This window comes from Acrocarpospora pleiomorpha (genome assembly GCF_009687885.1).
GTDB lineage: Bacteria > Actinomycetota > Actinomycetes > Streptosporangiales > Streptosporangiaceae > Acrocarpospora > Acrocarpospora pleiomorpha.
In genome coordinates this window covers 1-56305 of record NZ_BLAF01000020.1, presented here as the reverse complement: position 1 = coordinate 56305, position 56305 = coordinate 1, and the positions used below count along the sequence as shown (strand labels likewise).

53 protein-coding genes (1 of these 53 cut by a window edge) are annotated in these 56305 nt (G+C 70.3%); 22 read left to right on the top strand and 31 right to left on the bottom strand.

What is annotated here, in order from left to right; all coding sequences use genetic code 11:
• From Aple_RS19245 to Aple_RS19210, 8 genes are all read right to left on the bottom strand, one after another.
• Nucleotides 1–275 carry the beginning of a LacI family DNA-binding transcriptional regulator gene (locus tag Aple_RS19245; protein WP_218038412.1) on the bottom strand. It extends 733 nt beyond the left edge of the window, so the window shows 275 of its 1008 coding nt (coding positions 1–275); it begins with the start codon at nucleotides 273–275; its stop codon lies beyond the left edge, outside the window.
• 46 nt (nucleotides 276–321) lie between these two features.
• Nucleotides 322–1086: an SDR family NAD(P)-dependent oxidoreductase gene (locus Aple_RS19240; protein ID WP_155346012.1), complete on the bottom strand. Its 765-nt coding sequence runs from the start codon at nucleotides 1084–1086 to the stop codon at nucleotides 322–324.
• A complete protein-coding gene (gene dgoD / locus Aple_RS19235) occupies nucleotides 1083–2258 on the bottom strand; it encodes a galactonate dehydratase (RefSeq protein ID WP_155346011.1) in 1176 nt (391 codons plus the stop codon). The genes Aple_RS19240 and dgoD overlap by 4 nt, the downstream gene beginning before the upstream one ends.
• Complete coding sequence (locus Aple_RS19230) at nucleotides 2255–3757, bottom strand: GH39 family glycosyl hydrolase (RefSeq protein WP_155346010.1); 1503 nt, start codon at nucleotides 3755–3757, stop codon at nucleotides 2255–2257. Before Aple_RS19230 ends, dgoD begins: the two co-directional genes overlap by 4 nt.
• Before the next feature lie 11 nt (nucleotides 3758–3768).
• Nucleotides 3769–4596: a carbohydrate ABC transporter permease gene (locus tag Aple_RS19225; protein WP_155346009.1), complete on the bottom strand. Its 828-nt coding sequence runs from the start codon at nucleotides 4594–4596 to the stop codon at nucleotides 3769–3771.
• Nucleotides 4593–5531, bottom strand: a complete 939-nt coding sequence (locus tag Aple_RS19220; protein WP_155346008.1) for a carbohydrate ABC transporter permease — start codon at nucleotides 5529–5531, stop codon at nucleotides 4593–4595. The genes Aple_RS19225 and Aple_RS19220 overlap by 4 nt, the downstream gene beginning before the upstream one ends.
• A 5-nt stretch (nucleotides 5532–5536) precedes the next feature.
• Complete coding sequence (locus Aple_RS19215) at nucleotides 5537–6850, bottom strand: extracellular solute-binding protein (protein WP_155346007.1); 1314 nt, start codon at nucleotides 6848–6850, stop codon at nucleotides 5537–5539.
• A gap of 124 nt (nucleotides 6851–6974) precedes the next feature.
• Complete coding sequence (locus Aple_RS19210; RefSeq protein WP_155346006.1) at nucleotides 6975–9863, bottom strand: helix-turn-helix transcriptional regulator; 2889 nt, start codon at nucleotides 9861–9863, stop codon at nucleotides 6975–6977.
• Nucleotides 9864–9965: 102 nt separating this feature from the next.
• Between Aple_RS19210 and Aple_RS19205 the strand changes: the two genes are divergently transcribed.
• Together Aple_RS19205 and Aple_RS19200 are read left to right on the top strand one after the other, a co-directional pair.
• Nucleotides 9966–10244 carry a nickel-binding protein gene (locus Aple_RS19205; protein WP_246264614.1) on the top strand — a complete coding sequence of 93 codons (279 nt, stop codon included), beginning with the start codon at nucleotides 9966–9968 and terminating at the stop codon, nucleotides 10242–10244.
• Between the two features lie 26 nt (nucleotides 10245–10270).
• Complete coding sequence (locus tag Aple_RS19200; protein WP_155346004.1) at nucleotides 10271–11125, top strand: AfsR/SARP family transcriptional regulator; 855 nt, start codon at nucleotides 10271–10273, stop codon at nucleotides 11123–11125.
• On the opposite strand, the gene Aple_RS19195 is transcribed toward Aple_RS19200, so the two are convergent.
• A complete protein-coding gene (locus Aple_RS19195) occupies nucleotides 11093–12274 on the bottom strand; it encodes an FAD-dependent oxidoreductase (protein WP_155346003.1) in 1182 nt (393 codons plus the stop codon). The two genes, Aple_RS19200 and Aple_RS19195, sit on opposite strands and share 33 nt — an antisense overlap.
• 116 nt (nucleotides 12275–12390) lie before the next feature.
• Entirely contained in the window at nucleotides 12391–13158 is a 768-nt protein-coding gene (locus Aple_RS19190) for a FadR/GntR family transcriptional regulator (protein WP_218038411.1), read from the bottom strand.
• Nucleotides 13159–13256: 98 nt separating this feature from the next.
• Between Aple_RS19190 and phtC the strand changes: the two genes are divergently transcribed.
• Nucleotides 13257–14018, top strand: coding sequence for a 3,4-dihydroxyphthalate decarboxylase (phtC, locus tag Aple_RS19185; RefSeq protein ID WP_246264612.1), 762 nt, complete (start codon nucleotides 13257–13259; stop codon nucleotides 14016–14018).
• On the opposite strand, the gene Aple_RS19180 is transcribed toward phtC, so the two are convergent.
• Nucleotides 14015–15265, bottom strand: coding sequence for an MFS transporter (locus tag Aple_RS19180; RefSeq protein ID WP_170321557.1), 1251 nt, complete (start codon nucleotides 15263–15265; stop codon nucleotides 14015–14017). The genes phtC and Aple_RS19180 overlap by 4 nt on opposite strands.
• On the opposite strand from Aple_RS19180, the gene Aple_RS19175 reads away from it, so the two are divergent.
• The 7 genes from Aple_RS19175 (at nucleotide 15192) to Aple_RS19145 (ending at nucleotide 23297) form a co-directional block, all read left to right on the top strand.
• Nucleotides 15192–16160, top strand: coding sequence for an NAD(P)-dependent oxidoreductase (locus Aple_RS19175; protein ID WP_155346000.1), 969 nt, complete (start codon nucleotides 15192–15194; stop codon nucleotides 16158–16160). The genes Aple_RS19180 and Aple_RS19175 overlap by 74 nt on opposite strands.
• A gap of 96 nt (nucleotides 16161–16256) precedes the next feature.
• On the top strand, nucleotides 16257–16871 hold the full coding sequence (locus Aple_RS19170; protein ID WP_155345999.1) for a cupin domain-containing protein: 615 nt from the start codon (nucleotides 16257–16259) through the stop codon (nucleotides 16869–16871).
• A gap of 86 nt (nucleotides 16872–16957) precedes the next feature.
• Entirely contained in the window at nucleotides 16958–18082 is a 1125-nt protein-coding gene (locus Aple_RS19165) for an ABC transporter substrate-binding protein (RefSeq protein WP_155345998.1), read from the top strand.
• Nucleotides 18079–19191, top strand: a complete 1113-nt coding sequence (locus Aple_RS19160) for an ABC transporter substrate-binding protein (protein ID WP_155345997.1) — start codon at nucleotides 18079–18081, stop codon at nucleotides 19189–19191. The genes Aple_RS19165 and Aple_RS19160 overlap by 4 nt, the downstream gene beginning before the upstream one ends.
• Complete coding sequence (locus Aple_RS19155; protein WP_155345996.1) at nucleotides 19188–20918, top strand: ABC transporter permease; 1731 nt, start codon at nucleotides 19188–19190, stop codon at nucleotides 20916–20918. Before Aple_RS19160 ends, Aple_RS19155 begins: the two co-directional genes overlap by 4 nt.
• 29 nt (nucleotides 20919–20947) lie before the next feature.
• On the top strand, nucleotides 20948–22093 hold the full coding sequence (locus tag Aple_RS19150; RefSeq protein ID WP_155345995.1) for an ABC transporter ATP-binding protein: 1146 nt from the start codon (nucleotides 20948–20950) through the stop codon (nucleotides 22091–22093).
• The gene (locus Aple_RS19145; RefSeq protein WP_218038410.1) at nucleotides 22086–23297 is read left to right on the top strand and encodes an MFS transporter; all 1212 of its coding nucleotides are present in this window, start codon (nucleotides 22086–22088) and stop codon (nucleotides 23295–23297) included. The genes Aple_RS19150 and Aple_RS19145 overlap by 8 nt, the downstream gene beginning before the upstream one ends.
• Nucleotides 23298–23304: 7 nt before the next feature.
• On the opposite strand, the gene Aple_RS19140 is transcribed toward Aple_RS19145, so the two are convergent.
• Genes Aple_RS19140 through Aple_RS19115 form a run of 6 tightly spaced genes read right to left on the bottom strand, consistent with a single transcriptional unit; the run spans nucleotide 23305 to nucleotide 31306 of the window.
• A complete protein-coding gene (locus tag Aple_RS19140; RefSeq protein WP_155345993.1) occupies nucleotides 23305–25056 on the bottom strand; it encodes a thiamine pyrophosphate-binding protein in 1752 nt (583 codons plus the stop codon).
• A complete protein-coding gene (locus tag Aple_RS19135) occupies nucleotides 25053–26498 on the bottom strand; it encodes an aldehyde dehydrogenase family protein (protein ID WP_155345992.1) in 1446 nt (481 codons plus the stop codon). Before Aple_RS19135 ends, Aple_RS19140 begins: the two co-directional genes overlap by 4 nt.
• 53 nt (nucleotides 26499–26551) lie before the next feature.
• The gene (locus tag Aple_RS19130) at nucleotides 26552–28327 is read right to left on the bottom strand and encodes a thiamine pyrophosphate-binding protein (protein WP_155345991.1); all 1776 of its coding nucleotides are present in this window, start codon (nucleotides 28325–28327) and stop codon (nucleotides 26552–26554) included.
• Nucleotides 28324–29247: an AAA family ATPase gene (locus Aple_RS19125; protein WP_218038409.1), complete on the bottom strand. Its 924-nt coding sequence runs from the start codon at nucleotides 29245–29247 to the stop codon at nucleotides 28324–28326. The genes Aple_RS19130 and Aple_RS19125 overlap by 4 nt, the downstream gene beginning before the upstream one ends.
• Nucleotides 29244–30311, bottom strand: a complete 1068-nt coding sequence (locus Aple_RS19120; RefSeq protein ID WP_155345990.1) for a cupin domain-containing protein — start codon at nucleotides 30309–30311, stop codon at nucleotides 29244–29246. The genes Aple_RS19125 and Aple_RS19120 overlap by 4 nt, the downstream gene beginning before the upstream one ends.
• Nucleotides 30308–31306, bottom strand: coding sequence for a cupin domain-containing protein (locus Aple_RS19115; protein WP_218038408.1), 999 nt, complete (start codon nucleotides 31304–31306; stop codon nucleotides 30308–30310). Before Aple_RS19115 ends, Aple_RS19120 begins: the two co-directional genes overlap by 4 nt.
• A 151-nt stretch (nucleotides 31307–31457) precedes the next feature.
• On the opposite strand from Aple_RS19115, the gene Aple_RS19110 reads away from it, so the two are divergent.
• Both Aple_RS19110 and Aple_RS19105 read left to right on the top strand, forming a co-directional pair.
• Nucleotides 31458–31781: a 2Fe-2S iron-sulfur cluster-binding protein gene (locus tag Aple_RS19110; protein ID WP_155345989.1), complete on the top strand. Its 324-nt coding sequence runs from the start codon at nucleotides 31458–31460 to the stop codon at nucleotides 31779–31781.
• A complete protein-coding gene (locus tag Aple_RS19105) occupies nucleotides 31778–33010 on the top strand; it encodes an NAD(P)/FAD-dependent oxidoreductase (protein ID WP_155345988.1) in 1233 nt (410 codons plus the stop codon). Before Aple_RS19110 ends, Aple_RS19105 begins: the two co-directional genes overlap by 4 nt.
• On the opposite strand, the gene Aple_RS19100 is transcribed toward Aple_RS19105, so the two are convergent.
• Genes Aple_RS19100 through Aple_RS19090 form a run of 3 tightly spaced genes read right to left on the bottom strand, consistent with a single transcriptional unit; the run spans nucleotide 33007 to nucleotide 35827 of the window.
• Complete coding sequence (locus Aple_RS19100) at nucleotides 33007–34029, bottom strand: amidohydrolase family protein (RefSeq protein ID WP_155345987.1); 1023 nt, start codon at nucleotides 34027–34029, stop codon at nucleotides 33007–33009. The two genes, Aple_RS19105 and Aple_RS19100, sit on opposite strands and share 4 nt — an antisense overlap.
• On the bottom strand, nucleotides 34026–34715 hold the full coding sequence (locus Aple_RS19095) for a 4-carboxy-4-hydroxy-2-oxoadipate aldolase/oxaloacetate decarboxylase (RefSeq protein ID WP_155345986.1): 690 nt from the start codon (nucleotides 34713–34715) through the stop codon (nucleotides 34026–34028). The genes Aple_RS19100 and Aple_RS19095 overlap by 4 nt, the downstream gene beginning before the upstream one ends.
• A complete protein-coding gene (locus Aple_RS19090) occupies nucleotides 34712–35827 on the bottom strand; it encodes a zinc-dependent alcohol dehydrogenase (protein WP_155345985.1) in 1116 nt (371 codons plus the stop codon). The genes Aple_RS19095 and Aple_RS19090 overlap by 4 nt, the downstream gene beginning before the upstream one ends.
• Before the next feature lie 82 nt (nucleotides 35828–35909).
• On the opposite strand from Aple_RS19090, the gene Aple_RS19085 reads away from it, so the two are divergent.
• Together Aple_RS19085 and Aple_RS19080 are read left to right on the top strand one after the other, a co-directional pair.
• A complete protein-coding gene (locus tag Aple_RS19085; RefSeq protein WP_155345984.1) occupies nucleotides 35910–36845 on the top strand; it encodes a substrate-binding domain-containing protein in 936 nt (311 codons plus the stop codon).
• Between the two features lie 11 nt (nucleotides 36846–36856).
• Nucleotides 36857–37309, top strand: coding sequence for an RpiB/LacA/LacB family sugar-phosphate isomerase (locus Aple_RS19080; RefSeq protein ID WP_155345983.1), 453 nt, complete (start codon nucleotides 36857–36859; stop codon nucleotides 37307–37309).
• Here Aple_RS19080 and Aple_RS19075 read toward each other — a convergent pair.
• The 4 genes from Aple_RS19075 to Aple_RS19060 form a co-directional block, all read right to left on the bottom strand.
• Nucleotides 37306–38160, bottom strand: coding sequence for an alpha/beta fold hydrolase (locus tag Aple_RS19075; protein ID WP_218038407.1), 855 nt, complete (start codon nucleotides 38158–38160; stop codon nucleotides 37306–37308). The genes Aple_RS19080 and Aple_RS19075 overlap by 4 nt on opposite strands.
• 127 nt (nucleotides 38161–38287) lie before the next feature.
• Nucleotides 38288–39109: a 3-methyl-2-oxobutanoate hydroxymethyltransferase gene (locus tag Aple_RS19070; protein WP_155345982.1), complete on the bottom strand. Its 822-nt coding sequence runs from the start codon at nucleotides 39107–39109 to the stop codon at nucleotides 38288–38290.
• Between the two features lie 13 nt (nucleotides 39110–39122).
• Nucleotides 39123–39632, bottom strand: coding sequence for a 3-methyl-2-oxobutanoate hydroxymethyltransferase (locus tag Aple_RS19065; RefSeq protein WP_155345981.1), 510 nt, complete (start codon nucleotides 39630–39632; stop codon nucleotides 39123–39125).
• 2 nt (nucleotides 39633–39634) lie between these two features.
• Nucleotides 39635–40921 carry an aromatic ring-hydroxylating dioxygenase subunit alpha gene (locus Aple_RS19060; protein ID WP_155345980.1) on the bottom strand — a complete coding sequence of 429 codons (1287 nt, stop codon included), beginning with the start codon at nucleotides 40919–40921 and terminating at the stop codon, nucleotides 39635–39637.
• Between the two features lie 302 nt (nucleotides 40922–41223).
• Here Aple_RS19060 and Aple_RS19055 point away from each other — a divergent pair, with 302 nt between their 5' ends.
• Complete coding sequence (locus Aple_RS19055; protein WP_155345979.1) at nucleotides 41224–42372, top strand: helix-turn-helix domain-containing protein; 1149 nt, start codon at nucleotides 41224–41226, stop codon at nucleotides 42370–42372.
• Nucleotides 42373–42515: 143 nt separating this feature from the next.
• The gene (locus tag Aple_RS19050) at nucleotides 42516–42968 is read left to right on the top strand and encodes a PIN domain-containing protein (RefSeq protein WP_155345978.1); all 453 of its coding nucleotides are present in this window, start codon (nucleotides 42516–42518) and stop codon (nucleotides 42966–42968) included.
• 318 nt (nucleotides 42969–43286) lie between these two features.
• Here the strand turns inward: Aple_RS19050 and Aple_RS19045 are convergent, their stop codons facing one another.
• The 3 genes from Aple_RS19045 to Aple_RS19035 all read right to left on the bottom strand — a co-directional run bounded on the left by Aple_RS19045 (nucleotide 43287) and on the right by Aple_RS19035 (nucleotide 47000).
• On the bottom strand, nucleotides 43287–44765 hold the full coding sequence (locus Aple_RS19045; protein ID WP_155345977.1) for a HEAT repeat domain-containing protein: 1479 nt from the start codon (nucleotides 44763–44765) through the stop codon (nucleotides 43287–43289).
• 33 nt (nucleotides 44766–44798) lie between these two features.
• The gene (locus Aple_RS19040) at nucleotides 44799–45296 is read right to left on the bottom strand and encodes a GNAT family N-acetyltransferase (RefSeq protein WP_246264610.1); all 498 of its coding nucleotides are present in this window, start codon (nucleotides 45294–45296) and stop codon (nucleotides 44799–44801) included.
• Between the two features lie 135 nt (nucleotides 45297–45431).
• The gene (locus Aple_RS19035; RefSeq protein ID WP_155345976.1) at nucleotides 45432–47000 is read right to left on the bottom strand and encodes a DUF1593 domain-containing protein; all 1569 of its coding nucleotides are present in this window, start codon (nucleotides 46998–47000) and stop codon (nucleotides 45432–45434) included.
• 464 nt (nucleotides 47001–47464) lie between these two features.
• Between Aple_RS19035 and Aple_RS19030 the strand changes: the two genes are divergently transcribed.
• From Aple_RS19030 to Aple_RS19020, 3 genes are all read left to right on the top strand, one after another.
• Nucleotides 47465–48016 carry an RNA polymerase sigma factor gene (locus Aple_RS19030; RefSeq protein WP_155345975.1) on the top strand — a complete coding sequence of 184 codons (552 nt, stop codon included), beginning with the start codon at nucleotides 47465–47467 and terminating at the stop codon, nucleotides 48014–48016.
• On the top strand, nucleotides 48013–48843 hold the full coding sequence (locus tag Aple_RS19025) for a hypothetical protein (protein ID WP_155345974.1): 831 nt from the start codon (nucleotides 48013–48015) through the stop codon (nucleotides 48841–48843). The genes Aple_RS19030 and Aple_RS19025 overlap by 4 nt, the downstream gene beginning before the upstream one ends.
• Before the next feature lie 80 nt (nucleotides 48844–48923).
• Nucleotides 48924–50144, top strand: coding sequence for a hypothetical protein (locus tag Aple_RS19020; protein ID WP_155345973.1), 1221 nt, complete (start codon nucleotides 48924–48926; stop codon nucleotides 50142–50144).
• 131 nt (nucleotides 50145–50275) lie between these two features.
• Here Aple_RS19020 and Aple_RS19015 read toward each other — a convergent pair whose 3' ends face one another.
• Nucleotides 50276–50458, bottom strand: coding sequence for a hypothetical protein (locus Aple_RS19015; protein WP_155345972.1), 183 nt, complete (start codon nucleotides 50456–50458; stop codon nucleotides 50276–50278).
• Nucleotides 50459–50965: 507 nt separating this feature from the next.
• Between Aple_RS19015 and Aple_RS19010 the strand changes: the two genes are divergently transcribed.
• On the top strand, nucleotides 50966–52147 hold the full coding sequence (locus Aple_RS19010; protein ID WP_155345971.1) for a protein-L-isoaspartate O-methyltransferase family protein: 1182 nt from the start codon (nucleotides 50966–50968) through the stop codon (nucleotides 52145–52147).
• 138 nt (nucleotides 52148–52285) lie between these two features.
• Here the strand turns inward: Aple_RS19010 and Aple_RS19005 are convergent, their stop codons facing one another.
• The 3 genes from Aple_RS19005 to Aple_RS18995 all read right to left on the bottom strand — a co-directional run bounded on the left by Aple_RS19005 (nucleotide 52286) and on the right by Aple_RS18995 (nucleotide 55288).
• Nucleotides 52286–53599: a DJ-1/PfpI family protein gene (locus tag Aple_RS19005; protein WP_155345970.1), complete on the bottom strand. Its 1314-nt coding sequence runs from the start codon at nucleotides 53597–53599 to the stop codon at nucleotides 52286–52288.
• Between the two features lie 29 nt (nucleotides 53600–53628).
• Nucleotides 53629–54576: a GlxA family transcriptional regulator gene (locus Aple_RS19000; protein WP_155345969.1), complete on the bottom strand. Its 948-nt coding sequence runs from the start codon at nucleotides 54574–54576 to the stop codon at nucleotides 53629–53631.
• Nucleotides 54577–54676: 100 nt separating this feature from the next.
• Nucleotides 54677–55288, bottom strand: coding sequence for a TetR/AcrR family transcriptional regulator (locus Aple_RS18995; RefSeq protein ID WP_155345968.1), 612 nt, complete (start codon nucleotides 55286–55288; stop codon nucleotides 54677–54679).
• A gap of 183 nt (nucleotides 55289–55471) precedes the next feature.
• On the opposite strand from Aple_RS18995, the gene Aple_RS18990 reads away from it, so the two are divergent.
• Both Aple_RS18990 and Aple_RS18985 read left to right on the top strand, forming a co-directional pair.
• Entirely contained in the window at nucleotides 55472–55846 is a 375-nt protein-coding gene (locus Aple_RS18990; RefSeq protein WP_155345967.1) for a nitroreductase family deazaflavin-dependent oxidoreductase, read from the top strand.
• A 111-nt stretch (nucleotides 55847–55957) separates the two neighbouring features.
• Complete coding sequence (locus tag Aple_RS18985; protein WP_155345966.1) at nucleotides 55958–56248, top strand: hypothetical protein; 291 nt, start codon at nucleotides 55958–55960, stop codon at nucleotides 56246–56248.
• The last annotated feature ends 57 nt before the right edge of the window (nucleotides 56249–56305 follow it).

Sequence of the window (56305 nt, the reverse complement as noted above, 5' to 3'; positions counted from 1 at the left end):
CGGTAGGCGCCACGCGCGATCGTGATGTACGGCGGGTTGTCGATGGAGGGCGCGACCAGGGCCAGCGCCATGGTCCGCGACTTCGCCAGCGCCCTGGCCCCGGCGTGCGGCTGGTAGCCGAGGTCGTGCGCCACCTGAAGGATGCGCTGGCGCGTCTCGGGACGCACGGCCACGGTCGGGTCCGCGTTCAGCACCCGCGAGACGATGCTCTTGGTCACCTCCGCGACGGTAGCGACGTCGATGAGACGCACCCGGTCGGGCTGAGCCCCTTTCACCGCCACATCCTCCGCGCAGACCCGCACTGGTCACCTGAAGGCTAGCTTAGAGCGGAGTCTGCTGGGCGTCGATGCCGCCGTCGATGACGATTCGCGCGCCGGTGAGCGTGGGCGCGTGATCGGCGGCGAGGAAGCCGACCAGCAGCGCGATCTCCTCCTGCGCCGTCGGCTCACGCGCCGGGATGCGCGCCCGGCGGTTGGCCGCCTCCTCGTCGCTGAGCAGGTCCCAGCGGTTGCTCCAGACGTAGCCGGGAGCGATGGCGTTCACGCGGATGCCCAGCGGCGCCAGGTCGATCGCCATGCTGCGGGTGAGGCCGTCCACGGCCGCCTTGCTGGCGTTGTACGCGATCCGGCCGTGAATGGCCCGTTCCCCGGCGAGCGAGGAGATGTTCACGATCACACCCCGTCCGGCGGGCGCCATCTGCCGGGCGGCGAGCACGGAGCACAGGTGCGTGGCGAAGACGTTGACCTCGAACACCTCGCGGAGGAAGCGCGGCTTCTCCGACAGCACGTCGTCATCGCCGAGACCCAGATGGGCGGCGTTGTTCACCAGGATTCCCGGTGCGAGACCGCGCGCGACGAGCGCGGCGAAGCCCGCCTCGATCGCCTCGGGATCGGCCAGGTCGAAGCCGATCGAATGGAGCTCGGCGCCCGGAACCTCGGCGCCGATCCGGGCCGCGACCGAGGCCGCGACCGCCTCGTCGATCCCGTGCACGACGACGACCGCCCCGTCGCGGGCGAGCTGCCTGGCGATGGCCAGGCCCAGGTTGTGACTCGCCCCGGTGACGAGGGCGATCCTGGGCTTGCTCATCTGCTCTCCTTCACATGTAGCGTCATCTCGGCGTCGGGCCGGATCTCAGTGAGGGCGCCCGTGTAGTGCCGCAGGTCGTGCCGGACATAGGGGTATCTGGCGACTGCGTCCGGGTCGACCCGTACGCCCAGGCCCGGCTCGTCAGGAATCTGGGCCAGACCGCCGGTCACGACCGCGCCCTCGGACGCGATCTCGGCACGCCACGGCACGTCGGTCGCCATGGTCTCCAGGTAGGTGAAGTTGGGCGTGCACGCGGCGAGTTGCAGGGTCGCCGCGTTCGCGACCGGACCCGACGGGTTGTGCGGGGCGAAGGAGACCTGCCACAGCTCGGCCAGCGAGGCGATCGTGCGCGCCTCCCAGATGCCGCCGGCGTGGGAGACGTCCGGCTGCACGACGTCGGCGCAGCCGCGGTCGAAGACCTCCCGGAAGTCCCAGCGCGTGTAGAGCCGCTCGCCCAGCGAGATCGGCGTGGCGGTGCGCGCCTTCAACGCGCTGTAGTTCGCCAGGTTTCCCGGGATGAGCGGCTCCTCCAGCCACAGCACGCCGTACTGCTCGAGGGCTCGGGCGACCTGGACCGCCGCCGGCAGTTCGAAGCGGCCGTGCGCTTCGACGATGATGTCGGCTGCGCCGTCGACGGCCTCGGCCACGGCGGCCACGGCCGCCAGCGCCGCGCGGGACTCCGAGCGCGACAAGGTACGGAAAGCCGATCCGAACGGATCCCACTTGAGCGCCCGGTAGCCCCATTCGACCGCCTCACGCGCCTTCTCGGCGAACTCCTCCGGACGCCTGGCCCCGGCGAACCAGCCGTTCGCGTAGCACTCGACGGACGATCGCAGCCTGCCGCCGAGCAGCTCGTAGACGGGCACCCCGAGCGCTTTGCCCTTGATGTCCCACAGCGCCATCTCGATGGCCGAGAGCGCGCTCGTCAGCACGGGGCCACCGCGCCAGTACGCGTCGCGGTAGGCGTCCTGCCACCAGCCCTGGATGTCGCCGAGCTCCCGCCCGGCCAGCCCGTTCTCCAGCGCCAGCAGCGCCGCCTCGACCGTGTGCTCGCGATACTCCAGGGTCGCCTCGCCCCAGCCGTCGATCCCCTCATCGGTCTCGAGCTTCACGAAGACCCAGTTGGTGCGGTACGCGTCGCAGATGTAGGTGGTCAGCGACCGCAGCCTCATCGGTCCCGCCACCGCGCGTCGAACCCGTCCAGCACCGACGCGTCGGTGAGGACGAGCGGATAGTCCGTCAGCGGCAGCCGGTACCTGATGCCTCGCGAGCGCCAGTCGCGCACGCGGAGCTCCGCCGGCTGCTCGACCGCGTAGACCTCGCCGGTGAGCAGGTCGAACAGCACGGGATGGTCCATGCTGAGCCGATCGTCCCACCACAGCTCCACCTCGATGCTCGCCTGCTCCGCGCGCTGCTGCGGGTCCTCGGCCAGCCAGTAGGCGAACAGCGGCGCGCCGTCGCGCTCGAAGGTGGCGACGTGCGGCGCGGCCATGAGCGTCGACCGCTGCGGCGCGGCGGGGTCCCGCTCGGTGAACAGGCACATGAGCTCGGTACGCCGCGTCCGGTCGTCGAACAGGTGGCAGACCCGGCGCGCGACCTCGAAGGAGTACTTGGGCGCATAGCTCCCCCCGTGGATCAGCCCCATCATCACCGGCGCGTTGACCTTCTCGCCGGCCTGCCGGTACGGGCGCTCCATGAGATCCACCGCGTGAAAGTAGAAGATCTTGTCGAAGCCCACCCCGAGGTCGGCCAGGAACCTGCGGGCGATCCACTTGGCCTGCACGACCTGGTCCATCGCGTACATGCCGAGCCAGTCGTCGTGGTGGCCGGCGAGCTGCGAGGGGCAGCCGTTCTCGCCCTGGTAGAGGGCGATGCGCCGGTCCGGCGAGTGCTCGTCGAGGAGGCGGCGCAGCAGGTCATGGGAGTTGCGCAGGTTGTGCTCCGGCACCATCTGGTACGGGTGGAAGGAGAAGGCGTCGATCCACTGGGCGAGCCCGCCCCGCAGCGCGGCCACCAGGAAGGCGGGGTCGACGAGGGACGTGGCGCCCCCGATGATCGTGGCGTCCGGAATCTCAGCCCGCACGGCCTGCGCGGTGACCCGCACGAGATCGGCGTAGTCGCGCCCGCTGACCTCCCGCGGCTGCCAGAACTGGGGGATGTTCGGCTCGTTCCACACCTCCCAGTGCGTCACCCTGCCGCGATAACGTTCCGCGAGAGCCCGGACGAACGCCGTCCAGGCGGGCGCCGCGCCGTCGTAGTAGATCGGCACGTAGCCGACCGCGGACTCGTGCGGGACGCCCGGCATGTACAGCTCGTTGCCGAAGGTGACGCTGAACATGGTCTCGACGCCGGCCGCCGCGAGGCTGTCGACGATCTCGTCGAGCCAGGCGAAGTCGTACCGGCCCGGCTCGGTCTCGCAGCGGCTCCACCCGGTCTGCACGCGTGCCCATTTCGCCCCGAGCCTGGACAGGTGCGGATAGACCCGCTCGGCGGTGAACATGCTCCGGTCGAGGGTCTCGAAGCCGATGCCGAGCCGGGAGGAGGTGATCTCCGCCGTGGCCTGGGAGATCTCGGCCCGGCCCGCGCGGGAGACCCCGGCCGGCGGTGGCAGCTGCGCGCGCACGAGCGACGCGACGTCCTGGCTCTCGATCTGGGCGGCTGGTGTGGTCATGGAGTATCCCCTTACTTGCCGATCCCGGCGGTGAGCCCCTGGATGATCTGCCGGGTGGCGAGGACGAACAGGACGAGCAGGGGCAGCGTGGTGATGACGAGCCCCGCGAACAGCGACGCCCAGTCGTTCTGGTACTCGCCGAAGAAGGTCGTGAGCCCGACGCCGAGGGTGTAGTTGTCGCGGGAGCGGAGCATGACCAGCGGCATCAGGAAGTCATTCCAGATCGGCACGAACCGGAAGGCCACCACCGTGGCGACGGCCGGCCGGACGAGCGGCACCATGACCCGGAGGAAGACCGTGAAGTGGCTGCCGCCGTCCAGGAAGGCCGCCTCCTCCAGTTCGCCGGGCAGCTGCCGGAAGAACGCGACCAGGACGAAGACGGTGAACGGGATGCCGTTGGCCGAGTAGATGAGGATGAGGCTGAGCGGCGAGTCGATCAGCCGCAGCCAGTCCATCAGGTAGAACATCGGCAGGATGGCCAGCATGAACGGGATGAGCAGCCCGGACATGAACAGCCCCTCCAGGGCGGCGCGGCCGCGGAAGCGCCAGCGGGCGATGGCGTACGCCGCGGGCAGCGACACGGCGGTGGAGATCGCCACCGAGGAGACCGTGATCAGGATCGAGTTCAGCGCGTACCGGCTGAAGGACGCGTCCCCCCACGCGCTCACGTAGTTCGCCAGGGTCGGGTCGGTGGTGATGGGCCACGGGTCGGTCGCGATCTGCAGGTGGGTACGGAACGAGTTGAGGACCATCGTGAGCAGGGGCAGCACGCAGACCGCGGCGTACAGCCACAACACGGTGGTGATGACGACGGCCTGCGCGTTCCACCGGCGCCTCATGAGAGCTTCTCCTCCTGTGCGCGGATTGCGCGCCGGCCGAGCAGCGCGCCGCCCAGGATGAACAGGAAGAGCAGTGTCGCGAGCGCCGAGGAGACGCCGAGCGCGTTGCTCGCGCCGGACTGGAACGAGACTCGGAAGAAGAGCACGCTCAGCACGTCGGTGGCCCCGGCCGGCGAGCCCGTCGCGCCGCCGAAGGCGTACGGGAGGGTGAAGGTCTCCATCGAGCCGATGAAGGTCAGGATCGACACGGTCCCGATCACCGGGGTGAGCAGCGGCAGCGTGACGTGGCGGAACCGCCGCCAGCCGCTGGCCCCGTCCACGCTCGCCGCGTCGCTCAACTCGGGCGGGATGGCCCCGAGCGCCGCGCCGTACAGCAGGACCGGGAACCCGATCCACTGCCACACGCTCACCAGGATGAGCACCGGCAGGGCCGTGGCCGGCTCGCCGAGCCAGGACACCGCGAGCCAGTCGAGCCCGACCGCCTCGAGCGCGGCGTTGACCGGGCCGAAGGTGGGCGAGAGCAGCAACGTCCACAGGTAACCCACGACGAGGGGGCTGACCAGGTAGGGAGTGGTGTAGAGCACCTGGAACAGCCGCCGTACGGGCCCGAGCCGGTGCAGCTGCACCGCCAGGAACAACCCGACGGAATTCTGCAGCACGAGCGTCCCCGCGAAGATCGCGACGTTGTGCAGGAAGGCGCGGGGCATCTGCTCGATGTACGGCTGCTCGGTGAACAGGGTCACGAAGTTGTCGAACCAGTTGAAGCGTACGAGGTTCGTGCCGCCCCGCCACTCGAACAGCGAGTAGCCAAGGGCGCTCGCCATCGGGTAGAGCAGGACGGCCGCGAACAGGACGAACGCCGGAAGGATGAACAGGGCGACGACGATCGCCGGCGCGCGCTGCACGTTGGCGGCGTTCTTGGTGGTCTTTGCCATGAGTATTACTGGAAGTCCGCCGGGCGGAACCAGGCCTCGATGCCGGTCTGGACGCTCTTGGCCGCGCCGGCGGGGTCGGTCTCGCCGAGCCACATCTTCTGGACCTGCTCGCCCAGGAGATCCGTGCCCGACGGCGACCCGTAGCGCAGGTAGGCCGCGCCCAGGTAGGTGGACGGCGCGGACTGGTAACGCTGGTACATCTCGGCCAGCCGGGGATTCTTGAGCGTCACGCCGTCCCGGGCGGGAATGGTGCCCATGGCGTTGGCGTACAGGTTGGCGAACTCGGCGCCGGCCAGCCAGTTGAGCAGGACGCCCGCCTCGGCGGGGTGCGCGCTGCGCTTGGCCAGGGCCCAGCCGCCGTCGGCGTAGCTGACGGTGACCGCCTTCGAGGGCCAGTCCGGGTTGACCGGGACGTCGAACGTGCCGTAGTCGATCTCCGCGCCGAGGTTGGCGAACGTGGTGACCTGCCAGGCGCCCGACGGGAACATGGCCGCCCGGCCGGTCGCGAACAGGGTGACGGCCTCGTCGAGGGTGACCGAGGTGACGTTGTCGACCAGGTACGGCTGGATCTGCTCGAGCAAGCCGATGGCGGCCACGTTGTCCGGGTCGGTGAGGTTCTTGCCGCCTTCGAGGAAGGCCTGCTCGAAGTCGCCGGCGCCGCGCCGCGCGTTGCCGAGGATCTCGGCGGCCAGCGAGATCTGCGCCGCCACGGCGCCCGGGATGACGACGGGGGCGACGCCGGATTCCTTGATCTTCTGGGCGGCCTTGAGGAACTCGTCCCAGCTGGCCGGAACGCCGAGACCGAGGTCGGCGAAGATCTTCTTGTTGTAGTAGACCTGGGCGGTCTGGATGCCCTGCGGCACCGCGAAGTACTTCCCGCTCGTCTTGCCCTTTGCGCCGGCCAGAGCCGGCTTGCTGAACCCGCTCCAGTCCTTCACGACGTCGTCGAGCGGCACGATGTCGCCGCTGTCGGCGAAGCTGGACAGCACGCCGTAGGAGCGCAGGGCCACGATGTCCGGGCTCTGGGATCCGGCCAGCCCGGTGGTGAGCAGCGTCTCGTAGTTCTTGTCGAGCTGGGCCACGACCTCGAGGTCGATACCCGGGTTGGCCTTTTCGAAGGCGTCGATGATGCCGGCCTTCTTGAAGGCGGTCGTGGCCTCGTTGCTCCACGTCCACATCGTGAGACGCACCTTGTCGGCCGACGCGCCGCTTCCGCCGCCGCAGGCGCCAATGAACATCGCCGCACTCATCGCGAGCGCCAGCCTCGCGATGTGCCGGTTACGTGGAGTCGTCCACGGCGTGGACCGTTGTATCGCCACGTTACCTCCCTGTGCATTACCCGGTGATCACTTCAGAAAACCGGTTTTCTTCAGGATGCACACGCTAATGTCCAGGGCGAATCTCGGTCAACCCGTAACCAAGGGGAAATATGCGCGCGGTCGCTTACTGTTCCGGCGAGTCGCGCCGGACGGTCGCGCACCAAGCCGCGATCTCGGTACGGCGTGCCGCGCCCAGCTTGGTGAGGATGTGCTCCACATGCGCGGACACCGTCTTGGGCGAGAGCACCAGCCGTTCGGCGATCTGCCGGTTGGTGAGGCCTGCCGCGACGAGTTGCGACACCTCGAACTCGCGCCCGCTGAGCGGATGCCACGGATCCACGGGCCGGCCGCCGCCGGGCGGGGCGGCTAACCGGTCGGCCGCGTCGACGAGCGTGGTGGCCCCGGCCGATGCCGCGCCGGCGCGCACCTGGGCCACGAGCCGGGCCGCCTCGGCGTGGCGCCTGGCCTTGGCGGCCACGGCCGCCAGGTCGAGCAGCGCCCAGGCGCCCTCCCAGAACCGCCGCCTGGCCTGCCACGATTCACTCGCCGCCGCCAGCGTCCGCTGCGCCGCGGCCACGTCCCCGCGGGCGAGGAGGAGGAGTCCGCGCGCGTGCTCGACGGCGGGCAGCGTGCCGGGGATGCCACGGGCCGCGAGCGCCGCGCCGACCCGGTCCGACCAGGCCCGCGCGGCATCGATGTCGTCTCGCGCCAGATGCGCCCGTACCCCGGTGAGCAGGTACGGGAACAGATACGCGGCGTCGGTGACGTTCGCCGACACCTCGTGGCCACGTTCGCAGAGCATGAGCGCCGTGTCGTGGTCGCCCCGGCACCGCGCGGCCTCGGCCAGCCCCCACAGCGGCGGCGACAGTCGCTGCAGTTCGGCCATCCGCTCCCCCTCGGCGGACGCCTCCCCCAGCAGCTCGGCGGCGGCGTCCCAGTCACCGCGCCCCATCGCGAGGTAGCCCAGCACGTACAGCGAGGTGATCCTGGTCGTGATGCCGCCACGCCCGTCGGCGAGCGCCTGCTGCGCGGTCAGCGTGGCCGTGTCCCACTGGCCGGTGGCCCACTGGACGTGCGCGAGATGCGACGCCATGTAGTGCCGGTGATTCCAGAGCTCGACCTTCTCCCCGTAGCGCACGCCTTCCGCGAGCCAGTGCTCCGCGCGGTCGTACTCCACCAGCACGGACGCGCACGAGCCGATCATCCGGTAGCCGCGGGCCGCCTCCGCCTCCTGGTCGGTGTCGCGGGCGCGGGCGATCGCGCCTTCCAGCAGCTCCCAGCCCTGCTCCATCCGGCCCACGAACACCAGCACGGAGCCGAGCGTCGCCTCGGCGTTGAGGACGGCCTCGTCGTCGCCGATGCGCCGGCTTTCCGCGCGACCGCGCTCACCGTGGACGATGGCCTCGTCCAGGCCGTCGTCCATCAGGTAGGTGGCGGCCATCGCCGAGCGCAGCCTGGCCCGCTCGCGATCCGCGCCGGTCACGCCCTCCAGGCTGTCGAGCGCGCCGCGCAGGGTCCGTACCCTGGCCTCGAGAACGGTGCCGAGCAGGTGCGCGACCGCGACCATGCGCGGCACCAGGGCCGCCGCCGCGCGCACCTCGCCGACGCCGGTGGCCAGGTCATGAGCCGTCCTGTACGCCTCGGCGGCGGCCGTGTTGTCGTCGATGGCGGCCGCTTCATCGCCGAGCGCGGCGAACAGACTTGCCCGATCCACCGCTGAGAGCCCGGCGGGCAGGTTGCGCAGCGCCCGGCGGAACAGTTCGAGCGCCTCGCCGTGCGCCGATATCGACGCCGCCTCACGTGCGGCGATGACCGCGTGGTGGTACGCGCGTTCGGCGAGCTGGGCCTGTTCGAAATGGGTGGAGATGAACGCAGCGCGGTAGCCGCGTTCCGACGCCGTCCGCGCCACGCTCTCGTGCAGGCGGCGTCGCACGGGCAGGTCGGTGTCGGCGTAGAGGGTGTCGCGGATCAGCGCGTGGCGGAAGTCGAAGGTGACGGCGTCGGTTCCCGGCATGACCAGGTACGCCTCCCGCAGCTCGCGCAGGGCGTCGGCGACCTCGGCCGGGGCGGCTTCGGTGACCGCGGTCAGCAGGTCGAAGTCGAAGGAGCGGCCGATGACGGCCGCCGCCGACGCCACCTCGCGGGTCCGCGCCGCCAGGTGCCCGGCGCGGCTCAGCACGGCGTCGGCCAGCGTGTCGGGCACCGCCGCGGCCAGCACCACCGCGCCGGACTGCGGCGTCAGCGCGTCCTGGTCGATGGCGGCGAAAAGCTCCTCCACGTGCAGCGGGATGCCGTTGCTCCGGTCGTGGATCGCCGCCACCACCTGGGCCGGAGCCGGCCGGCCCAGCACCGCGCCGGTCATGGTGGCGATCTGGTCCGGGTTCAGGCGCGGCAGCCGGATCTCCTCGGCGAGCCGCTGCGGCAGCAGGCGGGCCCGCAGGTCGCGCATGGGCAGCTTCGGGTACAGCTCGTCGCTGCGGTACGCGCCCGCGATCAGCATCGGCCTCGACGCGAGCCGGCCGGGCAGGTGGCCGAGCACGTCGAGGCTCAGCTCGTCGGCCCAGTGCAGGTCCTCCAGGATCACCAGCATCGGGCCGCCGGGTTCGGCCATGACGAGCAGGTCGACCACGTTCTGCACCAGCAGGCGGCGCTGGCGGTGCGCGTCGCCGTCGGCCGTGGAGATCGCGCGCAGCCGGGACGACAGGCTGCGGCCGAGGTCGCTCAGAGCAGGCTCGCGGGCAGAGGTCAGATCCCCGGCCAGATCGAGGAGCAGGCCCGCGAACGACTGCGCGTCACCGGGGAAGGCCGCCGCGCGCACCACCGTGAAACCCCTCGCCCGGGCACGCTGGGCGATCGCGCCGAGCAGGCGCGTCTTGCCGATGCCCGCCTCGCCGGCGACGAACAGCAGCTGACCGGCCCCGGCCGCCGCCTCGGCGAGCCGGCGATCCGCCAGCGCCACGAACTCGTCCCTGCCGACGAGGACGGGCGACTGGACCACACCATGAACCGGCATCGCGCACCCCCTCCACGTCAGTATCCGACAGCGGCGCAATAGGTCACCTGACCGATGATTCGCACGCTATCCGCATGGAGGCTTGAACCTATGGCGAAGTTCATGGACGTGCACACCGGATTCGTCGATGGCACGGAAGACCAGCTGCGCGAGGTGCACGAGCGCGCTCTGGCGGCCGAAGCGAGCGAGGGCGTGCGGTTCGAACGGATGTGGCTCGACCCGGAGGCGGGCAAGGTCTTCTGCCTTTCGTCCGGTCCGTCGAAGGAAGCGGTGCTCCGGGTCCACGACAAGGCCGGGCATCCCACGACGGAGATCTACGAACTGCAGATCGAGGTAGGCCGCCGGGCAGACCTTTCAGATACGGGGCGATCGTGCGGGTAGCTCCCGCCGGATATGAGGAAACTGAGATGACAACCCTCCACGTGGCAGGTCGCGGAATCGAGATCCGGACCGGGACCTGGGCGATCAACGTGCTCGGACCGCTCGAGGCGCGCTGCGGGGGCCGCCTCGTCGCGCTGCCCCCACGCCGCAGGGGCCTGCTGGCGCTGCTGGCGCTCAGGGCGGGCAGCATGGTCACGGCCGACCAGCTGGTGGACGGGCTGTGGGGCGAGGACGCGCCGCCCACGGCCCTGCGCACGCTGCACGCGCACATCGCCAAGCTGGGCGCCGCCCTGGGCGAGGTCGGGGGCGAGCGGGCGATCCGGCGACTCGATCCGGGGTACGCGCTGGCCGCGGATGCCGTACGGGTCGATCGGGACTGGTTCGAGGAGCTGGCCACCGGCGGCTTGCGCCACAGCGCGGCGGGGCGATACGCCGAAGCGGCGCGGAGCTTCGCCCGCGGCCTGGCGCTGTGGCGGGGGCCGGCGTTGTCGGGCTGCCCGGTGCACGGCTGGGCGGTCGCGGAGGCGGACTACCTGGAAGGGCTGCGGCTCCAGGCGTACGAGGGCCTGTTCGCCGCCAGGCTGGCCGCGGGCCTGCGGGACACGACGGTCGGCGAGGTCGAACGCCTGGTCGCCGAGCATCCGCTGCGGGAGCGGCTCTGGGAGCTGCTGATCGTCGCGCTGCAGGTGAACGGCCGGTCCGGGGACGCGCACCGGACGTATCGGCGGGCCCGCCGCACGCTCATCGACGAGCTCGGCGTCGAGCCCGGGGAAGGGTTGCGGCACGTCGTGGCCGGCGTCCTGCGGGGAGTCGCGGATCCGCGGCCGCTGCTTCGCCTGGCGCCGGCTTCAGGCCATCCTCAAAGTCGCCGCGCATCCTGAGGTCAGGAGCTCCAGCTCCTGGCTCATCGCGCCGGAGAGGCGGCGCAGCAGCCGGTGGGCCTCGCCCAGGTTCCAGTCGTAGGAGGCGAGGTCATCGGTGGCGGTGAAGAGGTCGGCGGACAGATCATCGCGAATGTGCTCGTAGCGGGCGAGGGCCGTCTCGATCGGTTCCGATCCGCCATGACCGGCGACGATCGATTCGGCGAGCAGCTGCGCGTCCCGCAGGGCCTGCGTGATCCCGTGCGTGCCGAGAGGGTCCTTGAAATAGCCGGCGTCGCCGACGAGCGCCCACCCCGGGCCGTGCGCCGCCCGGATGAGGCTCGGGGCGCCCGGCCAGCCGCGTACCGGCCCGGCGGGGACGGCCGCGCGGAGTTCGCCGACGGCGTTGGGCGCCGCCCGGGAGAAGGCGTCGGCGAGCGCCTGCCGGTGGTCCTTTCGGCGGGACGCGCCGAACAGGCCGGCGGGCATGCCGGCGAACACGCAGGTGGCTCCCCCGTTGGTGGGGATGAAGCCGGCCGCCGCCCCCGGCCGGTAGAACCAGCGGTAGCCCTCGTTCGCCAGCCCGGTCACGTACGCGTACCACACCGCTCCCGCGTTCCGGCCGCGCCTGGTCACCGGCGCGCCCACGGCCTCGGCGATGGTCGACCGCAGGCCGTCGGCGCCGACGACCATCGGCGCGTACGCGTGGAACGCGCCCTGCCGGTCCCGGCCGGTGACGCCGCACACCCGGCCATGCCGATCACGATGGACCCCCGCCACATTGACACCCAGCGCGATGTCTGCGCCGGCCGCGGCGGCCTTGCCGAGGAGCAGGGCGTCCAGCACGGTCCGCCGCGGCGCGTACAGGGCCGGCACCCCCGCCGTGGCGCGAATGGCGAGGGTGGTGGCGTGGGTCCCGTAGTCGAAGTGGGTGTGTGTGATCGCCGGCGTCCCGGCCGCGATGACGCCTTCGAGCAGCCCCCACTTGGCCAGCTGCAGCACGCCCGCGCGCATGAGCGCGTGCGTGGACAGGGTGTCGGTCCCGGATTCGGCGCGGTCGACGACCAGGACGCGCAGTCCCGCCCGGGCGAGCAGCATCGCCGTGGCGGCGCCCGCGCAGCGGGCGCCGACCACCAGCGCGTCGTACCGGCCGGCCGACGGGGAGTGCATGGGGGACCCCTTCCGTTCCACGGTCAGGTGGCGGCGGACGGCCGCACGAACTGAGACATGGATAACCGGGCCCTGTTGCCGTCACGTTGCCACGGGGAGAGCCAGGTCCGGATCGGTCAGGTTTCCGACGTGCTCTTGGCGACCCGGTCGGCCGTGCGCTGGAGGTGCTCGCGCATGATCTTGGTGGCGGCCTCGGTGTCGCCCGCCTCGATCGCGTCCACGAAGGCCTGGTGCTCGGTGTTGCCGCGGCGGCCCATCAGCGGAGCCAGCGTCTGAGCCTCTCGGAGTGACGCCAGCAGGGGGCCGTGGAAGCTCTGCACCAGCATCTCGATGGCCACGTTGTGGGTGCACGCGGCGACCCGGACGTGGAACTCGGCGGACAGCGTCATCGAGTACGAGTCGTCCTTCAGCGCCGCCCGCTGGCGGGCGCAGATCTCCTTCAGCGCGGCGATGTCCTCGGTGGTGGCGCGCTCCACCACGAGCGGGACGATGCCGAGTTCGAAGACCATGCGCGCCTCGGTCACCTCGGCCGCGGTGAGCGGGCTGAGATTGAGCAGGTCGGCGAGGCCCTCGCCGAGCCTGGCGTTGGTCGGCGTGGTCACGAACGCGCCGCCGTGCGCCCCCACCCGGATGTCGACCAGGCCGCCTGCCTCCAGCACCCGCAGCGCCTCGCGCACGGTGACCCGGCTCACCCCGAACTTCACGCACAGCTCGCGCTCGCTGGGCAGGCGGTCGCCGGGCTTGAGCTTGCCCTGGCGCATGAGCAGGCGGATCTGATCGACGATGACCTGGGAGACCCGGGAGAGGCTCACCGGGCTGAACAGGTCGGCCCCCGACCCCAATGGGGATTCCTCGTCGCCGGCCATCAGGTCGTCCTCTCGCATCGATCGCCACTACTCGCCGCCGTCGATATTGTACGGTGCGAATGGAGTGTGGTCATACCAATAGACTATTCCTCCGGTTGGTCAGGAGGAGGGCGAGGGTGACGTCAGCACCAGCGGAACTCGGGCGGTTGCGCCGAACCGTCGCGCTCGCGTGCCGGATCCTCGCCAACGCCGGACTCGCCTCGGACATCCTCGGCCACGTGAGCGTGCGCGCCGGCGCCGGCACGCTGCTCGTCCGGTGTCGCGGCCCGCGCGAGGAGGGGCTGCTCTTCACCACCGAGCAGGACGTCCACCTGGTCGGCCTCGACGGCGAGAACCGGCCGCTCGACGGCTGGTCGGCCCCCGCGGAGCTGCCGATCCACACCGAGGTGCTGCGGGCGCGCCCCGAGGTCGACGCGGTCGTGCACGCCCATCCGCCCGGCGTCCTCCTCGCCGGTCTCGCCGACCTCCCGCTGCGCCCCGTCTTCGGGGCGTACAACATCCCGGCGGCCAGGCTCTCCCTCGACGGGGTGCCGGTCTACCCGCGCTCCGTGCTGGTCCGCCGTCCCGAACTCGGCCGCGAGGTGGTCGCGGCGATGGGCTCGGCGCCGGTGTGCGTGCTCAGAGGCCACGGCATCGTCACGGTCGGCTCGGGTGAGCACGCCGTCGAGCAGGCCGTCGTCCGGGCGCTGAACCTGGAGGTGCTCGCCGGGCTCGCCCTCGAGCTGGCCCGGCTGGGACGCCCGGTCGCCGACCTGCCGCCCGAGGATGTGGCGGAGCTGCCCGATCTGGGCTCCGCCTTCAACGACCTGCAGATCTGGCGTCACCAACTCGCCCGGCTGCGACTCGCGGGGCTCGACCTGCCGGAGGCCGAGGGCTAGGCCGAGGCCGCCCGGGCCCGGCGCAGCATCGGTGTCACGGCCGCCGCGGCGGCGCCGACCGAGACGGCGGCGAGCAGCAGCCCGGCGCCCGGGCCCCACCGCTGGCACACCAGCCCGGTGATCGGGCCGCCGATCGGCGTGCTGCCCAGGGAGATGAGGCTGTGCAGCGCGATGACGCGCCCCTGCATCGCGGGCTCGACGCCGATCTGCAGGAGGGTACGGGCGAGCGTGTTGAACACGATGTTCGCGACGCCCAGGCCGACGATCACCGCCAGCGCGGCGGCCAGCCACGGGGTGAAGGCGGCGACCGCGCACACCCCCGCGAACACCCACGTCCAGCGCAGCAGGGACCAGGCCATGACGGACTGGCGGGCGGCGCTGCCCAGCGCGCCGATCACCGCGCCCACGCCGAGCGCGGAGGTGAGCCAGCCGTACACCTCGGCGCCGCCGCCGAAGGTGTCGCGGGCGAGCAGCGGGAAGACCACGCGGAAGTTCTGGCCGAGCAGGGCGACCACCGCCACCAGGACCAGGCAGGCGCACAGCTCGGGACGGTGCCAGACGTACCGGAGCCCTTCCCTGGCCTGGCCCCGGGCCCTGGCCACCGGCGGGAGCCGGCGTAACGCCGCGGTGTCCATCCGGGCCAGCCCGAGCAGCACTCCGGCGAAGGACAGCGCGTTGACCGCGAAGGCCACGCCGACGTCGACGGCGGCGATGAGCAGACCGGCGATCGCCGGGCCGACGAGGCGGCCGACGTTGTGCACGGTGGAGTTCAGCGACTGGGCGTTGATGTAGTCCTCCGGGCCGACCAGGTCGGTGACGAACGCGTGCCTGGCCGGGGTGTCGAGCACGGTGACCAGCCCCAGGCCGAGCGCCAGGGCGTACACCATCCAGAGCCGCACGCTGCCGGTCAGGACGATCGCGGCGAGGGCGGCGGCGAGCAGGGCGCTCGCCGTCTGGGTCAGCATGATCATGCGGCGCCGGTCGAACCGGTCGACGAGGACGCCGCCCCACAACCCGAACAGGAGCGTCGGCAGGAACTGCAGCGAGGTCGAGATGCCCAGGGCCACCGCCGAGTCGGAGAGGTCGAGCACGAGCCAGTCCTGGGCGACGCGCTGCATCCAGGTGCCCGCGACGCTGATCGCGTGCCCGGCGAAGTAGAGGCGGTAGTTCCGGATGGCGAGGGACCGGAACACCCGTTGCCCGGCGGCACGCGCGCGCACGGCGAGACCGGCGCTCAGTCGACGCAACGAGCAACCCTCCCATATTGGGCAAATGGTATTACATTTCTACCACACACGATCAGGAGGAGAAGTCATGGGAGCAACGGTCGCGGTGATCGGCCTCGGGGCGATGGGACTGCCCGTCGCGCGCCACCTGCTCGCCGCCGGCGTGCGGGTGACGGTGCGCGATCTCGACCCGGCGGCGGTCCGGGCCGCGGTGGCGCACGGCGCCCACTCTGCCGCCAGCGACGCCGAGGCCGCTGAGAACGCCGACGCGGTGGCCGTCTTCGTGCCGACCGACGCGGATGTCCTGGCGGTCTGCCTCGGCTCCTCGGGCGTACTGGCCGGCGCCGGCGCGGGCACCGCCGTCCTGCTCTGCTCGTCCGTACGGCCCGAGACGTGCCGCCAGGTCGCGGCGGACGCGCCCGCGGGCGTGGACGTGCTCGACGCGGCGCTCACCGGCGGGGTGCGCGGCGCGGAGGCGGGCGAGATCAACCTGCTCGTCGGCGGCGACCCCGCCGCCCTGGAGCGCGTGCGCCCGCTGCTCGCCCCGTGGACCGCCGCGGTCCACCATCTGGGCCCGCTCGGCTCCGGGCAGGTCGGCAAGACCGCGAACAACCTGGTGCACTGGGCGCAGATCTGCGCGGTCACCGAGGCGCTGGAGCTGGCCCGCCGCGCCGGTGTCGACGTCCGCGCGCTGCGGCGGGCGCTGATGGACGGGCCGACCGACTCGCGGACCCTGCGGGAGCTGGAGCAGATGCGCCTGACCTGGCACGCCAAGGATCTCGCCAACACGGCCACGCTCGCCGCCGAGGTCGGCCTCGAGATTCCGGTCGCCGAGACGGCGCGGCGGGTGATGACCGGAATAGGCGTGGAGGATGTCGCGCGGCTGCTGGGTAACGGGCCGCTCTACCAGTCCTAACGCGCGTAACATTAGCGTAACAGTATGGACTGAAGGTTAGACCTTTAGCCCCCGCAGGGGTTCACTCATCGTCAATACGGCGTTCTGGAGGCAAAAGTGCGTGACGAATACCTGAAAGGCGTCCTGTCGAGCGAGAAGAAGAACCGCGACGCGTCGGAGATCGCGGCGCGGGACGAGTTCAACAAGCGGCACCCCCCGATCAAGGGCCTCGTCGTCCCGCACGACCTCCGGAAGATGGATCTGCCGGAACGGCCGTGGCGCAACAACCGCGGCCAGTGGTTCGATTTGGCCGACTACGAGGTGCTCAACGCGCACCTCGCGGAGCTCAAGCCGGGCAGCGCCTCGGTGCGCCACCGGCACACCACGGAGGCCTACCTCTACATCGTCAAAGGCAGCGGCTACTCGCTTGTGAACTATGACGACGATCCGGTCGAGGTGGTCGAGTGGTCGGAGGGAACCCTCTTCGCGCCGCCGCGGTGGGCTTGGCACCAGCACTTCAACCTGGACGAGAACGACACCTCACGGTACCTCGCGATCCAGGACACCGGCCTGTTGCGCACCATGCGGCTGCACAACATCGAGCGCCACTCGGTCCAGCTCACCAAGGAGCAGGGGTTCGAACTCCTGCGGGCCGCGATCGACAGCGGGACCGTTCACGGCGGGCACCACGGTCGCGAGGACGGCTCCATCGTCGAGCCGCACGACAGCTGATCCACCGCACATCTCTCGGGGGCACATGAACCACGCCATCACCGCGCCGGCGGACACCGGCCCGGTGAGCACTGCAGGAGCTGCATATGCGACACCCCTCGATCCTCCCCGCGGTCGCCGCGCTGGCGACCGCGCTCGCCCTCACGGCCTGCGGTGCGTCGCCGACCGCGACCGGCACGACTGACACCAACGCGAAAGACGCGGCCGCCGCCAAGGCGCAGGCGGTCTACGACCGCATCAACGGTCTCACCGGCGAGGAGCGCCACAAGACGCTGGTCGAGCTCGCCGAGAAGGAGGGCAAGCTCTCCATCTACACCTCCAACACCGACATGGACAGCCTGGTCGAGGGATTCGAGAACACCTACGACATCGAAGTCAGCGTGTACCGCGGCAACTCGGAGTCGGTGCTGCAGCGCGTCCTGCAGGAGCAGCAGGCGAACTACTTCGGCAACGACTTCATCGACACCAACGCCGGTGAACTCAACATCATGAACAAGGAAGGCTTCTTCTCCCCGTACCAGGGCGAGCTTCGCGAGGCGGTGCGCAAGGAGGGCAAGGCCGAGGGCTGGACGGCGTCGCGGTTCAACGCCTTCGTCGTCGGCTGGAACACCACCAAGGTCAAGCCGGGCGAGGAGCCCAAGACCATCGAGGACCTGGCCGATCCGAAGTGGAAGGGCCAGGTGTCCATGGAGGTCGGGGACGTGGACTGGTTCGCCGGTCTCTACACCTACTTCCTGCAGCAGGGTAAGTCCGAGGCCGAGGTGCGCGATCTGTTCACCCGGATCGCCGCCAACTCGAAGATCGCCAAGGGGCACACCACGCAGGGCGAGCTGTTGTCGGCCGGGCAGTTCGGGATCACGGTGTCCTCCTACAGCCACACCGTCGACAAGGCCGCCGACAAGGGCGCCCCCGTCAGCTGGCATCCGGCGTCCGGCGGGCCGGTCCAGCCGATCATCGTCCGGCCCAACGGCGTGGCGCTGATGAAGACCGCGACCAACCCGGCGGCGGCGATGCTCTTCGTCGACTGGGAACTCACCGAGGGCCAGAAGATCCTCGCCGAGGCCTTCCGGGTGGGCTCGATCCCCGGTGCCACGGATCCGTTCGCCGATCTGACCGTGGTCCCCGTGCCCGAGCAGGAACTGCTCGCGGACCCGAAGAAGTGGGACGACCTCTACGCCCAGATCGTCAGCGCGGGACAGGAAGTCCAATGAACGGGACCCGGGTCGCCCTAGCCGGCCTCGTCCTTGCGGTGGCGGTAACCGGCTGCGGCGCGTCCCCGACCTCAACCGCCGGCGGTGGCACCGGCGGTGCCAGCGGACCCACCGCCGCCGAGAAGCTGTACGCGGAACTGGGCGCGCTCTCCGGTCAGGCCCGGCGCGACAAGCTCGTCGAGCTGGCCGAGCAGGAGGGCGCCCTCGACCTGTACACGTCGATGACGAGCGACGTCGCCACCGTGGTCACCGAGGCGTTCGGCGACACCTTCGACGTCGAGATCAACCTGTACCGGGCCGGTTCGGAGACCGTCCTGCAGCGGATCCTGCAGGAGCGCGGCGCCGGTTACCAGGGCAACGACATGGTGGAGACGAACGCGAACGAGCTCTTCGCGCTCAACAAGGAGGGGCTGCTCGGCACGTACGCGGGCGAGCGCCGGGACCTGGTGCCGGAGGCGGGCCGGTTCGACGGCTGGACCGCGACCCGCTTCAACCTGTTCGCGCCGAGCTGGAACACCACCCTGGTGCCCGCCGGACAGCAGCCCAGGACCTGGGAGGATCTGGCCGACCCGAAGTGGGACGGCAAGCTCTCGATGGAGCTCGCCGACTACGACTGGTACCTGACGCTCTACACCTACTGGCAGCAGCAGGGGAAGTCCGCGGCGGACATCGACAAGATCTTCGCCGACATGGCGGCCGGTGCGAAGATCGTCAAGGGGCACACGGTGCAGGGCGAGCTGCTGTCGGCCGGTCAGTTCTCCGTAGTCGCCTCCAACTACTCCTATATCGTGCAGCGCGCCAAGGCCAAGGGCGCTCCGGTCGACTACCTGCCGTTCGTCGAGCCGATCGTGGCCCGCCCCAACGGCTTCGGCCTGATGAAGAGCGCCAGGCATCCGGCGGCGGCGATGCTGTTCGCGGACTGGATGCTGCAGGAGGGCCAGAAGCTGCTCGTGGACGAGGGGCTCACCCCGGCCATCGTCGAGGGCGACGACCCGCTCAAGCAGCTGAAGATCATCCCGATCGACGTCAAGACGCTCGTCGAGAAGGGCCCGGAGTGGAGCCGGCGGTACGAGAAGGTCGTCGCCGGCGGCGAGGTGCTGTCCGAATGACGACCGCATCCCCCGCCGTGACCGCCGAGCGGTCGGCGCCGCGCACTCCGCGACGCCGGTGGTGGCCGACCCCGAAACTGATCATCATCATCGCAGTCGCGGGCGCCATCGGCTACCTCGCCCTCGTGCCCCTCTACTACCTGCTCTGGGGCACCTTCTTCGACGCCTCGGGCTTCACCCTCGGCGGGTTCGCCACCGCGTACGGCGACTCCCGGATCGGCAGCCTGATCGGCAACTCGCTCTGGTTCGCGGCCGGCTCCGCGGTGCTCTCCCTCGTGGTCGGCACCAGCCTGGCCTACCTCAACGTCCGGACCGACGTACCGTTCAAGGCGCTGTTCTTCGCCGCGTCGATCATCCCGCTGATCATTCCGGGGATCCTGTACACCATCTCGTGGATCTTCCTCGCGAGCCCCGACATCGGCCTCATCAACAAGGCCCTCGAACCGGTCTTCGGCGCCGCCGCCGTCGACATCTTCACCATCTGGGGCATGATCTGGGTCGAGGGGCTGCACCTGTCCCCCATCGTCTTCCTGCTGATGGTCGCCGCGTTCCGGTCCATGGACCCGTCGCTGGAGGAGTCGGCGCTGATGTGCGGCGCGACCCGCCTGCAGGTGTTCCGGAAGATCACCGTGCCGCTGACCCGCCCGGCCATCGTCGCGGCCGTGCTCGTCATGGCGGTGCGCAGCCTGGAGAGCTTCGAGGTGCCGGCGCTGCTCGGCCTGCAGAACGGCATCTACGTCTTCACCAGCCGGATCTACTTCGTGCTCCGCAGCTACCCGCCGGACCTGGCCGCCGCCGGCGCGCTGGCGCTCGGCCTGCTGGTGCTGGCCGTGCTCGGCGTGGCCATCTCCAACCTGGTCGGACGGGCCGGGAAGAGCTTCCAGACCGTGACCGGCAAGGGCTTCCGGCCGCGCCCGATGGAGCTCGGCAGGTGGCGGCCGGTGATGGGCGCGGCGATCGTCTGCTACTTCCTGCTGACGGTCGTGGCGCCGCTGGTCGTGCTCCTGTACACCTCGCTGCTCAAGTTCTACCAGGCGCCGTCGATGGCGGCGCTGCGGTCGATGTCGCTGGACAACTACGTCGAACTGCTGGGCCTGTCGCAGGCGGCCACCGCGCTGCGGAACTCGCTGTTCCTCGGGATCGCGACGGCGACGCTGGTGATGGCCGTGATGGCGATCGCCGCCTGGATCACGGTGCGCTCCCGCATCCCCGGGCGCCAGCTGATCGACCAGTTCGCGTTCGTGCCCCTGGTCATCCCCGGCCTGGTGCTCGGTCTCGCGCTGTCCTTCGTGTACCTGCGCAGCCCGATTCCGATCTACGGCACGATCTTCATCCTGCTCATCGCGTACGTCACCCGGTACATGCCGTACGGCATGCGTTACTCGGTCACCTCGATGCAACAGATCGCCACCGAACTCGAAGAGTCGGCGCAGGTCAGCGGGGCCAGCTGGTGGCAGACCTTCCGGCGGGTGCTGCTCCCGCTGCTCGCGCCGGGACTGCTGGCCGGCTGGATCTACATCCTCGTGGTCTCCTTCCGCGAGCTGTCCAGCTCGATCCTGCTCTACAGCCCCGGCAACGAGGTCCTGTCCATCCTCATCTTCGAACAGTACGAGAACGGCCAGTTCACCGTGCTCGCCGCGCTCGGCGTGGTGATGGTCCTGACGCTGGTCGTGCTGGTCACGGTGGCATACAAGCTCGGCGCCAAGGTCGGCTTGCGGGAGAACTAGGCCCGGCGGGCCACGATCAGGAGGACACGATGCTTCGCGTCGAGAATCTCGTCAAATCCTTCGACGGCGAGCGGCGCCGCCGCCGCGCGGCGGCCACCGGCGCGACCGACCGCGTCTTCGCCGTCAACGACGTCAGCTTCACCGTGTCCGAGGGCGACATGTTCACGCTGCTCGGGCCGTCCGGCTGCGGCAAGACGACCACCCTGCGGTCGATCGCCGGGCTGGAACGGCCGGATTCCGGGACCATCGAGGTCGGCGGCCGGGCGCTGTTCCGAGCCTTGGAGGGCCAGCGGGTGGTCAGCGTCGCCGCGAACGAACGCGGGCTCGGCATGGTCTTCCAGTCGTACGCGATCTGGCCGCACATGTCGGTCTTCGACAACGTCGCCTTCCCCCTGCAGGTGCGCCGGCGCGGGCAGCGCCCCAGCAAGCGGGAGATCGGCGAACGCGTCGGCCGGGTGCTCGCCACGATGGAGCTGGACGCGCTCGCGGGTCGGCAGGCGACCAAGCTCTCCGGCGGCCAGCAGCAGCGTCTCGCCCTGGCCCGGGCGCTGGTCATCGAGCCGCCGCTGCTGCTGCTCGACGAGCCGCTGTCCAACCTGGACGCCAAGCTGCGGGAGTCGCTGCGCTACGAGCTCAAGCGGCTGCAACGCGAGCTCGGCATCACCTCCGTCTACGTGACCCACGACCAGACCGAGGCGCTGGTGCTGAGCAGCGCGGTCGCGGTGATGCGGGACGGCAACATCATCCAGCTGGGCAAGCCGCGGGAGATCTACCAGAAGCCGAACAGCAGGTTCGTCGCCGAGTTCATCGGCACCTCGAACTTCATCCCGGCCAAGGTGGAGGCCCGGGACGGCGAGCGGTACACGGTGACCGCCCTGGACGGCCCGCTGGAGCTGAACTCGACCGCGGACATCGCCGTCGGCGCCGACGTCGTCGTCTCCATCCGGCCGGAGGCGGTCGAGGTGGGCACCGTCCCGCGCGGCGGGGAGACCCTCAACGAGTGGAAGGGCACCGTGCTGACCCGCGCCTTCCTCGGCGAGGCCGTCGACCACGTGGTGCGCGTGGGCGAGCGCGAGATCCGGGCGCGCGGGAACCCGTCGGTGTCCATCCGGCCGGGCACGGATGTCTTCGTCCGGCTGGACCCCGACCAGCTGTCGCTGGTGCCGGTTGACTGAACGCGCCGTCCTCCGCAACCGCGACTTCACCCTTTACTGGGCCGGGGTCGTCGCCTCCCAGATCGGCACCCGCGGCACCGTGGCCGCCAACTTCTACCACGTGTACCAGCTCACCGGCTCCATCGCGTACACCGGTCTGGTCGGCGCGGCGCAGGCGGTCGCGCTGCTGGTGCTCAGCCCGCTCGGCGGCGCGCTCGCCGACCGGCTCGACCGGCGCCGACTGCTGCAGGCGGCGCAGGGGGTGGCGCTCGTGGTGGCCGCCGCGCTGGCCTGGCTGACCCTGACCGGCCAGGTCCGGGCCTGGCAGGTGGTCGCCTCCGTGGTGCTCACCACCGCCGCCGCGACGTTCGACCAGCCGGCCAGGCAGGCGCTCATCCCGGCCCTGGTGCCCCGGGCCCAGATCGGCCAGGCGATCGCGCTGCTGAACCCGTCGCGGGAGCTGGCGATCCTGGTCGGGCCGCTGCTGGCCGGGACGCTGATCACCGTCGCCGGTCCCGGGCTCATGTACGCCGTCGACGCGGCCACCTACGGCCTGCTCGTCGCGGTGCTCGGCGTCATGCGGATCGCCGCGCCGGCGCCCGGCGGGGAGCGGCGCTCGGTGCTGGGTTCCATCGCGGAGGGCGCGCGCTACATCCGGCACCGCCCGCTTATCTACAAGCTCATGGCGCTGGACCTGTCCGCCACCGTGTTCAGCGCCTATCGGGTCCTGCTCCCGGCCCTCGCCGTCGACGTCCTGCATGTCGGCTCCACCGGGTACGGCGTGCTGTCGGCCGCCCCCTCGGCCGGGGCGCTGCTCGCCACGTACTCCGTCTACCGGACCGTGCAGCGCAGTAGCAGGCAGGGCCGGGTGCTGCTCGCCGCGACCGCGCTCTATGGCGTCTCGGCGCTGCTGCTGGCGCACGCGCCGCTGTACTGGACGGCGGTCGTGGCGGCCGGGCTGCTCGGCGCCTGCGACGCGATGGCCACCACCATCCGGCACGCCGCCGTGCAGATCGACACGCCCGACGAGATCCGCGGCCGGGTCACCGCCTTCTACCAGATGTCCTCCCGGGGCGGCCCGGCCATCGGGGACGTCGTCGTCGGCGCGTTCGCCGGCCTGGTCGGCCCGGTCGCCGCGCTCACCGTCGGGGCCTTCGGCCCGATCCTGGTGGCGGCGGCGTTCTGGACGCGGGAACCCGTGGTGCGCTCCTACACCGGCGTGTGAACGCCCGCTACTTGGGCTGGCACACCACGTCGACGAGCGCCGGACGGCCGGTGGCCAGGACGTGGTCGGCGGCCCGGCTTACCGCGGCCCGCACCGCGTCCGGGTCGGTCACCGGCCCCTCTGCCTGCCAGCCGAAGCCGCGGGCGATGGCGGCGAAGTCGGGCGCCGGGGTGTCGATCGCCATGCCGATGGCGGCCCGGTCCAGGGGGGTGCCGCGCTGGCGGGCCAGCCGCTCCTGGTGCTCCCAGTCGTTGTAGTAGGCCCGGTTGTTGAACATCACGACCAGCATCGGCAGCTCGTACCTGGCGGCCACCCACAGCGCGCCCACGTCGAACATGAGGTCGCCGTCGGGCTGCAGGTCGACCACCAGCCGCCCGGTGCCCTTGTGGGCGAGGGCCACGCCGAGCGAGATGCCGATCTGGGTGGCCGTCCCGAGCTGGCGGCCCGGGTGCCGGTGGGGGCGGTCGAAGTCCCAGGTGCGCAGGGCCCACTCGGCGGCGGTTCCGGCGGTGAGCACCCAGTCGTGCTCGCGGATCACCTCCCAGACTTCGGCGGCCAGCCGGGCGGTCGACACCGGCGAGTCCCCGGCCTGCTTGTCCGCGGCGGCCCGCCATCCGGCCCAGGTGTCCCGGTGCAGCCGGCGCAGTTCGTCGCGCCACGCTTCCCGCCGCGCTTCCGGCTCCTGTCCCAGGATGCGGCGGCACTCCGCCAGCAGCAGCGGCAGCGCCACCGCGGTGTCCGCGGTGACCCGCAGGTCGGTCGGGACCAGCTCGGCGTAGTCCTCGCTCCACGAGGAGATGCCCACGTCGTTGAAGCCCAGGTCGAGGATGGCGGTGCCGGCGGCGAGGCGGGAGGTGATCCGCCGGGTGGCGGACTCCAGCCGCTGGGTCGCCTTGCCCATGTCCTTCACGTCGACGAACAGCACGCAGTCGGCGCGCTCCAGCGCCGCGGAACCGGTCACGTTGAGTTCGTGCCGGTTGGGGAAGTTCAGCCGCCAGTGGGTCTCGACCGCGCCGATCCCCACCTCCTCCGCGAGGCGGGTGAGGGTGTCGAAGGATTCCGGGTGCCTGCCCGGATAGCCGAGGACCATCACGGGACGGTCGGCGGCGCACAGCCGCTCCGCGAGGTCGCGCAGCGCCGCCGGCTCGGGGGCCAGCGGCGAGGGCAGCGCGGCGAGGCGATCCAGGTCGTGAAGCGGGACCGGGTCGCGCACCTGGTCCTCCTGCAGCCCGGCGTCGAGCGCGACGTAGACCGGACCGGCCGGTTGCTCGCGGGCGATCCGGTGGGCGCGGGCGAGGATGGCCGGCACCGAGGCGAGCGAGCGCGGCTCGTGGTCCCACTTGGTGTAGGCGCGTACGGCCTCGCCCTGCACGTTGGCGGAGTGGATCCAGTCGATGTTGGGGCGGCGGCGGACGTGGTCGGCGGGGCCCGAGCCGCCGAGGACGAGGACCGGGGTGCGGTCGATATAGGCGTAATAGACACCCATGGTGCCGTGCAGCAGCCCGACGAGGTCGTGCAGGATGACCGCCATCGGCTCGCCGGTCACTTTCGCGTACCCGTGCGCCACGCCCATCGCGATCTTCTCGTGCGGGCACTCGATCATGGCGATCTCGTCGCCGCCGTAGTTGACGAGCGAGTCGTGCAGGCCGCGGAACGACGAGCCGGGGTTGAGGGCGACGTACTTGAGCCCGAGCCCGCGCAGGACGTCCACCATGACGTCCGAGCCCCAGACCGGCTCGGAGTAGGGGGCGAAGTTCACCACAGGGTCACCGTCACGGTCTTCTCGCGGGTGTAGGACACGAGTTCCTCCAAGCTGTTCTCCTTGCCCAGGCCGCTGCTCTTCCAGCCGCCGAACGGGGTGCCGGTCGGGCGCCTGCCGGTGCCGTTGACGTAGACGTAGCCCGCCTCCAGGGCGGCCGCGGTGCGGTGCGCGGCCGACACGTCCCGGGTCCAGACGTTGGCGGTCAGGCCGAGCGGCGTGTCGTTCGCGCGGCGTATCACGTCGTCGACGTCGCGCCAGGTGAGCAGCGACATGACCGGCCCGAAGATCTCCTCCCGGACGACGGTCATGGTGTCGTCGAGGTCGGTGAGCAGGGTGGGTTCGACGAAGAAGCCGCGCGGGCGACCGGCCGGGCGACCGCCGCCGTACGCGACGGTCGCGCCCTCCCGGCGTGCCGTGTCGAGGTAGCCCATGACCCGGTCGTGGTGGGCGCGGAAGGCGAGCGGCCCGACCTGGGTGTCCTCCTCCATCGGGTCGCCGATACGCAGTCGGGCCAGTCCTTCGACGAGCGCGTCCTGGAACCGCCCGGCGATGTCGGCGTGCACGTACAGGCGGGAGGTGGAGCCGCAGGACTGCCCGGTGCACCGGGCGATGTTCATCCCGGCGATCGCGGCCGCGGCGGCCCGGTCGACGTCGACGTCGGGGAAGACGATGATCGGGTTCTTGCCGCCGAGTTCGACGGTGACGTGCTTGATCCCCTCCGCCGCGCCGCGGAGCACCGCGCGACCGGAGGGGACCGAGCCGGTGAAGGCGATCCGGTGCACGTCAGGGTGGGCGACCAGAGCCGCGCCCGCCGCCGTGCCGGTGCCGGTGATCACATTGAGCACGCCCGGGGGAAGCACGTCGGCGGCGATCCGGGCGAGTTCCAGCGCGGACAGCGACGACTGCTCCCCCGGCTTGAGCACGACCGTGTTACCGGTGGCGAGCGGTGCGGCGATCTTGCCCGCGGCGAACTTGAACGGATGGTTGAACGGCACGATCCTGGCCACCACCCCGTACGGCTCGCGCACCGTGTAGGACAGCGTGTCCGGTGCGGGCGGAGCGGTGCTGCCCCGGGCTTCGGGCGCCAGCCCGGCGTAGTAGCCGATCGTGGCGACCGCGCCGGTCACGTCGCCGCGCGCGCCGGACAGCGGCAGCCCGGCGTCGCGGACGTCGACGCGTGCCAGCCACTCCGCGTCGGCGTCGATGCGACGGGCCAGTTCCCGCAGCAGGGCACTGCGGCGCGCCCAGCCGAGGTCGCGCCAGCCGGGAGCGACCGCGCGGGCGGCGTCCACGGCCGCCTCGGCGTCCGCCGCGCCGGAGGCGGGAACGGTCGCGATGAGCTCCTCGCTGGTCGGGTCCACGGCCTCGATCCGGCCACCGGCCGCGGCATCGACCCAGGCGCCGCCGACGAACATCAGGCGGTGCGGCACATCGTTCATCACGGAACCTCCCAATGCGGGACCTCCCGACGCCGGGCCAGGCTCGGCCGGGCTCATCGGGGAGCCACCCGGGCGTGGACCACTGCGGTCGCGCCGTCGCGGACCGCCGCGAGGGCGTTCCGCAGCGCCGAGCTCAGCTGGTCGGGATCCTCGACGGGGCCTGCCGCCCAGCAGCCGTACGAGCGGGCAAGCGCGGCGATGTCGACGGCCGGGTCCGCGATGCGCATGCCGATCCAGCTGTTCTCAGCCGGGCGGCCACGCTCGTTCGCCACCTCCGCCTGGTGCGGCTCGTCGTTGTAGAAGGAGCTGTTGTCGTTGACCACGATGAGGGCCGGTATCCGGTAGTGGACGGCGGTCCACAGCGCACCGGCGGCCATCAGCAGGTCGCCGTCGCCGATGATGCCGACGGCGAGCTGGCCCCGGTCGCGGGCAGCGAGCGCTCCCCCGATCAGCGCCCCCGGCCCGTAACCGACGCCGCCGCCCCCCGAGTGGCCGAGGTAGGAACCGGCGCCCGGCAGCTGCCAGAGCCCTTCCGGCCAGGTCCGGGTGTTGCGCAGGCACAGCAGGTGATCGGCGTCGCGGACCGCCTGCCAGACCTCGCCGACGAGCCGGGCCGGAGAGATGCGCCGGTCCGCCCAGCGAGCCTCGACGGCCTCGCGCTGCCGCCGTCGAAGCCGGGCCGCGCGCTCGCGCACGACCTCGCGGCGGGCCGTGGCGGCGACCGGTTTCACCCGGTCGGCGAGCGCGTCCAGCAGCATCCGCAGGCCGAGCAGCGGATCGCTGAGCAGCGCGATGTCGCGCGGGTACTGCGCTGCCCCGGCGTTGCTCCAGGAACGCAGGCCGAGGTCACCGTGGGACAGGTCGATGACCACCCGGGCGTCCGCCGAGTGTTCGGGACAGTCGCGGCGCGGGCCGCGCGGGCGCGGGTTCAGTATCGCGGCCGGGTCGACGACATCGACGGCGAGGACGACGTCGGCCTCGCCGATGACGCCCCGATCACCCGTGCAGTTCTGCGGGTGGGCGGTGGGGAGCGCGGCCACGTTGCGGTCATCGTGATAGGCCGCGCCGAGCAACTCCACAAGCGCGGCCAGCAGCGGGGTCGCAGCCGGGTCCAGCGCGACGCGCCCAGCGATCACGACCGGGCGCTCGGCGGCGGCCAGGGCGTTCACCGCCTCCTCCAGGATGGCCGGATCCGGTCCGAAGGCAGGCGCGGGAACGAAAGCGCGGGGGTCGGGAAGGGGTGGAACCACATCGAGTCGTTCCTCCTGTCCACCGGCGTCGAGCGAGACGTACGCCGGTCCGCGCGGCGCCGACAGCGCCCGTTGCCGGGCCCGCAGCAGGTCGGCGGCGAACGCGCCGGCAGTGGCGGGTTCGGCGTCCCAGACCACGAAGTCGCGGACCAGCTGCGCCTGGGTGGTGGCCGAGTGGCTCCAGTCGATGGCGCGGCGCAGCGCCGGGTCGGCCGGGCCGCTGCCGCCGAGCAGCAGCAGCGGCGTGCGGTCACACCAGGCGTTGTAGACGGCCATCGAGGCGTGCATCAATCCGACGAGGTCGTGCACGGCAGCCACGCCGAGCCGTCCGGTGGCCTTGGACCAGCCGTGGGCGAGCGAGACCGCGATCTCCTCGTGCAGGCACAGCAGCAGCTGCGGGCTCCGGTTGCCGCCGTGGTTGACCACCGAGTCGTGCAGGCCCCGGAACGACGAACCGGGATTCATCGGCAGGTACGGCACATCCAGGGTGTGCAGCAGGTCGACGACGAGGTCACTGCCCCACGCGGGAAGCCCCCGCGTCGGCGACAGTCCCTCCGGCCGTTCCACGTCGGGATTCATGCTGTCACCGCCGGGATGGCGGCGACATCGACGGCGACATCGACGGCGGCATCGACGGCGGCCAGGAGGTCATCGGCCGTCAGGCGTTCGGGGTCGGCGGCCAGTTCGGGCCGTTGTGCCACGGCGGCGAGGACGGTCTTGCGCATCCGGCGGCCGTCGAAGCCCGCGCAGGCGGTGGCGAGTTTGGCGTGCAATGGCGTGTCCTCGGCCAGCGGCCGCAACCCCGGCCAGAGAGTGGCGAGTTCGGCCAGCGACGAGGCGACGATGCGGGCGAGGACGTCGGTGTCAGGCAGGTCCAGCTCCAGTACCAGGTCGGCGCGGGACAGGAACGCCTCGTCGACGGCCCCGGTGAGGTTGGTGGTGGCGAGCAGTAGCAGGTGCGGGCACGCGTCGCGGAGCAGGTCGAGGCCGGCCAGGACGGCGTCGGTGGCGCGGTGCACGTCGACCGGGTTGGTCTCGAAGGAGGCGGCGCTCCGGCGTACCGCGAGGGCTTCGACCTCGTCGACGAGCACCACGGTGTGCGGGCGGCGGGCGGCGAGTTCTGGCAGGGTCTCGGTGAACAGCCGCCGGACGGCGCGCTGGCTCTCGCCGAGCATCTCGCCGGGGAAAGCGTGCGGGTCGAGCTCCACGAACGTGGTGGTGCCACGCGCGGCGACCGCGGCCGCCGCCGCCTGGGCCAGGCCCTGGCACAGGGTGGTCTTGCCGGTGCCGGGCGGCCCCGACAGGACCACCAGGCCGTGCGGCGGCCCGGACAGCGAGCGCAGCGCCCGCCCGTGGCGCAGCACGAGGACAGCCGTGCCGAGCAAGCGCTCCTTCGTCCCCGGTGGGACGATCATCGAGTCCCAGGGGCCGTCGTGGTGGTCGGCGGGCAGGACGTGGATGCCGCTGATGCCCGGCGGCAGGAGGTCGGCCACGGTCACGGCCAGCTGGGGCGGTGCGGCGTCGGCCAGTCCACGGTGCCCGGGTCGCCTGCCTGCCGGTCGCGGATGTGCGTCGGCGGCTCCTCGAAGAGCACGAGCGGGTCGCACAGCGCCCGCATCGTTTCCAGCAGGCTGTCGAACATGTGGATCCGCACCACCTTCGCGGTGCGTTCCGGGTCGTCGTTGAAGTGCTGGTGCCACAGGAAGTGGTCGACGACGATCAGGTCCCCCTTCCGCCACGGGTGCACCGTGCCGCCTTCCGGCTCGGTGCCCAGGTAGGTGTGGCCGTGACCGTCCAGGACGTACAGCCAGGCCTCGCCGGGGTGGCGGTGCATGGACTGGCCGCGCCGCGGGGCGATCTCGAACATGGCCATGGTGATGCCGGACGCCTGGTAGCCGATGGCGCGGTCGAGCAGGAAGGTGGTGCGCGTGCCGCGCGGGGTGTTGACGAGTTCGAGATCGTCCCAGCTGGTGTGCAGCCGCCCGGCGCGGCGGGTGGCCTGCTCGCGGCCGAGGCGTCGCACCCGCCGTGCGTACGGGTCATCCCCGTCCAGGTGCGCGGTGAACTCGGGCCTCGGCACCAGGTCCCGGTACGGGGTGTGCCCGGCGTCCTCCACGATCGACATGCCCATGGTGGCGAGCAGCGGCTCGCTGGAGAAGGTGAGGTAACGCGCGGTCGCGGAGCCGTCGTTGCCGGTGCGGTGCCAGGCCCAGGCGGGGATGTGCAGCGAGTCGCCGGGCCCCCACTCGACGCGCTGCCCGTCGATCTCCGTCCATCCCCAGCCGGCGACGACGAGGACCATTGCGTCCCACGAGTGCCGGTGAATGGTGGTGACGGTGCCTTCCGCGAACTCGTGGGCGAGGGCGTCCATGGTCCGGGTGGGACGGTCGCCGTCGACTCCGACGTACACGCCGATTCGGCTGCCGCGCGCACTGTCGTGCAGGGTGACGTCGGCGAGGGACACCACGTCGCGGCGGTTGTCCCGCCAGTCCTCGATGAACTTCGCCCGGCGCGTCTTCTGCACCTCGTAGTGGCTGACTCCGGTGGTGGTCCTGGCCTTCACGAGGCCGGCTCGAAGTAGTGGACGGTGTCGTAGCCGAGGTGCTTGAACACGCGGTTCTGCGCGTTGAACAGCCGCAGGGGGGTGCCGTCGGCGGCGAACAGCTGGCAGACGTGGTTCTGCGGGACGTACAGCGTGTCGCCGCGGATGATCTCGTACCGCTTGGGCTCCAGCGCGACGCGGGCGTAGTACTTCTCCGCGATCTCGGCCTCGACCTCCCACTGCAGGGCGTAGCCGGAGCCGTCCAGGACGTAGTACACCTCGTCGGCCATCTTCCAGTACTTGCCGCTGCGGCCGCCGGCGGGGATGTCCAGCTCGAAGGCGTCGGTGCTGAAGATGCGCCCGTCGGTGCGGTCCGGCGAGGCCATGACGCGGACCCGGCCCAGCGGGGTGTCCTCCCACACCGTGTCGGCGGGTGAGATCACCTTCTTGCGGTCCAGCACGCCCGGCGTCCAGATCCGCGACCAGTCCTCGCGCGGGCCGAACTCCGCCGGGCGGTCGATCGGCCCGGAGCGTCCCTGCTGGATCAAGCCCATGAACATCCAGGTGCACTTGGCCTTCACGACCAGCGCGACGGCCCGCTCCGGGTAGGGGTTGAAGTGCCGGTGCACCGAGTCGGTGTGCACGTAGACGAGGTCGTCCTTCGCCCAGTCGTAGCGCTGGTCGTCGTGGATCTCGTAGCCGCGCCCTTCGAGGATGTAGAAGGCGGCCTCGTTCTGGTGGCCGTGGCCGTGGTTGGACGATTCCGGCGGCAGCTCCACGAAGTGCACCTGGATCGTCTGGGTGAGGAACTCCTCGTCGCCTGGGCCGATGCGCCACCAGGTGCGGCTCTTCTCGCTGTCACCGGAGTGACCCACCTTCGCGTCGTCCACGACGACGCTGTCGTCGCGGACCCGGTGCACCGCGAGCTGGCGGCTGCGGAACTCGCCGAGGCCGTAGGTCTGCGATGTCAGTCCGCGTACGAAGACACGTCCACTCTTGCCCAATGCCCGCTCCATTCCTCATCGACCGGCGGCGAGCTCGATCGAACTGGACGAATGGTATAACCGTTCTACCAGACGTCGCAAGGCGCTATCGCCTGGGAGTCCGTTAGGGTAATATGGTTAGTCCATTAGCCATATGGTTTCGGAGCGCGAGAGGACTGTGACAGTGCCTACGGTCACCTTCGTTTCCATTGACGGATCCCGGCACACGGCGAACGCCCGGGTCAGGGAGTCGGTCATGGCGGCGGCCGTCCGCAACGGCGTTCCCGGCATCATCGGGGAGTGCGGCGGCAACACCTCGTGCGCCACCTGCCATGTCTACGTGGGCGAGGACTTCATGCCGCTGGTCGGCCCGCCCGGGGACCTCGAGGACGACATGCTCGACCTCGCCGTCTCCGACCGGCGGCCGACGAGCCGGTTGTCGTGCCAGATCAGCGTGACCGAGGCGCTCGACGGCCTCGTCGTCGAGACGCCGAAGGAGCAGCCGTGACCGCCGGTGTCCTGGTCGTCGGCGCCAGCCAGGCCGGCGTGCAGCTGGCGGTCTCGCTGCGCGAGCACGGCTACGACGGGCCTATCACCCTGGTCGGCGCCGAGGCGCGACCGCCGTACCAGCGTCCCCCGCTGTCCAAGACCTACCTGGGCGGATCCGCGGAACCGGCCTCCCTCGAACTGCGCGACCAGGCGTTCTACGCGAACAAGCGGATCGACCTCCGGCTCGCGGAACGCGTCACCCGCATCGGCCGCGGTACCGCGCTCACCGACCAGGGGCACGCGCTCGACTTCGACCGCCTCGCTCTGACCGTCGGGGCGCGGGCGAGGCCGCTCACCGTCCCCGGCTCCGACCTCACCGGCGTCTGCTATCTGCGTGATCTCGCCGACGCCGCCCTGCTTCGCCATCACCTCACCCCGGCCCGCCACGTCGTGGTCGTCGGCGGCGGTTTCATCGGGCTGGAGGTCGCGGCGGTCGCCCGGTCCGAGGGCCGGGACGTCACCGTGGTCGAAGCGGCCCCGCGGCTGATGACCAGGGCGGTGGCCCCCGTGGTCTCGGAGTTCTACCGGCGCGCCCATGCCAGGCGCGGCGCCGAGGTGCTGCTCGGGGCGCAGCTCACCCGGATCGAGGGCGAGCACGGCCGGGTCACCGGGGTCCGCCTCGCCGACGGCACCCGGCTGCCCGCCGACCTGGTCGTCGCGGGCGTCGGCGTGGTGCCGCGCACCGAGCTCGCCGAGCAGCTGGGCCTCGCCTGCGACGGCGGGATCGTCGTCGACGAGTTCGCCCGGACCAGCGACCCGTCCGTCGTCGCCGCCGGTGACTGCACGGTGCTGCCGAATCCGCTGACCGGCGAGGGCCGGGTGCGCCTGGAGTCGATGCCGAACGCGATCGCGCAGGCCCGGGTCGCCGCCGCGACGCTGGCCGGCAAGCCGCGGCCGTACGCGGACGTGCCGTGGTTCTGGTCCGACCAGTACGACCTCAAGCTGCAGATCGCCGGTGTCGCGGACGGCTACGACCAGGTCGTCGTGCGCGGCGACCCGGACGGCGAGGCGTTCGCGGCGCTGTACTACCGCCGCGGCGAGCTCCTGGCCGTCAACGCGGTCAACCGCACCGCCGACTACCTGGTCGTACGCAAGGCGCTGGCCAACCGCACCCCGCTCCCGGCGGACCTGGCCGCACGCGCCGACCTGCCGCTCAAGGACCTGCTCGTCGCGACCCCCGCCCCCTAGAGCCCGGCCGCCCTGAGCCGGGCGTCGAGGCGGGGGTACACCCGCCGCGCGTTGCCCTCCAGCACCTTCGCCCGCGCCTCGTCCGGCAGGTCGAGGGCGTCGATGTAGCGCTTCGTGTCATCCCAGTGGTGCCCGGTCTCGGGATCGACGCCGCGCACGGCGCCGAACATCTCTGAGGCGAACAGGATGTTGTCGGCGTCGATGACCCGGTGCAGCAGGTCGATCCCGGCCTGGTGGTAGACGCAGGTGTCGAAGAAGACGTTGCGCATGACGTGCTCCGCCAGCGGCGGCCGGCCGAGCCGGTCGGCCAGCCCCCGGTAGCGTCCCCAGTGGTACGGCACCGCGCCGCCCCCGTGCGGGATCACGAACCGCAGGCTCGGGAACCGGCCGAACAGGTCACCCTCGAGCAGCTGCATGAACGCGGTGGTGTCCGCGTTGAGGTAGTGCGCGCCGAGCGCGTGGAAGTTGAGGTTGCAGGATTCCGAGACGTGAATCATCGCGGGCACGTCCAGCTCGACCATCGCCTCGTACAGCGGGAACCAGTACTCGTCGGTCAGCGGCTTGGCGGTCCAGTGGCCGCCGGACGGATCCGGGTTGAGATTGCAGCCGACGAAGCCCAGGCCTGCCACGCATCGGCGCAGCTCCGCGATCGAGTCGTCCAGGGATCCGCCCGGCGTCTGCGGCAGCTGGCAGACCCCGGCGAAGTGCCGCGGGAACAGCTCGGCCACGCGGTGCACCAGATCGTTGCAGACCTTGGCCCAGGTTCGGGCGGTGGCCGGGTCGGTGACGTGGTGGGCCATGGCCGAGGCCCGGGGTGAGAAGATCATCAGGTCGCCGCCCCGCTCGCGCAGCAGCCTGAGCTGGGTGCCCTCGATGCTCTCGCGGATCGCGTCGTCGCTGATGGCGGCGAGCCGAGGCGCCGGGCGGCCCTGGTCGGCCAGGCGGGCGAGCTGGTCGTCGCGGAAGGCCCCGAGCGCGGCCGGCGCGGTGGTGTAGTGGCCGTGGCAGTCGATGATCATTCGTCCGGCTCCTGGTCGACGTAGGTGAGTCCCTTGCGCGCGAGCCGCTCCCGCATCCCGCCGACGTCGAGGCTGAGTTCCCCCGCCCGGTAGCGCGCGCGGGAGGCCGCTTCCTTCTCCTCGCGCGCCCGCGCGGCGGCCAGGACCGCGTCGGCCCGGCGGCGCGACACGACGACGACCCCGTCGTCGTCGGCGACGATCACGTCACCGGGATGGACCAGCGCACCGGCGATGACCAGCGGGGTGTTGACGTCCCCGAGGGTCTCCTTGACGGTCCCCGTCGCGGAGACGCATTTCGACCAGACCGGAAAGCCCATCCGGGTCAGCTCGGCCACGTCCCGGCACCCGGCGTCGATCACCAGTCCGCGTACCCCGCGCGCCTGGAGCGCGGTGGCGAGCAGTTCACCGAAATATCCGGCTTCGGAGGGCGAGGTGGGGGCCACCACCAGGAAATCCACGTCGCGGCACTGCTCCACCGCGACGTGGATCATCCAGTTGTCCCCAGGCGGCACGCTGACCGTCACCGCGGGGCCGCAGGCGCGCGCTCCCGGGTAGATCGGCCGCAGGCGCGCGTCCAGCAGGCCGGTACGCCCCTGCGCCTCGTGGATCGTCGCGACACCCAGCGCCGCGAATCCCGCCACGGTCGGCTCGTCGGGGCGGTGGATGTTACGGACGACGATGCTCATCCCACTCCGTTCGGCAGCACGGACACGTGGATGGCGTCCGGATCGCCCTGCCCGGCCACCGTGCGGACCGCGCTGTCGACGTCGTGCAGGCCGAACGTGTGCGTGGTGAGCAGATCCAGCGGGAACCGGTCCGACGCCAGCTGCGCCAGGGCCAGCTCGCAGGACCGGAAGCTGTGCCCGCGGGCGCTCTTGATGGTGATGGCCTTCTCGGTCACCTTCTTCACCGGGAAGTCGGGGAAGGCGGCCATCTCCCCCTGGATCAGCAGCGTCCCGGCCCGCCGCTTGAGCGCGTCGATGCCCAGCAGGACGGGGGTGACACCGGCTCCCGCCGTGCAGTCGAGCACCACGTCGACGCCCTTCCCCCCGGTGATGTCCATGATCTGCTCCAGCGGGTCGTGCGCCTGGACGTCGATGACATGATCCGCCCCCAGGGTCCTGGCGAGCTCCAGCCGGGCGGCGTCCCGCGTCGTGCCGGTCACGATGATGCGCGAGGCGCCCGCCTGCTTGCACGCGACGGTCTGGGCCAGGCCCTGCTGGCCCGGCCCCTGGATGAGCACCGCCGAGTCGTAGCCCACGCCCGCGTCGAACAGCGCCCACTCGATGCCGTTCGACATCGGCGTGGCGATCCCGGCGCGCTCCGCCGAGACTCCGTCCGGCACCCGGTGCAGGACGGCGTTCCACGGCAGGTACATGTACTGGGCGAAACCACCCCAGAGGTGGTACGGATTCTCCGCCGAGGTGTAGCCGTAGCGGCGCGCGTCCGGGTTCGTCCGCCAGTCGGTCGCCTCGCAGTGGCGGTACTCGCCGAGGTGGCACCATTCGCACCGGCGGCACGGCACGTAGTGTTCGACGAAGACCCGGTCGCCCTCGGTCACGCCCTGCCGTTCCCGGAAGGTACGGCCGGCGCGGGCGATCACGCCGACGTTCTCGTGGCCCATGATGACCGGGTCCTTGATCACCGGCTTGCCGTACATCTTGACGTCGGTGCCGCAGATGCCGGCCACCTCGACCTTGAGCAACGCGCCGTCGTCGGGGATGTCCGGCATCGGGTACTCACGAAACTCGGTCGTGCCGGCGGCCGTGCGCACGGCCGCCACCACCTGCTCTGCCATGAACCCTCCACATCTCAACGGTGCGGTCACTCTAGCCGAAGGTCTTATGGTAATACCATAAGACGTGCTACGGTCTCCAACCATGGCGCTCGTACCGCTCACCGCCGTGACCCGCACCCAGGGCAACAACGAAGCCCTCAAGGACGGCGCCGTCACGCCCGACGGCTTCACCCTCGACTTCCACGAGGAGCCAGTCCTGGTCCAGGCGTTCCGCCGGATGGTGCGCACGCTGGAGTTCGACGTGTGCGAGATGGCGTTCACCACCTACCTGTGCGCGAAGGCACACGGCAAGCCGTTCACGGCCCTGCCCGTCTTCCTGGTGCGCGGGCTGCACCACGGCGCGATCCGGCGCGGCGCGGATGTCCGCACGCCGGCCGCGCTGCACGGCCGGCGGGTCGGCGTCAGCCGCGGCTACACCGTCACCACCGGCGTCTGGGCCCGCGGCATCCTCGCCGACGAGTACGGCGTCGACCTCGGCCAGGTGACCTGGGTGCGCTCCGGCGACGAGCACGTGGCCGAGTATCGTCCGCCCGGCAACGTGGCGGACGTTCCGGCCGGGTCGGACCTGGAGACGATGCTGGCCTCCGGCGACCTCGCCGCGGCGATCGGGGTGGAGTCGGACGCGTTCCCGACCCTCATCCCCGACGCCGAGGAGGCCGCCTTCGACGCGCTGCGCCGCCGCGGTCTCTACCCCATCAACCACCTCGTGGTCGTCAGGGACGCGCTGCTCGCGGAGCACCCCGGGCTCGCGCCCGCCCTCTTCGAGGCGTTCGCCGAAGCCAAACGGCGCTACGTCGACCGCCTCCGCCGCGACGCGATCGGGGCGCCCACCCGGATCGACCGCATGCACCGGCGGGTCATGGACATCACCAGCGCCGATCCGCTGCCCTACGGCATCGCCCCGAACCGGCCGATGATCGACGAGCTGATCCGCCACGCCGTACGGCAACGGATCATCGAACGCCCGCCCACCGTGGCGGAGCTCTTCCCGGAGAGCACCCACCAGTTGATCGCCTGAGGAGGTAGGGCATGCGGATCGTCATCGCCGCGGACCACAACGGCGTGGCCATGAAGAAGCGGCTCGCCGCCTGGCTCGCGGATCGGGGCCACGAGGTCGACGACCGGGGCACCCACGGCGGCGACGTCGTCGACTACCCGGCGCTGTGCGCGTCCGTCGGGGAACAGGTCGCCGGCGGGCGCGCCGAACGCGGGATCGTGATCGGCGGCACCGGTGGCGGCGAGGCGATCGCCTGCAACAAGATCCGGGGCATCCGCGCCGGGCTGTGCCACTCGGAGTTCCTCGCCGAGATCTCCAGCGCCCACAACCGCAGCAACGTCCTCGTCCTCGGCGCCAAGGTGATCGACGAGGAGGAGGCCGTGCGGATCACCGAGGTGTGGCTCACCACGCCGTTCAAGGGCGGCGCGCACCAGCGGCGGCTCGACCAGATCGCGGCGCTGGAACGCGGCGAGCCGCTCGCCTAGATTTTGTTCGCGTCCAGGAACTCCAGCAGCCGGGCCGGTGCGCTCTGCTCCGTCTGCTCGCTCACCGGGGCGTCCCAGTACTCCGCCCGCGGCAGGCACTCCTGCAGGTAGCGGGCGGCCGACGGCGCGTGCGAGGCGTCCTCGCCGGGGACCACCAGCGCCGGAACGTCCAGTTGCAGGAGATCCTCCGGCTCGGGACCCGGTGCGGTGTCCCGGTCGAACAGCACCCGGGCCATACCCGCCACCAGCGCGGTGTAGCGGCCGGTGTCCAGCCGCGCGTACGCCTCGGCGAAGTCCGCATCCCGGCGCAGCACGGTCACCCACGGGCCGAGCCGCGGATCCTGAGTGAAGGGGGCGTCGGTAGTACCGGCGAGCGCGACGACCTGCGCCAGGCCGTGCTCGGCGACGTACGCCAGATGGCGGCCGAGCCGCTCGTGCTGGGTGAGCCGGTACCGGGGGCCACCGGCCGGGGAGTAGAGCACCATGCTCGCCACCGCCTCCGGATGGGCGACCGCGAACGTGGTGACGATGGAGCAGCCGACGCAGCCGCCCATCAGATGCGCCCGCGCGATACCGAGATGGTCGAGCAGTCCCTTGCCCTGCACCGCGTAGTCGAGCCAGCCGATGCGCTGGACCCGGCCACCGGACCGCCCGGACTCGCGCTTGTCGAAGGTGATGCAGGTGTACCTGGCAGCCAGCTGGTCGAGCAGGTTCAGCCGCCGGTAGACGCCCTGCGACCGCCAGTTGTCCCGGACGGCGTTGAAGCCGCCGGGCGAGAACATGAGCAGTGGCGGCCCGTCGCCGAGGGTTTCGTAGTCGGTGACGATGCCGTCGATGAGCGCGGTGGGCACGGCAAACTCCGTTCCAGTGAGGTGGACGCCCGGTCCGTCGTCAGGCGGCCCGGACGTCCGGTGAGATGGATTGCCCTGGCCCTGGTGCGGCGCGCGGGCGACCGGTGAGATGGACGCCGGGCCGCCATCAGGCGCGCAGGCCGCCTTTGATCTGCTGTCCAGCGCGTACGTCCTCGGCGTAGGCGGTGATGGCGTCATAGCTGATCCGGGCGACGTTCGCGTAGGTCTCGGGTGGGTCGTCCAGTGCCGATTCCGCATAGCCGATAGCCGCGGTGGCCATGCGCATCCGCCCGTCCAGCCACGGTCCGCCGCCATGACCCCCGACCACCGGAATCGACACAGCACCCGCGACGGCGGCGCCGGCTACGGGCCCGGAGTTGGTGAAGTTCAGCAGCGCCGCCCCCGCGGCCTCCAGCCGCTTGGCCTCCTCGACGAGAGCCTCGGTCATCTCCGCCGGAACCTGCGCGCCGGAGCCCGGGTTGGCCGAATACGGCAAGCCGTACCGCAGCGCCGTCTGGGGAGTGATCCCGAACTGGGCGAAAACGGGGATGCCGGCGCGGTCGACGGCCGTCACCGCGTCCAGGTGGTCGGCGGCGCCGTCCAGTTTCACCATGTCGACGCCGGCCTCCTTGACCAGCCTGATCGCGGCTCGTACCGCACTGGCCGGTCCTTCCTGCAGTGGCCCGAACGGGAAGTCGCAACTGACGAGCGCCCGGGTAACCCCCCGCCGTACCGCCTGGGCGACGACGATCATCTGGTCCATCGTCACCTCGAAGGGGTTCGGCTGGCCCCAGAGGTTGACGCCCACGGTGTCGCCGACCGAGACGATGTCCACGCCGGCCCGGTCGACGATGCGGGCCATCTGGTAGTCCCACACCACCACACCGACGATCTTCCTCCCGGCCCGCTTCATCGCCTGCACCGCGGGGACCGTAACCTGGCTGCTCATTGTCGACCTTTCTCTAGGCCCGCAGCGCCGTGAGCACCTCGGTCACGTCGTTCTCGTCCTCGCTCACCAGCAGGACCCGGGCGTGCGGGCGCAGCGCGGCGACCGCCAGCCGGGTGTCCCGCCCGCCGGCCAGCACCAGACCGGCGGTCATGATCCCGCCCAGCGTGCAGGCGTCGCCGATCGCGGAGGCGACCGCGGCGCCGTCGTTGGCCGTGGCGACCATGACGGCCGCGTCGACGCCGGCCAGCTCGTCACTCAGCCACGACTCGGTTCCGTCGACGGACCGCAGGACGACGTCCGCCACGTCGCCGTCGGCGGCGGGCGCGGCCGTGGCCTGCGTGAAGAAGCGGGCGTTGCTCCAGCGCCCCTCGGCGGCACGGCGGACGACCGCGGCCGCCGCCTCGTCGAGCGCCACGACGCGGGTCGCCCGGGCGGGGGCGATCGGTACGTTGATCCTGAAGCGGGCCTCGGCCGCGGTGGCGGCGAAGGCGCAGCTGTTGAGCAGGATCGGCTGGCCGGCCATCCTCACACCGAGGCCTGCGGGACGCCCGGGGTGACCGTCACGGCGTCGCGGCACGCTTCCAGGAAGGACTCCTCGCGCGGCAGGACGACGGCGGCCGACCGTACCCGGTGGTGCGCCGGGTCGACCCCGGGCGGGGTGACCCCCTCATCCCGGAGCGCGATCGCCGCCTTGCGCAGCTTCTGCCGCGCCTTGATGATCCCGCTGTCGGCGGGGACCAGCCGCTCCTTGGAGCGATCGACGATCGGGCCCATGCTCTCCTGCAGCGAGGAGTCCTGGATCGCGATGCCCCTGATCCCGGAGTAGTCCTCGCCGCGCCGCTGCGCCTCGCGGTCCATCAGGTAGTCGTTGTCCTTGTTGCGCACCGGCCGGTACGTGCCCGGGATGTTCTCGCTGTGCACGCCGAAGCCGTCCATCATGGCCTGCCGTTCCGCATCGGTCAGAGGGCGGACCGGATGGTAGTCGAAGGTGTAGACCCAGCAGTTCTCGTCGTCGATCGGGACCCAGAAGTGCCCGTGCACCGGATGGTCGCCGCGCGGCGGGACCATCGTGAAGCTCGGCATGATCCACGGCGTGATGCGCCAGTAGTACGTGCCCTCCTCCGCGTTGCGCCGGGCGCCGACGAACAGCCCCCCGTCCGCCTCCGCGACCTCGAAGTACGGCTTCAGGTCCTTCATGTTGTACTGGTTGCCCCGGGCGCCCTTGAACAGCGGGTCGGTCTTCAACGCGCCGGAGTGCAGCCAGGAGACGTGGCTGGAGTCGATGCCGCCCTCCAGCGCCTGCAGCCAGTTGCACTCCTGCCAGCGCTTGGAGGTGAAGGTCTGCTCCGGCGGCACCTGGACGAACTCGAACTCCGGCAGGCCAGGACGCTTCGCCGGGTCGCCCATGTACGTCCACAGGATGTCCCCCACCTTGACCAGCGGATATCCGGTGAGCTTGACGTTGCTGCAGAAGTTGCTGTTCTCCGGCTCGGAGGGGACCTCGACGCACTGGCCGGTCACGTCGTACTTCCAGCCGTGATAGCTGCAGCGCAGGCCGCCCTGCTCATTGCGGCCGAACCACAGCGACGCTCCCCGATGGGCGCAGAACTCGTCGATCAGCCCGTACCGGCCGTCGCTGTCGCGAAAGGCGATGAGGCGCTCGGACAGGATCTTCACACGCACGGGCGGGCAGTCGTTCTCCGGCAGTTCCTCCGCGAGCAGAGCGGGCATCCAGTACTGCCGGAACAGGGCGCCCATGGACGTGCCCGGCCCCGTCTGCGTCAGTAGCTCGTTGAGCTCCTGTCTGAGCATCCGCTGTCCCTTCCTCCACCGCCATCCTTAAGAGCTAATCATCATACCATTCGACAGTTTCCGCAAGACGACGCCAAACATGCGTTGACCTGTGCCTGAAGGCGCCACACAGATCGAGGCCCCGGCTTTCCCTCGACCTGCGCGACGCGATGAGGAACCGCTAAGCCTCGGGCGCTACGGCAATGTCGATGGGCTGCGCGACCTCCCGGCCGTTCATCAGCCTGGGCCCGCAGGAGCTGCGAGACGGCAACATATCATGATCATAGTTGCCAAAATGGAAACCTCCTGGCAAAGTTGGTGACATGAAGGAGCAGTCGGTAGGTGCGCGAATCGCTGCACTGCGGGCGGTGCGAGGTGTCACCGGAGCGGAGCTGGGCCAGGCACTCGGTCTGACGAAGTCCCAGGTCTCGAAGATCGAGAATGGCACTCGGAAGCTCGATGTCAGTGAGGTCGCATTGGTCGCCGAGGTTCTCGGGGTCACACTGGCGGAGGTGCTCGGCGTGAGTCGTAAGGGCACCCTGGCGCTGGCCGCACGCGTGATGAGCGGGCCGGGCCAGGACGAGACCCGCCCGGCCCGGCGCCGCGTCAGGCAGCTCCTGGAGTCCGAAGCGGCCCTGAGCGACGCCGTCGGGCTGCGGCCGTCAACGCTGTCGACAGCCGGCGCCACCGTTATGCGCCGGGCCGAAGTCGAGCTTCTAACCGAGGGGTCCCCGGTGCGTGCGGGGACACGCTTAGCGGGGATCGCTCGTGAAGAGCTCGGATTGGGCCGCGCGCCGATCGCGGACCTGCTCGCCCTCTGCGAGCGGCATTTCGGGCTGAATGCAGTGGTTTGGCCGATAGGCAAGGCGGTCAGTGGCCTCTGCGCCCACGGCGTGGATGTCGCACTCATGCTCGTGAGTTCTTCGTACCCGCGGGGGCATCAGCGTTTCACCGGCGCGCATGAGCTCGCTCACCACATCCTCCGCGACCCTCGCGAGGTAATCGTCGAAACTGACGTATTCATGGTGAGAACACCCGCTGAACAGCGCGCGAACGCTTTCGCTGCTGCCCTGCTCATGCCCGTCGACGGGCTCCACGAGGTGATTGCCGGGCGTCCACTCGACAAGGGTGTTCTCGGCGAGCTCATGCGGGAGTTCGATGTCAGCTACCGTGCGCTGGTCTACCGGCTCGCCGACCGCTCAGTTCGCCTGCTCAGCGACGCCCAGCGCGACACCTGGCTGGCGCAGACCCCGACAAGTGTGCTTCGCGCCGCAGGCGACCTCACCCCACACGATCTGACCACCCCCGACGAGACCCGACGCCTTCCGCCGCGCCTGTGGATGGCCGCTCAGCAGGGCTACCAAAACGGCCGTGTAGGGCTCGGGGTGCTCAGCTCATTGCTCGACGAGGACCCGGACATCCTGTTCGCGCGCCTCGCCGACGCCGGTATACAGCCCCCCCGCCGTTCATGACGACCTGACTGATCTATGACCGAGACTTCAGCGGCCTTCCTGTTCGACACCTGCTCGATCATCAATCTGTCATACCACTCGCCGGTCGCCGCGCTTTCAAGAATCGGTATGCCGGTCGCGCCGGGTGGACGCGCGCGGTACAGATGGAACTAACCCGGCAGCGCACGCGGAAGCCTCCCCATCCGCAGGCAGGGCGAGCCTGCAACTGGGCGATAAGCTGGCTGGATCGCCCTATCGAGATCACTGATGAAGCCGGCCAAGTCGCGATCGAGGGCATTCGCACCGCGATCGCTGTCGGCTGCGATGACGACAGCCTCGACCACCTCGGGGAGGCCGCCAGCATCCACCTGCTGACGAAAGCCGGCACCGGCCGCCTTATCAGCGACGACCACGGTGCCCGAGCGATTGCCCGCGACCGCCGTTACAGCGTGCGTGCCGCGTCCACAGTCGGTGTTCTCGGCGAGTTACTCGCCCGTGGCATCTCCGCCCCGGAGACCGTCGACGACTACCTTGACACTTTGCGTGCTCATAATCGGATGCATGTGAAGCTCACCTCGGCCGATCTACTCGCCGGTGATCTCGGTCCCTGGTCCTGAGGCGTTACCAATGTCCTGCGCCTGAAATTCGTCGACAATATCGTGCGAGGGATTCGAGGATCTCCTCAGCGGTCTTCTTCCACACAGACGGCCGGGGATTGTCGGGCCACTGCGCCGGGCCATCGAGCGCGTGACCAATGGGTGGGCCCCTGGGCGTTTTCCAAGGTCGCCACGACCTGCTCGACCTGATCCAGGCTGATCGAGAGCGGCCGACCCGGCCGCGGTTCATCGATTAGCCCGTCCCCGCAGGAACCGGGAGCGCCCCCTTGGACACCGTGTCGGGGTGGACCCGCAGCTCCGCGGCACCCGCGAACCCGGTCAGCTGCCGGTCCTGATCAGCCAGCGCAGAACGCGGGCGGTGTCCGCACCCACGGCCGCCTCCACCCTGGACAGCAGGTTGGCCACCTCAGCGCGAAGCTCGTCCGGGCAGTTCGCGTAGGCGCTGGCCGCGTCACGCGAACACCACATCGCCAGATCAGTACGGGCGCGCAGGCTCAACACCTCGTCAGGGTCATCGGCCAGCAGGAGATCCGCCCGAATTCGTGTCCACGGGTCACGATCGACGAGCAGCCGATGGGCGGCGTGCCGGACATGACGGGGATGGCCGGGACCCAGCAGCGCCCACAGCCGCTCGACCGGCACGCCCACCCCCAGGGCGCGCAGAGTGGCGACCACCTGACGGACCACCACGGGCGCCGGATCCTCCAGCATCCCGCCCAGCTCTGCCTTCGCCCCCAGGCGGCGCAGCGTCCGCACCGCTTCCGCGCGGACACGCGGCCTGGGATCCTCCAGGTGGGGAAGCACCAGGTCAGCGTCGGCGGCGGTACCGCAGTCACCGAGCCCGGCCAGGAGCCCACCCGCGTTCCCCGCGGCGACCAGACGCTGACGGTAGAAATCTGCTGGATCCTCGCCCTCCCGGCGGACCGCCCACTGCGCCGTCAACCGCACCATGGAGGCGTTGTCATCCAGGAACCGCAGCCCGTAGTCGGTCCGGCCGAGCCGTACCAGAGCGGTCAGCGCCTCGACGCGTACCCGCGCCGACTTACTCTCCAGGAGTTCCTCCACAAGCTCGGGCCGGTCGCCGTCGATCGCCTGGGCGGCCAGGACCTGAGCGCACCGCGCGCGAGAGATGATGTCGGACTCGCGCAGCGCCGCCGCAGCAAGCTGCCGCCGGTCCATACGCCCGGCCTGCAACGACACCTCGAAGGCGAATCGCCGCCCGCGCAGGTCCTCGCATCGCCGTACGGCGTCCAGCGTGTCGTCGTCGGCGCGCAGCAACGCCTGACGGGCCAGTTCAGCAACGGCACGGCCACGTTGCCGTTCAGCGAGCCGCACCGCCATCGGGACAACTGCCCGAAGAGCAGCCGCGTCCGGCGGGGTAAGCGCGCCGGTCAGGACCCGCAACGCCTCATTCTGTACCGCAGGCACCCAGTCCACGGCCCGGATCACCAGCACCGGCAGCAACCGCACGTCCGTGGCCATCAGCGGGTGCCCAACCGCTTTCTCCCGTTCGCGACCGTCGCGACCGCAGGCGGCCAGCGCTACCGCGAGCGGGTTGCCCATCCGCTGTGCGACCGGGGCCATCGTGATGCGCGGGTCGCGGTAGCCGTACAACCAGGGACGTAACGCCCCGTCGAGCTCGATCCAGAGCTTGGGCCCCGCCGCGGTCACGACATCGAGAGCCTGCCTGGCGAGCTGATCGTCGGCGACGGCGCTACACAGCGCGCCGGCCAGGTCGTCGAGAGCGGCGCGGCGGCCCCGCTCGGCCAGATGGACCAGCCGTTGGATCGAATCCATGAGCGGATCAGCCCCTGGCCTGCGACGCGGCCATTACACGAGACCGCCGTCGACGCGTTCCCACAGGCGTTCCCCGTCGTGGAAGTGGTCGGTCGGTGCCAAACCGACGTGGGAGGCGACCGCCATCGACGCGTGGTGGTCTGGGTGGATGTGCGCCCGCAGGTGGCGTACGCCGCGTGTGGTCAGCTCCTCGACCAGCAGCCGGGCGGCCTCGCGGGCGTACCCGTGGCCTTGCCAGGGCAGACCGACCACCCAGGCGATCTCGGCTTCCCCGTCGGCGACGGTCGCCTGCACGGTGCCGATCGCCTGGTTGTCGCTTCGACGGCGGATGATCCAGTTGAGCCACTCCTGCCGCCCGTCGGGGGAACGACCGGCCACCAGCTTGGCGTACCGGTTCCGCAGTTCGGTCAGGGTTGGCGGCGTGCCGCCGATGAAGGCGTACAGATCCTGCCCGGCCAGGACTTCCACCATGTCATCGGCGTCCGCGACCGCCAGCGGGACCAAGATCACCCGATCGATCGTCACCGCCACGCATCCGCCCTATCCATCAGAATTTCTCCGAATGGTGTACCGGCAGATTTCCGGGGTCGAAGTAGAGCAACTGATGGTACAACGCCCGGCGGGCGGCGGAGATCGTGAGATCCGCCGCCCCAGGGCGTCGGGTGTTCAGCCCTTCACGGTCAGTACGACACGCTGGTAGGAGGTGAGGGCGGGAGAACCGTCGTCCGTGCTCTGCAGGACCAGGTGGATGCTCTGGCCAGGCGTTGCGTCGTCGGGGACGCGGAACCGTACCTTGGCGAGGTCCCGGCCGGGCGAGCTCTGGGTGAGCGAGACGGTGCCGGGGTAGGTGTCCGCGTCGGTGTACTGCCACCACTTGGTGGTGACGTCGTCTCGATCGGGATCCGTGGCGTGGCCGACGAGTGTGACCACCTGGCCCCGGCGGACGTCGCGGTCCAGCTGCCCGCTCACCTTGACGCTGGGCCGGTGGTTCGCGGCGGAATATCTCGGGGTGACGGTCCACTTCATCCGGGCGGCGAAATCCTCCTGAGCCGCGCCGAACCAACGGGTCGAGGCGTAGTCAGTTGAAGAGGTTCCGCTGGGATCGACGTCGGGCCCGCTCCGGCCGCCCCAGCCGCCGTAGCTCGCGTCGATGTAGCCGCGCAGTCCGTTGTCGAGCAGGTTCATGAAGATCGATGTGTCTCCTTCGGAGATCCACGATCCCTTCTCCTGTGGCGGAGTCCACACGACGTATCCCATCGCCCGGAGTTGCTCGGTCGTCAGGCCGGAGAAGCCGAAGTGGTCGAAGATGTCGTTGGGGACCATCTGCTTTCCGTCGCCCCAGACGCGGTAGAACGCGCCGAACGGTCCCACATCCGACACGTTGGCTTTCGTCCACGCCGTGGACAGATATTTGCCGTCCTCGGGCCGGACGGCATTGCGCGCGCCGTAGCCCCAGATCCTGGTGGACATCTGGCGGAACTCGATGTCCGGCCAGTTGGGCTTGATGTAGTTGGCGTAGGTGTTGTCCTGGTCGCCGAACGACTGGATGATCGCCTTCTGCGACACCTTCTGGTAAATGGCGGGCCACTGGGGCGTGTTCTCGTACTGGTCCTTGATGGACTTCAGCGCCCGGGCGATCGTGCTCTGGCCGGCGCCGGTGAGCAGGTAGACGGGTCCGGGCCGGTGGTCCAGCAGCGCTCGCCTGACCAGGTCGGATCCGGGGGAGTCCGCGGAGATGTCGCCGTCGAACTGGATGTTGCCGTCGAGGATTCTCGACTTCAATTCTCGTGGGTCGGGATATCCGTCGGCGTGCTTCCGCAGATTCGGGTACACCTGCTGGTAGATGTCGACCGCGTCGTGAATGAAGCGTTCGCCGGGATTCCAGCGCCACGAAGTGCACGGGCAGAGGTTCAAACCGAACCTGGTGTACTCCCGCCCCGCCACGAACCATTTCGTGCCCTTACCGTCGCCGGTCCAGTGCACGCCACTGCTGGAATACACGAGCGCTTCGGTGTTGAACTCGTTGCTGTAGAGCAGGTAGCGGATAAGCGTGTTCTGGTCGTCCAGTTCCGGGTCGTGCATAAGGATGACGCGTGGCTTGTCGTCGACCGGCCATCTGGAACCGTCCGCCGAGGCGGGAGCGGCGGGCGTCAGGCTGCACAGAACGGCGGCGGCCAGGGCCGGGATCGCCGCCCGCTTCAGGGGGGCGCGCAGCGATGATGCGGCTTTCTTCATTTGTGCGTCTTTCTTTCGCGGGGCGTGCTGCTACGGAGAATGAGTTGGTTGTAATTCGTGGACAGAGGCAGGCTGCGGGCAGTCGGCAACGTTCTCCGGTGGCCGCCGATCTGGACGGCTAACAGAACCCGGAGAACCGTGGTGGATTTTCATTCATGCCTGGAGATTTATTCAGTAACCTGAAATTAACGTGTCGCCCCAAAGTTGTCAATGACATCGAAGAGGTGCCGCGGATCTCCGGCCCCGGACTCCGCCGCGAACGGCCGACGTGCTTGTGCGCGTCGGTGCCCGGCACGAACAGCAGCTGACGATCCCCCATGCGGTCGGCAGTTGGAGCTGCCCGCTGAGCCCTGGTTGCCCCCAAGCTCCCGCCTGGCGGTGGCGAAGTTTTTTGGGTTGGGATGAAACGTCACGGTGGGTGCTGACATGTGGTGAGGCAAGAGACCCCTTCGGAAGGACGTGGAGTGGGGCAATCCGAGCGGAAGCAGCGGTTTGAGGAGATCTATCGGGCTCACTATCCGGCTCTGCTGGGGTATGTCCGGCGGCGTACGGACTCGGCGGACGATGCGGCCGATGTGCTGGCTGAGGCGTTCATGACAGCTTGGCGACGGCTGGAAGACGTACCGCCGGATGAGGAGACGCGGCTCTGGTTGTACGGCGTCGCGCGGCGGGTGCTGGCCAATCATCACCGGGACACCGGGCGCAGGGGCGCGCTGGCGCTGAAGCTTCGGGCCGAGCTGGCCTCCTGGTCGGAGGCGGCCGTCGAACAGGATCCGAGTGCGGTGCGAACGGCGTTCGGGCGGCTGAGCCCGGCGGACCGGGAGTTGCTGAGCCTGGTGGGCTGGGAAGGGCTGGGCGCGAGCGAGATCGCCAAGGTGGTGGGGCGACCGCCGAGTGTGGTGCGGCTGCGGCTGCATCGGGCGCGGAAGCGCCTCGCCAAGGAACTCAACTCGGCAGAACTTGATCTCTCTGTTTACGGCTCACGGGCCGTGTCCCTCGCGAAAGGAGAATCATGACAAGGGACATCGATCGGCTGGTCACGGGGATCGCCGGGCCGACTGATCAAGAGCTGGGGATGACCCAGGGTGCGCTGGATCTATTCGCGGAGATCACGGCGGTTCCGGTGCCGGAGCGGCGGCGGATCAGGCCGAAGCTCGTACTGCCGCTCGCCGCGGGGGTGGCGGCGGCGGCGCTGGGGGTGAGCTGGGTGCTGCCCGCCGACGGCGGTCTCGGGCCCGGCACGGCCGCGGCGCTGGATGTGGTACGCGACGGGGGCTACCACGTCATCACGGTCAAAGACCTCTTCGCCGATCCCGAGCGCTACCAGGAGCAGTTGCGCGGCCTCGGGCTCAACATCCGGCTGGAGCTCAAGCCCGCGACCCCGCAGCAGGAGGGGACCATGCTGCCGATGTACGACGCCAACGCCACCGGCGGGATCAAGACCATCGAAGGGCCGGGCGACTGCCTGGGCCGGGGTAGCTGCACGATCGGGCTGAAGGTGCCGGTCGGATACCGGGACGTGGTCACGATCGTGCTGGCGCGCAAGGCCCTTCCGGGCGAGAGCTACCAGGTGATCGCACCGATCCACGCCCCAGGCCAGCCCTTGCACTGCGTACCTTTCGTGGGGAAGACCGTCGACGACGTGCGTGCGCTGTTGGCGGCCCGTGGCGTGAACACCGTGAAGTTCGCCCGTCCTGACCGCACCCAGAAGCCGACACCAGGCTCCTGGTACGTCCACGACGGCGTCATGTCGGCCCCTGGCCAGGCGCTTCTCCTGGTCAGTCCCACGCTGAAGCGCCCAGACGTCCCTGGCCCTGTCTCGACCGTCGACCCCTGTTCCTGAAGCGTCATTTCGCATCTATTGGTGGCCGAGCACCCGTAAGATCTCGCCGCGTGGCGAAGAAGCGAAAAGGTGCGCACCGGTTGAGCGGGAATCCAGCGCGGCGGGCGGAACAGGTCGCGGCTAGGCAACCTCGTGCGAGCGCGGAGACAGCCTTCCTCCGTACTCTGGCCGGAGGGGCCGCCGCCTCGTGGTGGCCGGACTCGCAGAACGCGGTCATCGAGCAGGCCGTCGCCCTGGCTGCCGACTCCCCTTTGGAGCTGGAGAACAGCACCGCCGCGATCATCGGCGCCGAGTACTGGTCTCGTTATCAGACGGAGGACAGCGGATTCCACAGTGAGAAGTGGCTCGCCGCACTCGCCGCCTTGGCCGCCGACCGGCTGCGGGTCGCGCTCCAGACAGGGGACGCCTGGCAGGGGCTCTGGCAGTTACTCCACGGGATCGCGGCGATGACCCCTGACACGCCGGTCCGGCAGGCGATCACGTCCGCCGCGACCGCGCTGGCAAAAGCGGGAGTGGCAGCCTCCTGGCCGACCGAGATAGCTCAGGCGGAACCAGCCGGTGATCCACTGGTGGCGACCGACGGGTACGGGTCCCGGTTCGCCGTGCTCGCGCCGTTCGCCTGGGGGGAGACCGACCGGCACTGGTACTGCTGGGATGTCGACTGGTGCGGCCCGGAAATGGTTGTCGCCGCGGGGATCCACACCTCGCCAGAGGCGGCGCTCGCCGAGTGGCGGTCGGCGGTCGGCCCGTCCGCGGCCGACGCCGAGCCCCTGGCCTGCGACGCGGCCGTCGCCCAAGACCTGCTGCGGTCATTGACGCTGGTCGACGCCTTCACGGGATTGTTCATCGATGTCACGACCCGCGAGTTCGTCTCCGAGCAATTCCGCATGCGCCAGCGTGCCTTCGCCCTGCTGGAATCTTCGTCCGTGGGAGCAGGCAGGCGTCACGGGCTTCCCGACCTCGACCCGCTGATCGACGACTTCGCCGCATGGCTGGCCGACCGAGGCGGTGTCCAGCCGGCGCGAGAAGACATCGGAATCCTCGCCGACAGCTGGTCGACAACCGCCGTCCCGGCCTACTACGCGTGTTCCCCCCACCGGGTCGAACACGCCGTGATCCTCATCGCGGACGGCTACCACACCCAATACGCCGAGGCCGCCTTGGACCTGCTGCCGGACTGGGTCGAGTGGTGCGTCGAGCGCTCCGGTCTCACCGGCACCCTGGCCGACCGCGCACGCCTGGCCGCGAAGAACAACCGGTGGGACGGCACCGAAAGCCGGGATGCCCGCCATACGGAATGACCGGCTCTCTCGTACGCAAGCCGCGATCACAGGCCGTACTGGCACGAGCCTCATGTGACCGGGACGTTGACTGGCTGACCTATATTGACCGGGATCGGGTCTCGCTGGGCACCTACCGCCTAGGCGGGCGTTCACCTGAGGCCGCCGTCGATTCGTTCCCACAGGCGTTCCCCGTCGTGGAAGTGGTCGGTCGGTGCCAAACCGACGTGGGAGGCGACCGCCATCGACGCGTGGTGGTCTGGGTGGATGTGCGCCCGCAGGTGGAGTACGCCGCGCGTGGTCAGCTCCTCGACCAGCAGCCGGCGCCAGCGCAACCAAGATCACCCGACCGTCCGTGTGCCGGCCATCGTCCGGTGAACGCCTGCGGCACCGGTCAGCGGGAGATGACCTGCTGGATCTCGACCACGTTGCCGGCCGGGTCGGTCAGGAAGATCTGGTCCCAGCCCTTGACGACCCGCTCGCCGTAGTCGGAGAACGGGATCCCACCACCGCATCCTCAGGACACCCCTGGACCACCGACCCGTCTGGTGCCGTGCAACCCGATGCGAGCCACGCCGGCCTGGGCGATGCGTCGACGACCGGGATGTGGGCGTTACATACGTCGGTGAGGATGCCGAAGGCGAATTTCCGATCGAGCCCATTTCTCGTTCGCCGCAGCTTCACCGCGATCGCCTGATATGTCACGCTCGAACGATGAATGATCCGGGATCTCCCCCTGGCACTCAGGGCCCCGTTACCAAGTCATCAGCGGCGGCGAGGGGCCGCGCGACTGGCGGCGCTTCTCTCGGCTACTGGGCATGGTGTTCCAGCTCACCCCGTAGATGTCCTCACCGGAGCCGATTATGGAACAAGCAGACAAATTTATCGATCCATATGTCGATGCGCTTGTAGTGGCGGGCGCTATTCGCTCCCAGGAAGTGGAGCGTGCTTTCCGTGCGGTGCCTAGGCACCATTTCATCTCGCAGATCTATCTACCGCCTGCCGGGCCAAATGATCGAGGGTTCCGAAAGGCACCCTGGAACCCTTCTGCCCCTGACGTAGCACATCTCTCCTTAATCTATTCGGATTCACCATTGGTCACTCGACTGGCTGACGGCATGCCGATGAGTAGTTCGTCCAGCCCCAGCCTGATGGCCGAGATGCTGGAACTGCTTCTCATCAAGCCTGGCTCGAACATCCTGGAGATCGGCACGGCCACGGGGTTCAATGCCGCGCTCATCGCCGGCATCGCGGGCCCCGCGGGGAGGGTGGTCTCGGTCGAGATAGACCCGCCCACCGCCGAGCAGGCCAGGATGGCCCTCACCGCTTACTCGAACGTCAGCGTGCTGACGGGCGACGGTGGCGAGCGGGAGCGCCTGCCGAAGGGGGAGGCGTTCGACAAAGTCATCGTCACCGTCGGGGCCGCGGACCTCTCCCCGGCATGGGTGGCATGCCTTGCCCCGGGCGGCACCATCCTGGTGCCGCTCGAACGTGGCGGCTCGCATGCTCTCGTCACCGTGGGCGAGGAGAGCGGCCAGATCAGGGGCAAGATAGTCGGCTGGACTGGGTTCGTGTCAGGTGCGGGCACGCTTTCCACCGGACATCCGCTGCGCGGACTTGCCATGGTGCCGCCGTCGGAGATGCACGAAAAGAGCCTGCGGGCTGGATTGGGCCAGGGCGCGTGGATGCGCACCATGGGCGTACACGCAGACGAGGTGGACTTCTACTGCTACCTGTCGCTCATCGACGAGCGCGCCCTCTGGACTCCGTTCGGCAGTGGACTGGTGGAGGGCAGGGCCTGGGCCGCAGCCGGGCAGGGAATGCTGCGCTGGACCGGGGGCAAACATCTGGCGAAAGATCTTGAGAGGGCCTTCGGCGACTGGGAGAGACTCGGGCGGCCCTCGACCGCGGACTGGCTTCTGGAATTCCATCCCACGTCCACCCTGCCCCGGAAGGAAACTCGATGGTGGGTACGGCGCCGGTTCTACGACTGGGTGTTCCGGCTGGCCGCCGACTGCACATGACGCTCCCTGTGCCAAGCTCAAGCCGAAACGGGCTGGTTGAGGATGACGCCCGTGACGTCTGGGGCCGCTCAAACCGACTGGATGAGACGAGCGGAGTAACTGGAGGCATGGGGAGCCCAGGGGCGAGATCCCCCTGGGTCACCCGGCCGGAGTCCTGAGTCTGGATCGCCAGGCGCGTGTGATGATCAGCGGGACGAATGCGACGGCCGTGGCCAGGACGAGGGTCAGCGCTAGCAGCCCTGTCGGACGCCACGGCCACGCGGGGCCGGTCAACGTGAGATGGCCTGCGGGATACTCGGCGAATTTCGCCGTGGCTCGCGCGGTGGCCTGGTCCGCGTTCCTGGCGAGATCCCGGAGCAGGGGGTCGGCGCCGAACTCGCGCTTCCCGGTGTCCTGCGGCGTCTCCGCGGCGGCGAAGCCGGAGTCCAGATCCGCATGCCGTACGCCCGGGACGATCAGGCGGCTGACCGGTGCCACGGGCTCGGTCAGCAAGGTGACGCCGTGCCGCGTCGTGACCACCGGCTTCATCCCGAAGGCAACGGTACGCGCCGCGAACGACGACCCCGCGTACACCTCGAACGCGGTCGCCGCGTCGATCTCCCCGACGCCCGGCGTGAGCCCGATGCCGATGGCCGGGCTGAACCACGGAAAGGCCGCGTTGAGCGCGTAGGGGAGGTCGGCCAAGCCCAGCGACTGCTTCGGAATCGCGGTCGGCCCGCCCAGCCGCCAGCCGGGATAGCCGACCTCCCGCCCGACCCGCTCGGCCTCCGCGCCTCCCGCCAGGAGCTCCACCATCCGCAGCGCGCCCGCGACTCCCGAAGTCACGCCCGCCGTGGTGATGACCGGCCCATCCTCGACATAACGCTCCCCCTCCACCCAGCGTGTGCCGGGGTACCCCGACCGCAGCGACCCGAGCACCGCCCAATGCGAGGTCGCCCGCCGCCCGTCCAGCACGCCACTGGCCGCCGCCAGCTCCGACCCCACGCACACGCCCAGCACCCGGGCTCCCCGCCGAGCCTGCGTCCCGATCCACGCGCGCAGCCCGGCCTCACGCTCCCCGACCGGATCCACCACGGCGGGCACCACCACCACATCCGGCGGCGGAGCATCGGCCAGCCCATGATCGGGCAGCATGCGAAGCCCACCGGAGAGCACCACCGGCTCCCGCCGCGCCGAAACCGTGTAAACGAAGAACCGCCCAGACCGAGCGAACACCTCGTAGGGAGCCAGCACGTCGGTGACGACAGACCCGCTCGCTCCGGCGACGACGGCCACCACGACCCGCCCGGACGGCACCCGCGCGGGCTCCGGCCAACCCCCATCCGGTACGGCATACGCCGGGTTCGCGTAACTCGCCCCCATCGTCGTCGCCACCCCGAGCAGGCAGACCCCGGTCACCGTTGCCACGGCGAGCACGACCCCAAGCAGGATCCGGGCGATTTTCGGCAGCATGAAAAGAACTCCTGACACGTCAAGGGCATTCAGCGGGACGCTGACGGGGGGATGCCGTACTTGGCTTTGAAGAGGCGGCGGAAGTGGCGGCCGTCGCGGAAGCCGCAGCGGGCGGCGACGGATTCGACCGGCAGGTCTGTCTCGGCGAGGAGGGTCGCCGCGCGTTCCAGCCGCAGCCCCTGCTGGTACTCCAGGGGGGTGAGCCCGGTCGTCGCGGTGAACGCCCGGCTGAGCCCGCGCGGCGACAGGTTGACCCGGGCGGCCAGGTCGGCCAGCGTGTGCTGGGCGTCGAGATTACCCGCTAGATGATCTTGAACGCGATGAACGGCCGAGTTCAGATGGGATCGATGCCGGAGAAACGGGCTGATCTGCTGGCTCGATCCGTCCCTGCGCAGATACACCACGAGCTGCCGGGCTACGGCCGCCGCCAGTTCCGGTCCGTGATCACGCTCGACCAGTGACAACGCCAGATCCACGCCGGCCGAGATGCCCGCGCTCGTGCTCACGGTTCCGTCATGCACGAACAGCACCGCGTCCTGGACCTTGGCGGCCGGATACCGTCGCCGCATCGGCTCGATCAGCCCCCAGTGCGTGGTGCACCGCCGCCCGTCCAGCAGCCCGGCCTCCCCCAAGGCGACCGCCCCCGAACAGACGGTCGCCAGCCGCGCCCCCTGCTCGTGGGCCGCACGAAGCCACTCGATCACCGTGTCCGATACGAGCGCCGCACCCGGCCCCGGCGGAAGCAACCTCGGCCCCGGCACCAGCACGAGATCCCCCGCCGCGACCTCCGGCAGCCCGCCAAGGCCCGCCAGGCGTAGCCCCTGCGCCGAAGCCGTGCTCTCGTCGTCACCCACGTACTCGATCCGGTATCGCCCCGCCGTGTCGAACACCTGCACCGGACCGGCCAGATCAAGCAGGTTGACCGCTGGCAGCACGAGCACGATCACCCGCCCGGTTCCCCCCGAACTCTCCCGCATACGCTCACGATAATCGGCGGATCCGTGCTCTCGGCAGGGCCTTGGCCGCACAGCACCGGACGGATCTGGCACTTGGACACGGCTGAGCAACCCAGAGGCTCTATCTCCGGCGAGCTTCGAGCGCATCCAGAATCAGGTCCAGGCCGTAGCCGAACTCGCTCGTGTGGTCGTAGCCCGGCCGCAGGGCGTGGTCGACGATCATCTCTCTGAGGTACGGCAAATCGTCCGGCAGGTGCTCGAGGATGCCACCGGCCACTTCCTCGACATCGTCCGGCGTCGTCACCGGCAGGTTCGCCTCCTGGAGGGCGAACCCGCCGACGTAGCTGTCGATGAGCGAGACAGCGTGCGCGGCCATCGGCAGCGTGAACCCCGCCTCCCGGAGAACCCCGAGGATGGCGTCATGGTGGCGTAGCGTCGCTGGCCCTGGGTTTCGACGCGAGTCCATGAGGCCGAGAGCCCAACTGTGCTGCGACAGGACCGCACGCGCGGAGGAAGCGCGCCCACGGATCGCGTCGCGCCAATCGTCACACTCGACACCGGGTAGCTTGATCGCCGCGAACACCATGTCGACCACACCGTCGAGGATCGCGTCCTTGTTCGGTACGTGGTGATAGAGCGACATCGCCTCCACGCCCAGTTCCTGCGCCACCCGCCGCATCGTGATCGCCTCCACGCCGCCGCGATCCGCGACCCGGATCGCGGCTTCCAGCACGAGACCTCTGCTGAGCGGTTGCGGCGGTGGTGACACGACGGCTCCGGGCTCTGGGCGGATTGACAACCTTACAAGCGTAAGCCAACCTTACACACGTAAGACACCTTACAGATGTAAGTCCCCCCGGGTTGGCGAACGTCTGACCTACGACGCGCCCCGCCGGGGCGAGAAAAGGAGATCCCGATGCCGATGCCGAAGTGGTGGGGGCACGTGAACAAGAGGGTGTTCAACCCTCGCGCGATCGCAGGCGGGACATGGCCGGTGCTGATTCACGTCGGTCGCATTTCTGGCACGACGTACCGCACACCACTCGATGCCCATCCTGTCGACGGCGGCTACCTGTTCGTCCTGGTGTACGGATCACGCTCGGACTGGGTCCAGAATGTCCTGGCAGCCAACCATGCGCGACTCCGCGTCAACGGGACGGAGGTGGAACTCGCCACCCCACGCCTCGTCGGGAAAGACGAGGCGTTCCAGGCCCTCCCCGACAAGGTGGCACGCCCACCAAGGCTGCTCCGCATCACCGAGTTCCTCCGCATGGACTTGACCGCAGGCTGACGATCGACGTCCACCACCAAGCCTCGACCATCGAAACCCCCGCCGCCGCAATCGCCGACCTATTCGACTTGGACGCCCAGGTCGCGCCTGTGCACGAGCTCCCCCATCGGCATGGCTTCCGAAGACCGCACCAGCCGGTCCGTCGCCCGATACGCGCGGCACCGGTTCGTACGGCTGCTCAACGCGCTCGACCCGGTGATCGGGATCGTCACCGAACTGACGCGTCCCTCACCAGCCATGGTGCCCGGGGCGATGTCCGTCCTCGCCTCATTGATCGTCTCCGCGACAGCGGAGAGCCGTCTCGAAGTGGAGCTGGACACCGCCACGGTGGAACCTATGGCAGCGGCCAACGGATGGCGCACTCGTGCCGACCGGGTTCAGCGCCGGAATCGTCCGGCGTAGCGGCCTCTTTTGCCGAGGTAGAGCAGGGTCCAGGTGCCGTCGTCGTTGCGGTGGGTG

Excerpts from the sequence above, each read along its gene's own strand:
- Aple_RS19055 (WP_155345979.1), top strand. The coding sequence starts at position 41,224 with ATGAAGGAGCAGTCGGTAGGTGCGCGAATCGCTGCACTGCGGGCGGTG.
- Aple_RS19060 (WP_155345980.1), bottom strand. The coding sequence starts at position 40,921 with ATGCTCAGACAGGAGCTCAACGAGCTACTGACGCAGACGGGGCCGGGC.
- Aple_RS19080 (WP_155345983.1), top strand. The coding sequence starts at position 36,857 with ATGCGGATCGTCATCGCCGCGGACCACAACGGCGTGGCCATGAAGAAG.
- Aple_RS19230 (WP_155346010.1), bottom strand. The coding sequence starts at position 3,757 with ATGACCACACCAGCCGCCCAGATCGAGAGCCAGGACGTCGCGTCGCTC.
- Aple_RS19160 (WP_155345997.1), top strand. The coding sequence starts at position 18,079 with ATGAACGGGACCCGGGTCGCCCTAGCCGGCCTCGTCCTTGCGGTGGCG.
- Aple_RS19225 (WP_155346009.1), bottom strand. The coding sequence starts at position 4,596 with ATGAGGCGCCGGTGGAACGCGCAGGCCGTCGTCATCACCACCGTGTTG.
- Aple_RS19240 (WP_155346012.1), bottom strand. The coding sequence starts at position 1,086 with ATGAGCAAGCCCAGGATCGCCCTCGTCACCGGGGCGAGTCACAACCTG.
- Aple_RS18985 (WP_155345966.1), top strand. The coding sequence starts at position 55,958 with ATGGCTTCCGAAGACCGCACCAGCCGGTCCGTCGCCCGATACGCGCGG.
- Aple_RS19130 (WP_155345991.1), bottom strand. The coding sequence starts at position 28,327 with ATGAATCCCGACGTGGAACGGCCGGAGGGACTGTCGCCGACGCGGGGG.
- Aple_RS19000 (WP_155345969.1), bottom strand. The coding sequence starts at position 54,576 with ATGCGGGAGAGTTCGGGGGGAACCGGGCGGGTGATCGTGCTCGTGCTG.
- Aple_RS19065 (WP_155345981.1), bottom strand. The coding sequence starts at position 39,632 with ATGGCCGGCCAGCCGATCCTGCTCAACAGCTGCGCCTTCGCCGCCACC.
- Aple_RS19205 (WP_246264614.1), top strand. The coding sequence starts at position 9,966 with ATGGACGTGCACACCGGATTCGTCGATGGCACGGAAGACCAGCTGCGC.
- Aple_RS19195 (WP_155346003.1), bottom strand. The coding sequence starts at position 12,274 with ATGCACTCCCCGTCGGCCGGCCGGTACGACGCGCTGGTGGTCGGCGCC.
- Aple_RS19010 (WP_155345971.1), top strand. The coding sequence starts at position 50,966 with ATGTCCTCACCGGAGCCGATTATGGAACAAGCAGACAAATTTATCGAT.
- dgoD (WP_155346011.1), bottom strand. The coding sequence starts at position 2,258 with ATGAGGCTGCGGTCGCTGACCACCTACATCTGCGACGCGTACCGCACC.
- Aple_RS19070 (WP_155345982.1), bottom strand. The coding sequence starts at position 39,109 with ATGAGCAGCCAGGTTACGGTCCCCGCGGTGCAGGCGATGAAGCGGGCC.
- Aple_RS19200 (WP_155346004.1), top strand. The coding sequence starts at position 10,271 with ATGACAACCCTCCACGTGGCAGGTCGCGGAATCGAGATCCGGACCGGG.
- Aple_RS19155 (WP_155345996.1), top strand. The coding sequence starts at position 19,188 with ATGACGACCGCATCCCCCGCCGTGACCGCCGAGCGGTCGGCGCCGCGC.
- Aple_RS19045 (WP_155345977.1), bottom strand. The coding sequence starts at position 44,765 with ATGGATTCGATCCAACGGCTGGTCCATCTGGCCGAGCGGGGCCGCCGC.
- Aple_RS19115 (WP_218038408.1), bottom strand. The coding sequence starts at position 31,306 with ATGGAGCGGGCATTGGGCAAGAGTGGACGTGTCTTCGTACGCGGACTG.
- Aple_RS19035 (WP_155345976.1), bottom strand. The coding sequence starts at position 47,000 with ATGAAGAAAGCCGCATCATCGCTGCGCGCCCCCCTGAAGCGGGCGGCG.
- Aple_RS19085 (WP_155345984.1), top strand. The coding sequence starts at position 35,910 with ATGGCGCTCGTACCGCTCACCGCCGTGACCCGCACCCAGGGCAACAAC.
- Aple_RS19100 (WP_155345987.1), bottom strand. The coding sequence starts at position 34,029 with ATGATCATCGACTGCCACGGCCACTACACCACCGCGCCGGCCGCGCTC.
- Aple_RS19095 (WP_155345986.1), bottom strand. The coding sequence starts at position 34,715 with ATGAGCATCGTCGTCCGTAACATCCACCGCCCCGACGAGCCGACCGTG.
- Aple_RS19165 (WP_155345998.1), top strand. The coding sequence starts at position 16,958 with ATGCGACACCCCTCGATCCTCCCCGCGGTCGCCGCGCTGGCGACCGCG.
- Aple_RS18990 (WP_155345967.1), top strand. The coding sequence starts at position 55,472 with ATGCCGATGCCGAAGTGGTGGGGGCACGTGAACAAGAGGGTGTTCAAC.
- Aple_RS19050 (WP_155345978.1), top strand. The coding sequence starts at position 42,516 with ATGGAACTAACCCGGCAGCGCACGCGGAAGCCTCCCCATCCGCAGGCA.
- Aple_RS19220 (WP_155346008.1), bottom strand. The coding sequence starts at position 5,531 with ATGGCAAAGACCACCAAGAACGCCGCCAACGTGCAGCGCGCGCCGGCG.
- Aple_RS19005 (WP_155345970.1), bottom strand. The coding sequence starts at position 53,599 with ATGCTGCCGAAAATCGCCCGGATCCTGCTTGGGGTCGTGCTCGCCGTG.
- Aple_RS19150 (WP_155345995.1), top strand. The coding sequence starts at position 20,948 with ATGCTTCGCGTCGAGAATCTCGTCAAATCCTTCGACGGCGAGCGGCGC.
- Aple_RS19025 (WP_155345974.1), top strand. The coding sequence starts at position 48,013 with ATGACAAGGGACATCGATCGGCTGGTCACGGGGATCGCCGGGCCGACT.
- Aple_RS19135 (WP_155345992.1), bottom strand. The coding sequence starts at position 26,498 with ATGAACGATGTGCCGCACCGCCTGATGTTCGTCGGCGGCGCCTGGGTC.
- Aple_RS19210 (WP_155346006.1), bottom strand. The coding sequence starts at position 9,863 with ATGCCGGTTCATGGTGTGGTCCAGTCGCCCGTCCTCGTCGGCAGGGAC.
- Aple_RS19175 (WP_155346000.1), top strand. The coding sequence starts at position 15,192 with ATGGCGAGGGACCGGAACACCCGTTGCCCGGCGGCACGCGCGCGCACG.
- Aple_RS19090 (WP_155345985.1), bottom strand. The coding sequence starts at position 35,827 with ATGGCAGAGCAGGTGGTGGCGGCCGTGCGCACGGCCGCCGGCACGACC.
- Aple_RS19190 (WP_218038411.1), bottom strand. The coding sequence starts at position 13,158 with ATGCGAGAGGACGACCTGATGGCCGGCGACGAGGAATCCCCATTGGGG.